At 64.7% G+C, this 57,088-nt stretch carries 51 protein-coding genes and 1 tRNA gene (2 of these 52 cut by a window edge); 26 read left to right on the forward strand and 26 right to left on the reverse strand.

Features of this window, described 5'->3' with window-relative positions:
• The 7 genes in view from JAO74_RS02920 to JAO74_RS02950 are tightly spaced (at most 44 nt apart) and all read right to left on the reverse strand, a layout consistent with a single transcriptional unit that may run on beyond the window.
• A protein-coding gene (locus JAO74_RS02920; protein WP_199034800.1) for a gluconate 2-dehydrogenase subunit 3 family protein crosses the window boundary here: on the reverse strand, nt 1-294 show its 5' portion. Its footprint begins 276 nt before the window's first position; only the first 294 of its 570 coding nucleotides appear in the window; its start codon is at nt 292-294; its stop codon lies beyond the left edge, outside the window.
• Nucleotides 291-1,124, reverse strand: a complete 834-nt coding sequence (locus JAO74_RS02925; protein ID WP_199034802.1) for a 3-keto-disaccharide hydrolase — start codon at nt 1,122-1,124, stop codon at nt 291-293. Before JAO74_RS02925 ends, JAO74_RS02920 begins: the two co-directional genes overlap by 4 nt.
• Complete coding sequence (locus JAO74_RS02930) at nt 1,121-2,044, reverse strand: hydroxypyruvate isomerase family protein (protein ID WP_233150569.1); 924 nt, start codon at nt 2,042-2,044, stop codon at nt 1,121-1,123. The genes JAO74_RS02925 and JAO74_RS02930 overlap by 4 nt, the downstream gene beginning before the upstream one ends.
• Nucleotides 2,045-2,087: 43 nt before the next feature.
• Nucleotides 2,088-2,429 (reverse strand): c-type cytochrome, encoded by a 342-nt coding sequence (locus JAO74_RS02935; RefSeq protein WP_233150636.1) that lies wholly within the window; start codon nt 2,427-2,429, stop codon nt 2,088-2,090.
• A gap of 44 nt (nt 2,430-2,473) precedes the next feature.
• Nucleotides 2,474-3,616, reverse strand: a complete 1,143-nt coding sequence (locus tag JAO74_RS02940) for a Gfo/Idh/MocA family protein (protein WP_199034808.1) — start codon at nt 3,614-3,616, stop codon at nt 2,474-2,476.
• Complete coding sequence (locus JAO74_RS02945) at nt 3,613-4,677, reverse strand: sugar phosphate isomerase/epimerase family protein (protein ID WP_199034810.1); 1,065 nt, start codon at nt 4,675-4,677, stop codon at nt 3,613-3,615. Before JAO74_RS02945 ends, JAO74_RS02940 begins: the two co-directional genes overlap by 4 nt.
• Complete coding sequence (locus JAO74_RS02950) at nt 4,674-5,921, reverse strand: MFS transporter (RefSeq protein ID WP_199034812.1); 1,248 nt, start codon at nt 5,919-5,921, stop codon at nt 4,674-4,676. The genes JAO74_RS02945 and JAO74_RS02950 overlap by 4 nt, the downstream gene beginning before the upstream one ends.
• A 126-nt stretch (nt 5,922-6,047) precedes the next feature.
• Between JAO74_RS02950 and JAO74_RS02955 the strand changes: the two genes are divergently transcribed.
• Nucleotides 6,048-7,163 (forward strand): LacI family DNA-binding transcriptional regulator, encoded by a 1,116-nt coding sequence (locus tag JAO74_RS02955; protein WP_199034814.1) that lies wholly within the window; start codon nt 6,048-6,050, stop codon nt 7,161-7,163.
• A 33-nt stretch (nt 7,164-7,196) separates the two neighbouring features.
• Here JAO74_RS02955 and JAO74_RS02960 read toward each other — a convergent pair whose 3' ends face one another.
• Entirely contained in the window at nt 7,197-7,556 is a 360-nt protein-coding gene (locus JAO74_RS02960) for a hypothetical protein (protein WP_199034816.1), read from the reverse strand.
• A gap of 79 nt (nt 7,557-7,635) precedes the next feature.
• On the opposite strand from JAO74_RS02960, the gene JAO74_RS02965 reads away from it, so the two are divergent.
• From JAO74_RS02965 to JAO74_RS02975, 3 genes are all read left to right on the forward strand, one after another.
• Nucleotides 7,636-10,182 (forward strand): amylo-alpha-1,6-glucosidase, encoded by a 2,547-nt coding sequence (locus JAO74_RS02965; RefSeq protein WP_199034817.1) that lies wholly within the window; start codon nt 7,636-7,638, stop codon nt 10,180-10,182.
• A 143-nt stretch (nt 10,183-10,325) separates the two neighbouring features.
• Nucleotides 10,326-12,893, forward strand: a complete 2,568-nt coding sequence (locus tag JAO74_RS02970; protein WP_199034818.1) for a TonB-dependent receptor domain-containing protein — start codon at nt 10,326-10,328, stop codon at nt 12,891-12,893.
• Nucleotides 12,894-12,967: 74 nt separating this feature from the next.
• Nucleotides 12,968-14,989, forward strand: coding sequence for a hypothetical protein (locus tag JAO74_RS02975; RefSeq protein WP_199034819.1), 2,022 nt, complete (start codon nt 12,968-12,970; stop codon nt 14,987-14,989).
• On the opposite strand, the gene JAO74_RS02980 is transcribed toward JAO74_RS02975, so the two are convergent.
• The 3 genes from JAO74_RS02980 to JAO74_RS02990 form a co-directional block, all read right to left on the reverse strand.
• Nucleotides 14,986-15,657, reverse strand: coding sequence for a DUF6445 family protein (locus tag JAO74_RS02980; protein WP_199034820.1), 672 nt, complete (start codon nt 15,655-15,657; stop codon nt 14,986-14,988). The two genes, JAO74_RS02975 and JAO74_RS02980, sit on opposite strands and share 4 nt — an antisense overlap.
• Nucleotides 15,654-17,153 carry a tryptophan halogenase family protein gene (locus JAO74_RS02985; RefSeq protein WP_199034821.1) on the reverse strand — a complete coding sequence of 500 codons (1,500 nt, stop codon included), beginning with the start codon at nt 17,151-17,153 and terminating at the stop codon, nt 15,654-15,656. The genes JAO74_RS02980 and JAO74_RS02985 overlap by 4 nt, the downstream gene beginning before the upstream one ends.
• Nucleotides 17,154-17,304: 151 nt before the next feature.
• Entirely contained in the window at nt 17,305-17,466 is a 162-nt protein-coding gene (locus tag JAO74_RS02990) for a hypothetical protein (RefSeq protein WP_199034823.1), read from the reverse strand.
• Between the two features lie 111 nt (nt 17,467-17,577).
• On the opposite strand from JAO74_RS02990, the gene JAO74_RS02995 reads away from it, so the two are divergent.
• The 3 genes from JAO74_RS02995 to JAO74_RS03005 all read left to right on the forward strand — a co-directional run bounded on the left by JAO74_RS02995 (nt 17,578) and on the right by JAO74_RS03005 (nt 20,801).
• A tRNA-Leu gene (locus tag JAO74_RS02995) sits at nt 17,578-17,662 on the forward strand.
• 64 nt (nt 17,663-17,726) lie between these two features.
• Nucleotides 17,727-19,409, forward strand: coding sequence for a trigger factor (gene tig / locus JAO74_RS03000; RefSeq protein WP_199034825.1), 1,683 nt, complete (start codon nt 17,727-17,729; stop codon nt 19,407-19,409).
• 465 nt (nt 19,410-19,874) lie between these two features.
• Entirely contained in the window at nt 19,875-20,801 is a 927-nt protein-coding gene (locus JAO74_RS03005; protein ID WP_199034827.1) for a glycosyltransferase family 2 protein, read from the forward strand.
• On the opposite strand, the gene JAO74_RS03010 is transcribed toward JAO74_RS03005, so the two are convergent.
• Nucleotides 20,764-22,068: a hypothetical protein gene (locus JAO74_RS03010; RefSeq protein WP_199034829.1), complete on the reverse strand. Its 1,305-nt coding sequence runs from the start codon at nt 22,066-22,068 to the stop codon at nt 20,764-20,766. The two genes, JAO74_RS03005 and JAO74_RS03010, sit on opposite strands and share 38 nt — an antisense overlap.
• 196 nt (nt 22,069-22,264) lie before the next feature.
• Between JAO74_RS03010 and JAO74_RS03015 the strand changes: the two genes are divergently transcribed.
• Together JAO74_RS03015 and JAO74_RS03020 are read left to right on the forward strand one after the other, a co-directional pair.
• Nucleotides 22,265-22,954 (forward strand): ATP-dependent Clp protease proteolytic subunit, encoded by a 690-nt coding sequence (locus JAO74_RS03015; RefSeq protein WP_056525398.1) that lies wholly within the window; start codon nt 22,265-22,267, stop codon nt 22,952-22,954.
• 126 nt (nt 22,955-23,080) lie between these two features.
• Nucleotides 23,081-24,214 carry a glycosyltransferase gene (locus tag JAO74_RS03020; protein ID WP_199034831.1) on the forward strand — a complete coding sequence of 378 codons (1,134 nt, stop codon included), beginning with the start codon at nt 23,081-23,083 and terminating at the stop codon, nt 24,212-24,214.
• Nucleotides 24,215-24,223: 9 nt separating this feature from the next.
• Here the strand turns inward: JAO74_RS03020 and JAO74_RS03025 are convergent, their stop codons facing one another.
• Complete coding sequence (locus JAO74_RS03025; RefSeq protein ID WP_199034833.1) at nt 24,224-25,681, reverse strand: hypothetical protein; 1,458 nt, start codon at nt 25,679-25,681, stop codon at nt 24,224-24,226.
• Between the two features lie 423 nt (nt 25,682-26,104).
• Between JAO74_RS03025 and clpX the strand changes: the two genes are divergently transcribed.
• Both clpX and JAO74_RS03035 read left to right on the forward strand, forming a co-directional pair.
• Nucleotides 26,105-27,370 (forward strand): ATP-dependent Clp protease ATP-binding subunit ClpX, encoded by a 1,266-nt coding sequence (gene clpX, locus JAO74_RS03030; protein ID WP_199034835.1) that lies wholly within the window; start codon nt 26,105-26,107, stop codon nt 27,368-27,370.
• A 616-nt stretch (nt 27,371-27,986) separates the two neighbouring features.
• Nucleotides 27,987-28,985, forward strand: coding sequence for a hypothetical protein (locus JAO74_RS03035; RefSeq protein WP_233150570.1), 999 nt, complete (start codon nt 27,987-27,989; stop codon nt 28,983-28,985).
• Here the strand turns inward: JAO74_RS03035 and JAO74_RS03040 are convergent.
• Nucleotides 28,979-29,950: a glycosyltransferase family 2 protein gene (locus JAO74_RS03040; protein ID WP_199034839.1), complete on the reverse strand. Its 972-nt coding sequence runs from the start codon at nt 29,948-29,950 to the stop codon at nt 28,979-28,981. The genes JAO74_RS03035 and JAO74_RS03040 overlap by 7 nt on opposite strands.
• 146 nt (nt 29,951-30,096) lie before the next feature.
• Between JAO74_RS03040 and JAO74_RS03045 the strand changes: the two genes are divergently transcribed.
• Nucleotides 30,097-30,864 (forward strand): hypothetical protein, encoded by a 768-nt coding sequence (locus JAO74_RS03045; protein WP_199034843.1) that lies wholly within the window; start codon nt 30,097-30,099, stop codon nt 30,862-30,864.
• A gap of 211 nt (nt 30,865-31,075) precedes the next feature.
• On the opposite strand, the gene JAO74_RS03050 is transcribed toward JAO74_RS03045, so the two are convergent.
• The 3 genes from JAO74_RS03050 to leuA form a co-directional block, all read right to left on the reverse strand.
• The gene (locus JAO74_RS03050) at nt 31,076-31,432 is read right to left on the reverse strand and encodes a hypothetical protein (protein WP_199034844.1); all 357 of its coding nucleotides are present in this window, start codon (nt 31,430-31,432) and stop codon (nt 31,076-31,078) included.
• 374 nt (nt 31,433-31,806) lie between these two features.
• Nucleotides 31,807-32,127: a hypothetical protein gene (locus tag JAO74_RS03055; protein ID WP_199034845.1), complete on the reverse strand. Its 321-nt coding sequence runs from the start codon at nt 32,125-32,127 to the stop codon at nt 31,807-31,809.
• 70 nt (nt 32,128-32,197) lie between these two features.
• The gene (gene leuA / locus JAO74_RS03060; protein WP_199034850.1) at nt 32,198-33,853 is read right to left on the reverse strand and encodes a 2-isopropylmalate synthase; all 1,656 of its coding nucleotides are present in this window, start codon (nt 33,851-33,853) and stop codon (nt 32,198-32,200) included.
• A gap of 272 nt (nt 33,854-34,125) precedes the next feature.
• Here leuA and JAO74_RS03065 point away from each other — a divergent pair, with 272 nt between their 5' ends.
• Nucleotides 34,126-34,521, forward strand: a complete 396-nt coding sequence (locus JAO74_RS03065) for a BLUF domain-containing protein (RefSeq protein WP_199034851.1) — start codon at nt 34,126-34,128, stop codon at nt 34,519-34,521.
• A 48-nt stretch (nt 34,522-34,569) separates the two neighbouring features.
• Nucleotides 34,570-34,962, forward strand: coding sequence for a BLUF domain-containing protein (locus JAO74_RS03070; protein ID WP_199034852.1), 393 nt, complete (start codon nt 34,570-34,572; stop codon nt 34,960-34,962).
• 22 nt (nt 34,963-34,984) lie between these two features.
• On the opposite strand, the gene JAO74_RS03075 is transcribed toward JAO74_RS03070, so the two are convergent.
• The 5 genes from JAO74_RS03075 to miaA form a co-directional block, all read right to left on the reverse strand.
• A complete protein-coding gene (locus tag JAO74_RS03075) occupies nt 34,985-35,587 on the reverse strand; it encodes a YceI family protein (protein ID WP_199034853.1) in 603 nt (200 codons plus the stop codon).
• A gap of 272 nt (nt 35,588-35,859) precedes the next feature.
• Nucleotides 35,860-36,879, reverse strand: a complete 1,020-nt coding sequence (gene ilvC, locus JAO74_RS03080; protein ID WP_199034854.1) for a ketol-acid reductoisomerase — start codon at nt 36,877-36,879, stop codon at nt 35,860-35,862.
• A 114-nt stretch (nt 36,880-36,993) separates the two neighbouring features.
• On the reverse strand, nt 36,994-37,509 hold the full coding sequence (gene ilvN, locus JAO74_RS03085; protein ID WP_199034859.1) for an acetolactate synthase small subunit: 516 nt from the start codon (nt 37,507-37,509) through the stop codon (nt 36,994-36,996).
• Nucleotides 37,510-37,628: 119 nt separating this feature from the next.
• Complete coding sequence (locus tag JAO74_RS03090; RefSeq protein ID WP_199034860.1) at nt 37,629-39,374, reverse strand: acetolactate synthase 3 large subunit; 1,746 nt, start codon at nt 39,372-39,374, stop codon at nt 37,629-37,631.
• Between the two features lie 70 nt (nt 39,375-39,444).
• On the reverse strand, nt 39,445-40,368 hold the full coding sequence (gene miaA / locus JAO74_RS03095; protein ID WP_199035205.1) for a tRNA (adenosine(37)-N6)-dimethylallyltransferase MiaA: 924 nt from the start codon (nt 40,366-40,368) through the stop codon (nt 39,445-39,447).
• On the opposite strand from miaA, the gene serB reads away from it, so the two are divergent.
• The 4 genes from serB (at nt 40,367) to JAO74_RS03115 (ending at nt 43,556) form a co-directional block, all read left to right on the forward strand.
• On the forward strand, nt 40,367-41,242 hold the full coding sequence (serB, locus tag JAO74_RS03100; RefSeq protein WP_199034861.1) for a phosphoserine phosphatase SerB: 876 nt from the start codon (nt 40,367-40,369) through the stop codon (nt 41,240-41,242). The genes miaA and serB overlap by 2 nt on opposite strands.
• Nucleotides 41,243-41,303: 61 nt before the next feature.
• A complete protein-coding gene (locus JAO74_RS03105) occupies nt 41,304-42,014 on the forward strand; it encodes a ParA family protein (RefSeq protein WP_199034862.1) in 711 nt (236 codons plus the stop codon).
• A 1-nt stretch (nt 42,015) separates the two neighbouring features.
• Nucleotides 42,016-42,540 carry a hypothetical protein gene (locus JAO74_RS03110; RefSeq protein ID WP_199034864.1) on the forward strand — a complete coding sequence of 175 codons (525 nt, stop codon included), beginning with the start codon at nt 42,016-42,018 and terminating at the stop codon, nt 42,538-42,540.
• Nucleotides 42,537-43,556, forward strand: coding sequence for a tetratricopeptide repeat protein (locus JAO74_RS03115; RefSeq protein WP_199034866.1), 1,020 nt, complete (start codon nt 42,537-42,539; stop codon nt 43,554-43,556). Before JAO74_RS03110 ends, JAO74_RS03115 begins: the two co-directional genes overlap by 4 nt.
• A 307-nt stretch (nt 43,557-43,863) precedes the next feature.
• Here the strand turns inward: JAO74_RS03115 and JAO74_RS03120 are convergent, their stop codons facing one another.
• The 4 genes from JAO74_RS03120 to JAO74_RS03135 form a co-directional block, all read right to left on the reverse strand.
• Nucleotides 43,864-45,087: a dihydroorotase gene (locus JAO74_RS03120; RefSeq protein ID WP_199034875.1), complete on the reverse strand. Its 1,224-nt coding sequence runs from the start codon at nt 45,085-45,087 to the stop codon at nt 43,864-43,866.
• Complete coding sequence (locus JAO74_RS03125; RefSeq protein ID WP_199034877.1) at nt 45,084-46,070, reverse strand: aspartate carbamoyltransferase catalytic subunit; 987 nt, start codon at nt 46,068-46,070, stop codon at nt 45,084-45,086. The genes JAO74_RS03120 and JAO74_RS03125 overlap by 4 nt, the downstream gene beginning before the upstream one ends.
• Nucleotides 46,071-46,441: 371 nt before the next feature.
• Nucleotides 46,442-46,900: a Holliday junction resolvase RuvX gene (gene ruvX / locus JAO74_RS03130; RefSeq protein WP_199034879.1), complete on the reverse strand. Its 459-nt coding sequence runs from the start codon at nt 46,898-46,900 to the stop codon at nt 46,442-46,444.
• 24 nt (nt 46,901-46,924) lie between these two features.
• On the reverse strand, nt 46,925-48,034 hold the full coding sequence (locus tag JAO74_RS03135; RefSeq protein WP_199034881.1) for a DUF3089 domain-containing protein: 1,110 nt from the start codon (nt 48,032-48,034) through the stop codon (nt 46,925-46,927).
• Nucleotides 48,035-48,146: 112 nt separating this feature from the next.
• On the opposite strand from JAO74_RS03135, the gene gatC reads away from it, so the two are divergent.
• The 8 genes from gatC to JAO74_RS03175 form a co-directional block, all read left to right on the forward strand.
• Entirely contained in the window at nt 48,147-48,434 is a 288-nt protein-coding gene (gatC, locus tag JAO74_RS03140; protein WP_199034884.1) for an Asp-tRNA(Asn)/Glu-tRNA(Gln) amidotransferase subunit GatC, read from the forward strand.
• Between the two features lie 67 nt (nt 48,435-48,501).
• Complete coding sequence (gene gatA / locus JAO74_RS03145) at nt 48,502-49,986, forward strand: Asp-tRNA(Asn)/Glu-tRNA(Gln) amidotransferase subunit GatA (protein ID WP_199034885.1); 1,485 nt, start codon at nt 48,502-48,504, stop codon at nt 49,984-49,986.
• A gap of 16 nt (nt 49,987-50,002) precedes the next feature.
• Nucleotides 50,003-51,133, forward strand: a complete 1,131-nt coding sequence (locus tag JAO74_RS03150) for a glycosyltransferase (RefSeq protein WP_199034886.1) — start codon at nt 50,003-50,005, stop codon at nt 51,131-51,133.
• Entirely contained in the window at nt 51,126-52,598 is a 1,473-nt protein-coding gene (gene gatB, locus JAO74_RS03155; protein WP_199034888.1) for an Asp-tRNA(Asn)/Glu-tRNA(Gln) amidotransferase subunit GatB, read from the forward strand. Before JAO74_RS03150 ends, gatB begins: the two co-directional genes overlap by 8 nt.
• Nucleotides 52,599-52,733: 135 nt before the next feature.
• On the forward strand, nt 52,734-53,009 hold the full coding sequence (locus JAO74_RS03160; protein ID WP_199034890.1) for a hypothetical protein: 276 nt from the start codon (nt 52,734-52,736) through the stop codon (nt 53,007-53,009).
• Nucleotides 53,006-54,604, forward strand: coding sequence for a methyl-accepting chemotaxis protein (locus JAO74_RS03165; protein ID WP_332908716.1), 1,599 nt, complete (start codon nt 53,006-53,008; stop codon nt 54,602-54,604). The genes JAO74_RS03160 and JAO74_RS03165 overlap by 4 nt, the downstream gene beginning before the upstream one ends.
• Nucleotides 54,605-54,673: 69 nt before the next feature.
• Nucleotides 54,674-56,206, forward strand: coding sequence for an aminoacyl--tRNA ligase-related protein (locus JAO74_RS03170; protein ID WP_199034892.1), 1,533 nt, complete (start codon nt 54,674-54,676; stop codon nt 56,204-56,206).
• Nucleotides 56,207-56,211: 5 nt separating this feature from the next.
• Nucleotides 56,212-57,088, forward strand: partial view of a potassium channel family protein gene (locus JAO74_RS03175; RefSeq protein ID WP_199034894.1) — the 5' portion only. It continues 206 nt past the right edge of the window; the window shows 877 of its 1,083 coding nt (coding positions 1-877); its start codon is at nt 56,212-56,214; its stop codon lies off the right edge, out of view.

A 57,088-nucleotide genomic window follows, 5' to 3' on the forward strand; every position in this document is an offset into this window, starting at 1 on the left:
GAGGATCGGCACCCGATCTTCGGGCATCGCCCAGTCGGCGAGCATCTTTTCGATGAATGCTGGCACCCCTGCCGCAATGGCGCCCGGCGTATCGGTCGTGGGCAGTACGCGTTCGCTGAGCGTGGTCATCAGCGCCCGTTGAACCGGGGTGAAGACCGCCACGCTGGGTGGGCCTTCGCTGATGATCGGCATCGTTGCCGTCTTCACGGCACCGGCCGCGCGGGCGATTGGTGCATACAAGGCGGTGCCGAACATGGCGGTGATGCCCGCCAGGGCAGTTCTGCGGTCGATCACTTGCCGTCCTTTCCAAGATCCTGCGCGATCGCCGCGTCGGTCAGCGGCCGAACCCAGATGTTGCGGAACGACACGGGGGAGTCGTGATCCTGCAACTGGATCGGCGCTGCGTCGGGATGCGCTTTGTAACTGGCGACCTGCCGCCAGATAGTGGTGCCAAGCATCGCCTGATGATTTTGGACCAGCACGCCATTCAGGAATGCCGTGACGTAAGCCGGCCGCAGCAACGCACCATCGGCCGCGAAGCGAGGCCGTTCGAATACGATGTCGTAGCTTTGCCATTCGCCCGGTCGGCGCGCCGCATTCACCAGCGGTGGTTTCCAGCCATAGACCGCGCCTACCGTGCCGTCGGCATAGGTCGGGTTCTGGTAACCATCGAGGATCTGGACCTCGTACCGCTGCATGAACCAGATGCCGCTGTTGCCGCGATCCTGAGACGTCTTGGTCGGCGGGTTGGGCGACCGGAATTCCAGATGCAGTTGGACATCACCGAAGCTCTGCTTCGATACGAGGTTGTTCTCGCCGCCGCTCTTCGCGCGTGAGGGGATCGTCATCGCGCCATTGGCGACCGGCCATGCTCCCCGCGCGCCCTGCCATGCGTCGGTCGATCGGCCGTCGAAGAGGATGACCGCATCGGCGGGGGCGCCACCCGGCGTTGCGGCCGGCGCGACTGCGACCGGTGCAGGCCGGTCGGCATCATGGACGCGCCATTGACCACCGGGCAGCATCGGCGTGTCCCGAAATCCCGGCTTTTCCTGCGCGGCGGCCGGCAGGGCGGCAGCCGCGATCAATCCCGTCATGATGGCCGCCATCTTGTGCGTGGTCGTCATCCTTGTTCCCCTCCTGCTCGATCGATCTCGTGATAGGCGGCGATCAGGCGATCCTCGCCCGCTCGCCCGGCTATCGAGTTGCCGTGCTCCATGCCGATCACACCCGAATATTGTCTGGATCGCAACCATTTGACGATGTTGGCGAAGTTTATTTCGCCGGTTGTCGGTTCCTTGCGTCCCGGATTGTCGCCGAACTGGATATAGCCGATCTCGCTCCAGCAAGTGTCGAGCGTGGGGATCAGGTTCCCGGACTGAATTTGTTCGTGATAAAGATCGGCCAATATCTTGACCGCCGGACTGTTCACGCCGCGCGCGACCGCGAAGCCCTGCGCGATGGTCTGCATGTAAACACCAGGGTGATTGGTGCGCGTGTTCAGCGGCTCCATCACCATTGCGATGTTGTGCGGCGCGACGATATCGCCGGCGCGGCGCATCACGTCGATGACGCGCGCGGTCTGGATATCGACCGGCAATCTCGGGTCCATGAAGCCGGTGACGACGGTCATCCGATTGGCGTTCAGGCGCTTGGCGACGTCGATCGATGCGCGGATATTGGCGAGGAAAGCCTCGCGCTCGGCCCCGTCATCAGCGCCCAGCAGCGGTCGCGACTGTGCCCATTTCGGCATGCTGGCGACGAAGACACCCATCGTCATACCGCGCTGCGACAGCGCTTTCGCCATCTGTTCCTGCTCGGCGACCGTGCGCAGGCTGGCCTCATTGTCCTCCCAGGCGGTGAAGCCCTGATCCGCGGCAAAGGCGATCTGTTCGATCCGCCCGCCACGGCTGGCGAAGCTGCCCTCGTGTGGTGCGAATTTCAGCGAGAAGCGCGCCGCGTTGGAGCCGGTTCGCTGGGCGGCGACCAGCCCGGATGCCAGCGACGCTGCGGCGCCCGCTGCGATGACGGTGCGACGCGAAACCATCACACGCGCATTCCTGCTGAACTGCGATGTACGGGCGGGCGCATCACTTGGCGCCTTCCGCCTTCAGATAGGCGATGATGGCCGCGCGCTTGGCCGGATCGGGAGTCGAGATCGGCATGCGCGTGCCGGGGACCTTCTTCGATGGCGCCGCAAGATACTCGTCCAGCGTCTTTTCGTCCCAGCGCAGCTTCGACGCCTTCAATGCGGGCGAGTAATTGAAACCGGGTGCGGAGGCGGCTGCGCGACCGACCACGCCGTACAAATTAGGGCCGATCCCATTCTTTCCGCCCTTCGGTACGGTATGGCAGGCGCGGCAGGCAGCGAAGGCGGGTGGCGCGGCGGCGGGCGCGGTCTGCGCAATGGTCGGCGCGGCTACGGCGACCATCGTCGCCGCAGCGGCGCTGCCGATGGCCAGGCATAGAACGAGCTTCATGCATTCTCTCCAGAATCGATCATGGTCCATTTTTTGTCGGACCCGGCATTTTCTATCACGGCCTCGATGAACCGCATCGTACGGAGGCCATCGACGACGCCCGGAAACGAGCGATCGTTGCTGCCGCGGATGGCCGCTGCAAAAGCGCGATAGAGGTTCGCAAACGCCTCGATATAGCCCTCGGGATGACCCGCCGGCGTCCGCAGAAGCGCGGTAGCACCATCGTGCAGCCCCGGTCCGCCCGCCCGCACGATCTCGGTCGGGCGATCGAGCCATCGGAGCATGAGCGTGTTCGGTTCCATCTGCGCCCATTCCAGGCCGCCGCGCTCGCCATGGATACGCAGCTTGAGGCCGTTTTCCTCGCCGGCCGCGACCTGACTGGCCTTCAACGTTCCGCGAGCGCCACCGGCAAAGCGCAGCAGGGCGCTGACATCGTCGTCGAGCCGCCGGCCCGGTACATGCGTGGCGACGTCCGCCGATACCGACTGCACGCGTAATCCGGATACATGTTCGGCAAGCTGAAAGGCATGCGTCCCGATATCACCGAGGCAGCCGCCGATACCGGCACGGGCGGGGTCCGTCCGCCATTCGGCCTGCTTGTTGCCATCGGTGTCGATCGGCAGGCTGAGCCAGCCTTGCAGATATTCGACCTGAACGAGCCTGATCTTGCCGAGATCACCGCGCGCGATCCTGACTCGGGCCTCCTCGATTAACGGATAGCCGCTATAGGTGAAGGCGAGGGCGAAGCGTTGTCCGCTTGCCCGGGCCGCCTTTGCGATCGCCTCGGCCTCGGTTACGCTCATCGCCATCGGCTTTTCGCAGAATACGTGGAAGCCGGCGTTCAGCGCCGCGATCGCCATCGGCGCATGCAGATAGTTGGGCGTCACGATCGCCACCGCATCGATGCGCTGATCGGCCGACACTGCTTGTTCCCGTGCGATCATCGTATCGAGCGACGGATAGACCCGTTGAGAGTCCAGCCCCAGCGATTCCCCGGTTCGCTCGTTGCGGCTAGCGTCGGTGCTGAAGGCGCCGGCCACCAACTGCCAGTCGCCGTCCAGCGCCGCGGCCATCCGGTGGACCGCGCCGATGAAGGCGCCTTCGCCGCCACCGACCATGCCGAGCCGCAGCCGGGTCATGACGGCTCCTTCGACAGGCCGAGCAGCGAGCGGATCGCCGCACGATCGACGCCGCTGGCCGCGAAGTCGTCGAATGGACGCTCGGTCAAACGGATCATGTGGTCGCGGATGAACGGCGCGCCCTCACGTGCGCCATCTTCGGATCGCTTCAGCGCACACTCCCATTCGAGCACCGCCCAGCCGTCATAGCCATATTGCGCCATCTTGCTGAAGATCGATGAAAAATCGACCTGCCCGTCGCCCAGCGAGCGGAAACGACCGGCGCGATCCACCCAGTTCTCGTACCCGCCATAGACACCCGAGCGCCCGGTCGGATTGAACTCCGCATCCTTGACGTGAAAGCACGAAATCCGGTCGTGATAGCGATCGATGAAATCGAGATAGTCGAGCTGCTGCAATACGAAGTGCGACGGATCGAACAACAGGCGCGCGCGGGGATGGTGATCGACCGCGGCGAGGAAGCGTTCCCATGACGCGCCGTCGTGCAGGTCTTCGCCCGCGTGAATCTCGAACGCGCAATCGACACCCTCCGCTTCGAAGACATCGAGGATCGGTATCCAGCGGCGGGCGAGTTCGGCAAACGCCTCCTCGACCAGTCCGGCCGGCCGCTGCGGCCACGGATAGACATAGGGCCAAGCCAGCGCGCCCGAGAAAGTGGCATGCGCCGACAGCCCCAGATTGGCGCTCGCCTTCGCGGCCAGTTTGACCTGCTCCACCGCCCAGGCCTGACGCTCGGCAGGTTTGCCATGCACTTCGGGTGGGGCGAAGCCATCGAACAGCGTGTCATAGGCGGGATGGACGGCGACCAACTGGCCCTGAAGATGCGTGGACAGTTCGGTGACTTCGATGCCGTGCTTGGCGAGCGTCCCTCTCAGGTCGTCGCAATAGGTCTTGCTCCCGGCGGCGAGTGCCAGGTCGATCAATTGCGTGTTGCAGGGTATCTGCACGCCGACATAACCCAGTCCCGCCGCCCATTCGGCGAGATGTTCCAAGGTGTCGAATGGTGCCGTGTCACCCATGAATTGGGCGAGGAAAATGCCCGGTCCCTTCATCGCCTTCATGCGGCGGCCTCCTTCCTGGTGTCGCGAAAGGTGAACTGGAACAGGATCGCGATTAGCGCGGCGGCGATCGCCGGATACCACCACATCTGCTGCCAGTCGGCGATGCTCGGCGTAGCCGGCAACTGCGCATACAAAAGCGCGCCGATCTGCGACCCGAGCAACATGCCGACGCCATAGGTGAACAACGTCAGCATCCCCTGTGCCTGCGCGTTCACCCCCTTCGGCGTCGCGATGGTGCCGGTGTAGATCGCGCCGGCCACGAAGAAGAAGTCGTAGCAGACACCATGCAGGGCGACGCCGAGATAGACCGCCCAGATCGATGAGCCGCCATCACCGATCGCGAACAGTGCATAGCGCAGCGCCCAGGCGGCCATGCCGACCAGCAGCAATGGCTTCACCCCGAACCGCCGGTAGAGCCACGGCATCGAGAACATGAAGACCAGTTCGGACATCTGCCCGATCGCCAGCGTTCCGCCGACATTCACGATGCCGGTCGCGCCGACATAGGGCGAGGCATAGGCGTAGTACATCGCCAGCGGGATCGAGATCAGCGTCGCGCAAGTGATGAAGATCATGAACGAACGCTGCTTCAGCAGGCTGAACGCCTCGACGCAGAAGACCTGCCGGACCACGCTTTCATCGCGCGGTGCGTCGGGTTCGACGTTGGGCAGCGTGAAGCTGTACAGTCCTAGGGCGATCGACACGACCGCCGAGATCGTGAAGATCTGCGGGCTGGCGGACAGGCCGGCCCAGCCGACGATCAGGCCGGCGGCGATCCAGCCCAGCGTGCCGAACGCGCGTACGAAGGGAAACCGGTCGGTCCGATCGCCGAGGCTCTTCAGCGCGATCGTGTTGGCGAGCCCGACTGTCGGCATATACAGGATCATGTAGCCGAGCAGCACCCAGACGAGGGTGTCGCCGCGCTCCGGCGTCACCAGCGATGGCAGCACGAACAGGATGGCGCCGCCGATCAGATGCAGGATCACCATCAGCATGCGCGGGCTGACATATCGGGCGGCGGCCATGCCCAGCAGGAACGATCCGACGATCGAGGCGATCGGCCCGACCGAAAAGGCGTTGCCGATCAGGTTGCCGATACCGACCGTCTGCATCACCAGACCCAGCGTGACGGTCCACGCGCCCCACACGAAGAACTGCATGAACATCAGCGCGCTGAGACGCCCAGTCAGCAATCCGTCCGCCGGACGTCCGACGCCCTGCAATGCACCTTCGGCAGTGGCCATGCGCCAACCTCTCCTCACGCAGTTTCTTCTGCTTCTTCGTGCATAGGCTAGGCACGGTCGGTGGCGATGTAAAGGATTACATCGCTCGCTATCGACAACCGCCGCAACTCGATACATGACAGGGCGATGACGACGATCATCGACGTCGCGGCGTTGGCCGGCGTGTCCACGGCGACGGTATCACGGGTGTTGTCGAGACCCGAACGCGTGGCGCAGCATACGCGGGAGCGGGTGTTGGCGGTCGTCCGGACGCTGGGTTATGCGCCCAATATCGCGGCGCGAAGCCTGCGTACGCTCAGGGCCGCCAAGATCTTGCTGACGGTGCCCGATATCTCCAATCCGTTTTTCGCGAGCGTGATCCGCGGCGCGGAAGAAGCGGCGCGCGATGCGGGCTATGCCGTCGTGGTCGGCGATACCCGGCACGATCCGGAGGTCGAGGATCAATACGCCGAAATGCTGTCCCGGCGAGAGGTCGATGGCCTGATCTTCCTGGGCCACCGTCTGCCGGCAAGTCTGAAACCGCTCTTGTCACGGGATGGCGCGGCGGCACCGATCGTCAACGGGTGCGAATACAGCCCGGATATCGGCGTTCCCAGCGTGCATATCGATAACGCGGCCGCCAGCAGCGACGCCGTCGAGCATCTGGTCGCCCTGGGTCACCGCGATATTGGAATCATCACCGGACCGACGATCAGTCCGATCAGTCGCGATCGTCTGGCCGGGGCGATGGCGGCGGCCGAACGGCACGGGTTGGCGGATCACCTGCATCTTTGCATTGGCGATTACTCGGCGGCGTCAGCCTTCATTCAGGCCACCGAATTGATTGCCCGGCGCGGTCCCGGCGCGGTTACCGCCATTTTCTGTTTCAGCGACGAAATGGCGCTGGGCGCGATCAGTGCGATCGCCGAGGCGGGTCTGTCTTGCCCCGACGATATCTCGGTGATCGGCTTCGACGATCTGCCGTTTGCCCGCTTCTTCCAGCCAGCGTTGACGACAATCGCTCAGCCCAAGGGGATGATCGGCCGCCGTGCGGTCGAACTGCTGGTCGACATCCTGCGCGATGTCGATAGCCCGACCCGGCACGTCACGCTGCACCATGAACTCATCATCCGCGACAGCACCGCGGCACCGGCTCAAGATTCTAGCGGATCGATGGCCGGCGACGTTCTCGATGGGCGAAAGGTGATGATGGCAGGCGAGACACATATACCTGCCGTTTCCGGAAGATATCGCAATCGATAGAAATGGGCGAAGGACAACCCGATGGCTAACGCCCTAGTCGAGCAATCCGGCTCGTGCCGCGTTCGCCGCGATCAATGGTGTAGCAAACTCGATAGACCATGTGGCGATGGTGGCATTCCGCAAACTTGCGGCCTGTCGATCCACATTGGCCACCACGTCATCGGCAAAACCGTAACGACCCGCTGCTCCCGTTCCGCAGGACGAGGAGAGGATGCCGTCCGACACGGGTGATGCGAAGAACGGTTGCGGGACATCGACCGGCGCGGCCGTGGCCGTCGTTCCGACGAACAACGTCGCGATCGATGCAAAAGCCAGAACAAGGCGCATGACGCTGTTCCCTTTCACTGTTGCCCACTCGATCAGGATAGCGATCGATCCATGTTTCTGTTCCATGATGCCGGCAGCGCTGACGCGGCGAGCACTATACGCCCCATCCCACCCATCGTATGAAGATGCGGGAGCAGGTGAACAGATGTTGCGTCACGTCGTCGTCATCGCATCATGTATCGGGGCGTTATCGACCGTGGTCGCCGGTGCGCGCGAAGCACCGCGTTATCAGCAGGATGTCACCGGCTTCGTCTCGGCAAAGGGCGAGCGGGCATTGGTCATGGGCTATCCCGACGGTCTCGAAATCTGGGCATGGCCGCTGCAACTGGCGAGCGATTATCGTCTCCGCTTCCGGGTTGCCGGCGTCGTCGATCCGATCGATGCCGGACCGTTGTTGCGAAGCGTCGAGCGCACGCCGGCCGAGGTGGTGCGGACCTATGTCGGGGCTACCTTCGTCGTCCGCGAACGGCTGTTCGTTCCGCGCCGTCAGGCAGGCACGATCCTGCGCTATGAAGTGGAGGGGCGGCCTGACGTACAAGTGGAAGCCAGTTTCCGACCGTCGCTCAATCTGATGTGGCCGGCGGCGCTTGGCGGGCGATCGGTGGGCTGGGATGCCGCCCGGTCGGGCTATGTCGAGCGTGAGCCGCTACACGGGTTCAGCGCGACGATCTCGTCGGCCGAGGCAATCGCGCATGACGATCCGGTCAATTATGCACGCCAACCGGCGGAACGGCTCGCCATGCTATTGGCACCGCGCCCCGACGAGAATGGTCGGCGCCATGCCACCATCGTCTTCGCACTCGACCCGGAAGCGAAAGTCGATGGCGCGAACATGGTGCGCCAGGGCGAAACCGCCGCACGGGTGGAGGCCAAGGCTCATGTCGCCGCGGTGCTCGACCAGTCGATCGCTGTCGAAAGCCCCGATCCGGCGGCGGACAAGGCTCTCTTGTCCGCTGTCCTCGCGCTCGATGGCGCCTGGGCTTGTAACGATCGGCTCGGTTGCGGCGCGTTGGCGGGATACGGCCTGTCGCGCCCCGATCGGCGGCCGCAATATGCCTGGTTCTTTGCTGGCGACGGATTGGTCGCGATGGAAGGGATGTTGGCCGCCGGCCAGTTCGAACGCGCGCGTGAAGAACTCGCCTTCGTCACCCGCTATCAGGACCCCAGGACGGGAATGATCTGGCACGAAATGTCCCAGAGTGCCGGTCTGATCGATTGGGTCGGCAAATATCATTACATGTACGTCCACGTCGATATCACTTTTCAGTATCTGGCGGCGGTGCGGCGCTATGTCGCGACGACGGGCGATGTGGGCTTCGTGCGCGACAACTGGCGGGCGCTGCTGGCGGCATGGGCTTATTGCATCTCGGTGATCGATCCCGCCACCGGCCTTCCGGGCATTCCGCCGGGCAAGCAGGGACAAAACGAGCAGGAGGATTTGCGCGACGATATCCGCCTGTCCACCTTGTGGATCGATGCCGCCGACGGTTTTGCCGAGCTCGCCGCCCTTCAGGGAAACAACGCGCTGGCGGCGAAGGCACGTTCAGGTGCCGCCCGTGCCCGATCCGCGATCGCAACGAACGGTTGGGACGATGCCAGCGGCTTCTGGTTGTCCGGCCATCGCCGTGATGGCACGCCCGTCCGAAGCCTGCGCCCCGATGCGATCGGCGTGTTGGGGCAGGGGGTCGTGTCGCCGGAACGCGCCGGCCGACTGCTCGACCGGATCGCGACGCCTGATTTCATGACCGACTGGGGCGTCCGCAGCCTGTCTGCGAGCGATCCCCATTACGACCCCAACCTGTATTCGGCCGGCAGCGTCTGGACGCTGGGCAGTGCGACGGTGGCCGAGGCATTCTGGCGCCAGCACCGGCCGCTGAACGCTTGGGCGATATGGCGCGGGATGGCGGCAGGCGATACGCTCGACAGCGCGGGCCATCTGCACGAGGTGATGGCGGGCGACCTTTACCACCCCGAATTCGAATCCGTGCCCGAGCAGACATGGTCGTCGGCCGGACTGTTGCTGGCGGCCATGCGCGGTATGTACGGCCTGGACGTCCACGGTGCCGAGCGCCGCCTGACCTTCGCGCCGCATCTGCCCCCCGAATGGGGCGCCATCACATTGCGGAACGTGCGTGTCGGCCGCGACCGGATAACCTTGACCATGCGTCAGGATGCCGAGGGGACGGAACTCGATATCGAGAATCCCGGATCGGCACTGGCGATCGATTTCGAACCGATGCTGCCACTCGGCGCCGGAATTCGGGGGGCGATGGTCGATGGCAAGCCCGTCGCGGCGAAGCTCGTTTCCGAGGGGCAGGATCAGCACGCCCGACTGAAGGTCGATGCCATCCCCCACGGCGTTACGCACGTGCGTATCGAACATGCGGGCGGGGTGGGCATCGCCGCTATGTCGACGCCCATCGCGATCGGCGCCCGTAGTCGCAATCCGATCGTGGCGGGGGTCGCGATGACCGACAATGTGTTGCGTCTCGACGCCTGGACATCGCCGGAAGGCAGCACCGATTTTCTGCTGACGACGGACCGGGTGCCAGGCCATGTTACGGGCGGGCAGACCCACCCTGCCGGCAAGGGGCGCTACCGTCTGTCCATGTCTGCCGCCGGTGGAATGGCAGATCGAGCGTCCGGTTACGTCCGTCGCACGGTCACTGTCGAACTGCCGCCATCGCCTTGAGGCAAACTAGTGCGGTGAATCTGCCACAGTCGGTAACAAAGGCTCGAATGAAGGGTGAGTGACGTTGTCGGTTATCTGAATGATCTGTAAACATCGTCCCAACGGTTTTCGAAGAAAAACCGGTACGTTGGAGAGGATTACTGATGACCAACCGCTGCGCCCTTCGCACGTTGCTTCTCGCCAGTTGCGCGAGCATCACGCTTCCGGCTTTCGCCCAGACCACCGAACCACCCGCGACGGCGCAGACGCCGCCGGCGCAGGACCCGGCGACCGCGACCGAGGATGGTCCGGATATCGTCATCACCGGTCAGACGACGCGGAATCGTCCCCTGATTTCCGCATCCGCCGACATCACGCTGGCCAATCGTGCGGACATCGATCGCAAGGCACCGCGCTCCACCGCCGACATGCTCGAACTCGTCCCCGGCATCTTCGTCGAGGGAACGGCGGGCGCCGTGTCGAACAACTATTCCGTGCGCGGCCTGCAGGGCGGCGGCCAGCGCTTCGTGCAGTTGCAGGAAGACGGCATGCCGATCCTGTATGGCGGCGGCGGCGCCGACTTCTTCTTCGACCAGGACCTGACCATCGATCGGCTGGAAGCGGTAAAGGGCGGCTCGTCTGGCGTGCTGACCGTCAACGGCGCTGGCGCGACGATCAATTTCATCTCGAAATTGCCGAACTTCAACCGGACCGAGGCCATCGCGCGCGTCACGGCATATAATTATGGCCTGAAGCGCGGCGACTTCTATTACTCGCAGCCGATCGCCGAGAATCTGGCCTTCAATGTGGGTGGCTATATCCAGTCGAACCCCGGTGTCCGCGACAATCCGTTCGATTATGCCGGCTGGCGGTTGAAGGGGGCGCTGGAATACCGGTTCGAGGGCGGCGGTTTCGTGCGGCTGTCGGCCAAGGGCGGCAATGTCGAAAACGCCTATTATGCCACCCAGCCTTATCGATACAATGACGGCGAGCCTGCCGGCATTCCGGGCCTCGGCACGCAATTCGGCAATATCGGCGGTGACGCGTTCAACAATATCGCGGTGCCGGTTTCGACGTTCGCACACCCCAGTGGTTTCCGCGACTTCCGCGGTCGCGACGGCATCAAGTCCAAGACCGCGCAAATCCGGCTGGATATCGAAAAGCCGGTGGGCGATTCGATCAACCTGTTCGCGCGTGGCCGTTATCTGAAATATTCCTATGACTTCAACGGCATCTTTCCCGGATCGGGCACGGGCAATGCCGGCCTTACCAGCGCCGTCAATTATCTGACGCCCAATCCGGCGACGTCGCCGATCATCGATCTGCTGCGTGCTGGCTTTGCCGCTTTCCCCACGACGCAGCGTTTCGGCATCAAGAACCTGCGCACCGGTGTGGTGCTGGGATCGAACCAGACGACCGAGTTGAATGCCCTGAACGGCAATGGCTTTCTTCAGCGGACGACGCTCAACCACGATTATATCGACGGCAAGGACTTCGGCCTGAATGCTGGCGGCACATGGGAATATGAGTCCGGCGACTTCAAGAACTCGCTGACCGCCGGCGTGATGTATTACAACGTCAAGCGGTCGCAGGATCAGTCGGCGACCGCCAGCGTCGTGAACGATGTGCGTACGAACAGCGACATCTACGACATCGTGGCGCTGGATGCATCGAACAACGTGATCGGCACGCTCAGCGACAATGGCCTCGTATCCTATGGCGATTGGGGTGCGGGCATTCGCGAGCGCAAGGATTCGACCGTCTCGCTCTATGCCAATGACGAGCTGGCGATCGGCGATCTGCGGATCGACGGTGGCATCCGCTGGGAACGCGACACGGCCACGGCATTCGATGGCCAGACGGCGGCGGTGAACCAGGATGTACAGCCGGGCGTCGTCGGCGTGGTTCGCACCGTGGGGTCGACTTTCAACGGCGTCTATGCGCCCACCAATCTGGCCCGCACCGGGGCCAATGGAAAGCTGACCCAGTCGAAGGCGTCGTACACGGTCGGCGCCAATTATCAGTTCACGCCGAACTTCGCGATCTATGCGCGCTATGCCAACGGGTTCCAGACCAACAATATCGATCCGATCACGACGATCGAATTGTACGAGGCCGGTGTCCGTTACCAGTATGGCCGATTGTTCAACGGATCGGCGACCGTCTTCCGCACCAATTTCCGCAACCAGAACTATAATTTCGCCGATCCGGTGAACCCGACGGTGCAGAGCAACATCAACGCCGATCTGCGCACGATCGGTGTCGAGATCGATGTGAACGTGCGGCCGATCGACTGGTTCTCGGTCAATCTGCAGGGCGTGTTTCAGGACCCCAAGCTGCAAAACCTGCAGATCAACGGCGCGAACCAGGAGGGGTTCGAGGGTAACCGGCCGGAACGCACGCCCGCGACGCTGTTCACGATCACCCCGGCGGTGCAATTGCCGAACGGGCTGGGCGAGGTTTATGGCCGCTACAAGCATATCGGCAAGATCTATGCCGATGCCGGCAACGGCGTTGCGCTGCCCAGTTATGGCGTCACCAGCGTCGGCGTGACGTATAACCTGAGCGATAACATCCAGTTGAATCTGAACGCCGACAACATCTTCAACGTCATCGGACTGACCGAGGGTAATCCGCGACAGGGCCAGACGCAGGCGATCACCGATGGGTATTTCTACGCCCGCGGTATCGTCGGGGCGACCTATGGCGGATCGGTGACGTTCCGGTTCTGATCGGCGACGATGTGGCATACGGGGGCGGCGAGCGCGCAGGCGTTCGGCCGCCCCGTTCATGATGGAGTGACGGCATGGCGAAATTCGCGATCTGGTCGGGCGTCGCCACGCTGGCGCTAGCCACCGGCGGCATGGCGCAGGCGCCGTCCCGGCCCGAACTCGCTTATCAATTGACCGAGGGGCAGAATCTCAATGCCTTCGTCCGTGATGGTTCGGTGGCCGCTCACCTGTTGCTGCGCAACGGCACCGACCCGCGAATCCTGGTCGCGTTTCCGGCTGGCAACAGCGGTGTCGGATTGTGGTTCGACCGGATCGGTCGAGCCGCGACATGGCGGCTGGAGACGCCGCCCCGACCGCTCGATCGCGGGGCACTTCACGGCGTCGTCGCGGTCGCCACGATCGATGCGAAGCGCCTGGTGCCGAAGCAGGCGGTGTTGTCGAACGTCCGTTTTCTGCGCGATTATCAGGCGATCGGCCGTTTCCCGACCGAAGTCGCGACGATGCCGGTAACTGCCGGCAACACCATGACGTGGCGACGGCAGCGGCTCGATGGTGGGGCGGGTTACGAACTTGCCATCCGCGTCATTGAGGGACGCATCGCGCAGCGAGCGATCCTTGCAGGCATCAGTGGGCGTATCCGGATCGAGATCACCGCCCTGACCGGTGACCAGCCGCTGACGCCGATCCCTGTTGCGCAACTGCTCAACCGAAACGCCGCCGCCGACCCGGCGGCGCGCAACGCGCTCGCCTTCCTCAGTTACCGCGAGAAGTTTCTGGCGGGCTCATGGCGCTTCGACACCTATTTCGGACGCGATACGCTGATGTCGGTGCGGCTGCTGATGCCGGCGCTGCAACCCGTCGCGATCGAGTCCGGACTGAACGCGGTGATCGCGCGGCTGTCACCCACCGGAGAGGTCGCGCATGAAGAGGGCATCGGCGAGTTCGCCGTCGTCCAGAACCGCAAGGCGGGCCGTGCCGGCGATGCTGCCGAACTCGATTACGGCATGATCGACGACGACTACATGCTGGGACCGGTCGCCGCCGACTATCTGCTCGGCTCCGGCAAGGCGCGTGCCCGTATCTATCTGGCGCAACCGCTGGCCAGCGAAAGCCGACCGGGCCAGCGCGAGGCGGTCGGTGCATCGCTGGTCCGCAATCTGCGCTTCGTGCTGGGCCAAGCACGTCCCTTTGTCGATATGCCATCGGCGCGGACCCTGATCGCGCTGAAGCCCGGGCGCATGACCGGCGAGTGGCGCGACAGCGAGGAGGGGCTGGGCCGGGGCGTCTATGCCTATGACGTCAACGCCGCGCTGGTTCCTGCCGCGATCGAGGCCGCCGATCGGCTGTTGAAGGCGGGCCTGCTCGATGCGTATCTATCCGCAGAGGATCGCACGACATTCGGTCGGGCGGGAGCGATGGCACAGGTGTGGCGCGACCGGGCGGGGCCATTGTTTCGCGTCGAGATTCCAGCGGCGGAGGCGGGTGAACAGGTTCGCCGCTATGCCGCGACGGTTGGCGTACCGGCGGATCGCGCCATCGCTGCTTTGGGTCGGGAGCCGCTGGCGTTCCATGCGTTATCGCTCGGCGCCGATGGCCGGCCGGTGCCGATCGTCAATTCGGACGAGGGGTTCGACCTGTTGTTCGGCCGACCGTCACCCACCGATCTCGACCTCTACTTCACCTCGATCATGCGACCGTTTCCCGCCGGGCTGATGACCGATATCGGTCTGCTCGTCGCCAACCCTGCATTTGCCGATCGCACGACGCAGGGACGGTTCACGCCTGCGGCCTATCATGGCGCGGTCGTGTGGTCGTGGCAGCAGGCGATGATGGCGGCGGGGCTGGAACGGCAATTGACCCGCACCGATCTGCCGACCGCAACGCGGCGGCGGCTGGTGGCGGCGCAGTCGGCATTATGGCGCGCGATCGCCGCATCGCGCGCGGTGCAAAGCTCCGAATTATGGTCATGGGCGTTCCGCGACGGGCGTTATCAGGTCGTGGCATTCGGCGCGGGCAAGGCGGATGTCGACGAATCCAACGCCGCGCAATTGTGGAGCACCGTCTATCTGGCCGTGCGTCCGCCCAAGGGCGATTAGGCGGCGAAAAAGCCTGTGACGGTCAACCGCCCGGTCCCCGGATCGGCCGGCAGGACGGCGTCGGGCGAGATGGCGCCCGAATGCAGCACCCGGCTGCGATACAGCAATGCACGGTTGTAGGCACCATCGACATGGCCGGTACGCTCGAACATGGGCGTGTCCGCCGCGATATAGGCGTTCGGTAACGAGGTGCTCTCGATCTCACGATGGAGCGCCGCGAAATAGGCTGGGCCGCGGGTCGCATCGACCGTCTCGAACCCTGTTGCGCGGTGCCGGTAGAAGGCGGTCCCATCGGTGCCGCCCGGCACCAGATAGTGGATCAACGCCAGCCTGCCGGGCTCCAGTGCATCGACATGCGGCAACCGCTGTTCGATCGATAGCGAGGCTGGCGCGACGGTGACGATCGAGAACCGCGCCTCCAGCACCGATATTTCGGCAATTGCCCCGAACACTTCGCGCAGGACCATTGCGATCAACGGCCCTTGCCGGCGGAGATAATCATCGGGCAGGGGCGCCATGATGCCCGGATAGTGACGTCCTGCCGGCGCATATTCCTGCATGGCTGCAAAGGCGCGCAGGGCATCGGGATCGGCGGCGAAATTATCGATGATCGCGACGGGTTCGCGCTCGTTGCCCATCTCGCGGACCAGAACGCGGGGTCCGGTCAATGCGGTTCGCCGATCAGCGTGGCGATCGCCTCGTCATGGCGCGGTAGCGTGGGTACCGCGCGAGCGATGACCGCCTCGATCCGGTCGAGCTGCTGCCGGTTCACCGCGCCGTCCAGCGTATCGGCAAGCGGGGCGGGGCCTGCCGCATGGATGCCCTGTCCGTTCAGCACCGCCAGCCAGCTCGCCTCACGAAACAGTTCGTCGGTGCCGAGCATCAGCCGTCCGGCGCGGGTATATTGCTCCATCTTTTCAACTAGCGTGTCGGGCAAGGTCATCGCACGCATATGCCGCCACAGCGGTGCATCGTGACCCTCGGTGGCGTGATAGTGGAGGATCAGGAAGTCGCGGATACCGTCCATATCGCGGCCGAACAACGTGTTGAACTGCCGCGCCAGTCCGGGGTCGCAATCGGCGTCGGGGAACAGCGTGATGAGCTTGGCGATCCCGCTCTGGATCAGATGGATGCTGGTCGATTCCAGCGGTTCCAGGAACCCTGACGACAATCCGATGGCAACCACGTTGCCGCACCACGCCTCGCGCCGAAACCCCGCCTTGAACCGCAACAGGTGTGGGTCGGCAAGCGCCTCGCCATCGAGATGGGCGAGCAGCGTTGCCGCCGCCTCGTCATCCGACACGTAATCGCTGGCATAGACATATCCGTTGCCCGTGCGGTGTTGCAGCGGGATGCGCCATTGCCAACCCGCCGGGCGCAGCGTCGATCGGGTGTAAGGCGTCGTCTCGGCAACCCGAGCACAAGGCACGGCGACGGCGCGATCGCAGGGCAGCCAATGTGACCAGTCCTCGAAACTCGCGCCCATCGTCTCGTCGATCAACAGCGCGCGAAAGCCCGAGCAGTCGATAAACAAGTCGCCCATCAGCCGCTCGCCGCGTTCGGTGGTCAGCGCAGTGACGAACCCCGTATCAGGATCGCGCTCGATCTGCCCCAGCACGCCCTCAAACCGGGTCACGCCCCAGCCTTCGGCAATCCCGCGCAGATGTCGCGCATAAAGACCGGCATCGAAGTGATAGGCATAGCCGAGTGTCGACAGGATCGATCGCTGTTCGCTGGTGGACCTGGCGAAGCGTCCGGCGGCGGCCAGCTGGGTCGCCAGCGAATAGGCAGACAACGGCCGGTCCGATCCATCCGCCTGCGCGCGCAGCCAATGTTGATGAAACGGCACACGATCCAGATCGACGCCATAGCGACCGAACGGATGGAAATAACGGTGCCCCGGCCGCGCCCAGTCGACGAACTCGATCCCCAGCTTGAAACTGGCCCTGGTGGCACGGACGAATTCGGCTTCGTCGAGTCCGATCAGCTCGTTGAACCAGTGGATCGTGGGGATCGTCGCTTCGCCGACGCCGACCGTACCGATCGCATCGGATTCCAGCACATTGATGGACAGCGTGCGGCCGAACGTCGCACTGAGCGCTGCCGCCGTCATCCAGCCGGCGGTGCCCCCGCCAAGAACGACCACACGTTCGATACGTCGCATCCGGTCGTTTCTCTCCTGCGGAGGTAAGCTGACGATGAATTACAGTGTCGATCCGGTGATGTAAAAGGCCGACCGTCCGTCGTTCGACGAACGGTCGGCTGTACGGCTAGTTTGATCCTGGAAATATATCTCGACGTGTATTCGCCAAGCTCTAGATTTCCGCGGGCTGCGACGTCCCGGGATCACCGGCGGGAATGCCGGGTGACGGCTGGTCGAAATCAGGCGCCGGGGGCGAGATTTCCGGTGGCGGCGCATCGGGCTGCACCGGCTGGGTCGACGGAACGGGCGTTTCAGGTGGGGGCTGCGTGGCCATGATTTGCTCTCCTTGGCCCCTTTCAACGATCCTTCGCTCCGGGGGTTGCCTCGGCGCTTGCTCAAGCGCACTGGGCTGGTATAGACGCCCGCCCAACGGCGGGTCTCGGATGCGGGCGTGGCGGAACTGGTAGACGCAGCAGGTTTAGGTCCTGCCATCGCAAGATGTGGGGGTTCGAGTCCCTTCGCCCGCACCAGTCCCGCCGCTAGCGCAGGCGGGTTGACCACCGACAAAAGATTTCTCCAGATCGAAGGCCAGCAATGCAGACTGTCGAGACGCTGAACGAGGGGCTGAAGCGCGCCTACACGCTCACCATCACCGCCAAGGATATCGACGCCAAGGTCGATGCCGAAGTGAAACGCGTCGCCCCACAGGTGCGGATGCCCGGTTTCCGTCCCGGCAAGGTGCCCGTGAACCTGGTCCGCAAGATGCACGGCGAATCGCTGGCGCAGGATGCGCTGAACTCGGCGATCCAGCAGGGTATCCAGGACCTGATGGCCGAAAAGCAGCTGCGTCCCGCGATGCAGCCATCGGTCGAGCTGGGCGAGGGTTACGAGCGCGGCAAGGATGCCGAGGTCAAGATCGCGCTCGAAGTGCTGCCGCAGGTGCCGGCGCCCGCGATCGACGCGCTGACGTTGGAACGCCTGACGGTGCCCGTCGCCGACGAAGCGATCGACGAGCAGTTGAAGAAGTTTTCCGAGGGTCAGAAGCGCTGGGACGATGCCGGCGATAAGGCGGCCGAGCAGGGTGATCTCGTCACCGTCGATTTCGTCGGCAAGACGGCCGACGGCGTGGCGTTCGAGGGCGGCACCGGCACCGACATGGGCGTCGAGATCGGATCGGGTCGCTTGATCCCCGGTTTCGAGGACCAGATCGTCGGCGTGAAAGCCGGTGAGGAGAAGCAGATCTCGGTCACCTTCCCGGAAGATTATCAGGCGAAGGAACTGGCTGGTCAGCCGGCGACGTTCGATCTCGTCATCAAGTCGGTGAAGACCGCGGGCGAGTCGAAGATCGATGACGACATGGCGAAGAATCTGGGCCTTGAAAGTCTGGATCAGCTAAGGGGCCTCATCAAGGGGCAGATCGAGCAGGATCATAACGGCCTGACTCGCACGCACATGAAGCGCAAGCTGCTCGACCAGTTGGCCGATGGCCACGACTTCGAAGTGCCGCCGTCGATGGTCGAAGCCGAGTTCGCCCAGATCTGGTCGCAGCTGGAGCATGAGGCGACGCACGAGGCCGATCCGGAGAAGGCGAAGGCCGAGATGGAGGCCGAGCGCGAGGATTACCAGAAGATCGCCGAGCGCCGCGTGCGTCTGGGCCTGTTGCTGTCCGAGATCGGTCAGGCCAACGGCATCGAGGTCAATGCGCAGGAAATGAACCGCCTGATCGCGCAGGCTGCCCAGCAGTATAATGCCGAAGATCGCCAGCGCTTCATGCAGTATGTCCAGCAGGAGCCGATGGCGGCTGCCCAGCTGCGCGCACCGCTGTATGAAGACAAGGTCGTCGATTTCCTGTTCGGCAAGGCCGAGATCACCGATCGCGAGACGACGCGCGAGGAACTGGAAGCGGCGATCGAGAGCGAAGATGGCTTCGCGACCGGCACGCATATCCATAACCATGATGACGATCATCACGGGCATGACCACGACCATCATGGCCACGATCACGCCGCGGAGGCAGCCGCTACGGAAGTAGCTGAACCGAAGTCGAAGGCGAAGAAGGCGACCGCCAAAACCGAGGAGGCCGTTGCCGACTCAGGCACGGATGCTGCGCCCACCAAGAAGCCACGCGCCAAAAAAGCAGCTCCTGTCGACGCGGAAACGCAGGTGACGGAAGCATCGCCGGTGGCCGCTGAAAATGCCGAGGGTGCGCAAGCCGCCGATGCGCCGGTGAAGAAGCCACGTGCCAAGAAGGCGAAGGCCGAAACCGCCGGCGAGTAAGTCATTCGATAGCCACTGCCGGTTAATCCACGTGATCCGGCAGTGGTATCGTCGAAGGCGACGTTGCCAGACTAGTCCGATATGGCCGAGCTTTCCGTCGATCCATACTATTGTTGGGTAAATCCCGCCCCGGATCGCACTGTTTGTGATTCGGTCGATAGATCGGTCGAGTAGTCAACCCGATACCGGGGAGGCGGGTAGCGCGGCACAGGCATTTGCTGCCGGCCGGGGATTAGCCGATCCACGTTTTCCTGGGCCTGGTCTGATGTGCCCTTTATTGCGGTGGCCGAAGTCGCGACGGCGTATTTCCCGCCCTGTGTGACGGGCGGAAGGTTGGACGATCTTTTCGGGCGATGATGGCGGGGTGGAAGCATCGGCTTCTGCCCCGCTTTTTCTCGCCCGGTTAAAAGCACGCTGCTATGCGCAAAAAGTAGCGCGCGGACGCGCTGTCACAGGGGGGTGTCGATGACCGGAACTCAACCGCGGATTGCGGTGCTGCTGCCATGCTACAACGAAGAAGCAGCAATCGGTCAGACCGTGACCGATTTCCGCGCCGCGCTGCCGGATGCTCTGATCTACGTCTATGATAATAACAGCCGCGACCGCACTATCGAGATGGCGGCTGCGGCGGGGGCGATCGTTCGTCGCGAACGTATTCAGGGCAAGGGCAATGTCGTGCGGCGGATGTTCGCCGATATCGACGCGGACGTATATGTAATGGCCGATGGCGATGCGACGTATGATGCCGCATCGGCGGGCAAGCTGGTCGCCGAGTTGATTACCGAGAAACTGGACATGGTCGTCGGCAGTCGGATCAGCGATGCCGAACTCGCCTATCGGCGTGGTCACCGGTTCGGCAATGCGCTGCTGACAGGAATGCTCGGGCGTCTGTTCGGGCGTAGTTTCACCGATATTCTTACCGGTTATCGCGTGTTTTCCCGTCGCTTCGTCAAGAGCTTTCCATCTCTTTCGGCTGGATTCGAGATCGAGACCGAGATCAGCGTACACGCGCTGGAATTGAAGATGCCCTGTGCAGAGATCGAGACGCGTTATTATGCAAGACCGGAAGGGTCCACGTCGAAGCTCGATACCTATGGCGACGGCTGGCGCATCTTGAAGACGATCGTGACATTGTACCGGTTCGAACGGCCGTTGTGGTTTTTCGGTGCGGGCGCGCTGGTGCTCGCCCTCTTCGGTATCGTGTTGTCGGTGCCGCTTGCCGTCACATATGTCGATACCGGACTGGTCCCACGGATGCCGACCGCGATCCTCGTCACCGGCTTGATCATCCTCGCCGCGCTCAGTTTTTTTGCCGGGCTGATCCTGGACACGGTCGTGCGCGGTCGACGCGAGGTCAGGCGACTGGCATATCTGTCCCACCCCGCGCCCTAACGAATAGATCGACCAGCGACGATATCAGGAAAGCGGCGCAATAGGCGAGCAGGGCGTAGAACATATAGGTGTAGCGCGGTACCGGCTGAAAGGGCGCCAGCAATACGACCGGTACTGTCGCCATCAGCGCGGGATAGATCCAATGACGGCGTCGCTGCAACACCGCGAGCAGGACGCCTGCCAGGCCGAGTACTCCAACCAGCATCGCACATAGCGCTTTAATACTGGTTCCGGTACCACGGGCCGAGACGGTGAATTGCCATGGGCGCGGGGCGTAGACCTCGGTGACATGGCGAATGGCAATCGTCACGGCATCGATCGGCGCCGATCGGATCCACGTAATCGCCTGTGTACCCAGCGCGCGTGCATAGGCAACCTCGCCACCAGCGGCGTGCATGCGTCGTAATACGGCGGGGTTGCCGAACGGATGGATCGCCTTCAATCGCGTTTCCATGGTCTTGACCGGGTCCGCCGGACGTATCGCACCGGGATACATGGCCAGCGCCAATTCCAGTCCACCGTTGCTACGCAGCAAAACCGGCGTACCGAGCGCAGCCTTGTTTCGTAGCGTCCAGGGCACGACAAACAGGGCGAGGCACAGCGCCGCGATGATGCCGGCGGGAATGATGCGCCGCCATGGTATCGTTTGAAAAAGAAGAATGGCACTGCAGCAATAACAGCCGATGCCAATCACCGGATTCACAAAGAATATCACCGCATTCAGCGCCGCAAACAGGGCGATCCTTTGCCAGTCGCCGCGTGACGCATCAGCTTGGCGAATGACGCGATCGAGAAACACCGCCGTCAGAAACGCGGTCAACCCGCCTTCCCAAATTCGAAAATCGATGACTTCCTGCCCGATATATGTCGGAGCAAGACACAAAAATGCCAACGTGCCCAGTCGCGCCCATTGCGGCACGCCCAATCGGCCGAACGCCCTGTAAAACAGCAGATATGACCCAAGCGCCAAGCCGATCGACCCGCAGGCCAGAATTATCTCGGACAGCAAGGAGCGAATGCCAAATACGCGATATACGCCGCTGGCCAGCAGCGGGGTGATCGGCAGGAGATGGGCGGTCGCGCCCTGTCCCGCAGCATAGGCATCGGCGAAGCCGCGCCCCTGTGCCAGTGAAATCGCGACGGATGCCGCCTCTGAATGAGCGACGCCAGGACGCACGATCGCCCAGGCTATCCGCTCTGCACCACCCACGCTGAGGAAAGCGAGCAAGAGATTTCGTTCGCGGAACCACGCTGTTGGTTTTGCCACGATTTTCCCCCCAGCCCGACAATCCTGCCTATTGGGTGGCACCGGATGCGGGTGGCAATCATAGATTGATCCGAGATCGCACCACATATGCAGGTATCGTGAATATGGTACGCCATCGATCTGTGCGAGCGATCAGGACTTGAAGTCGCTCGCCTGACCGTCGATCTACATGTCATCGGCATAAGGGATATCAATAATGCACAATCCGTTCGAGACCGGCGATTTCGCGAGCCCGCTGACGCAGGCTGGCGTCGGTCTCCAGCAGACCCGGAGCGGTCTGGTTCCGATCGTCATCGAGCAGTCGAACCGTGGCGAGCGGTCGTTCGACATCTTCAGCCGCCTTCTGCGCGAGCGCATCGTGTTCGTGACGGGCGGGGTCGAGGATGGCATGGCCAGCCTGATCACCGCACAGTTGCTGTTCCTGGAATCGGAGAATCCCAAGAAGGATATCTTCATGTACATCAACTCGCCGGGCGGTGTCGTCACGGCGGGAATGGCGATCCATGACACGATGCAATACATCCGGCCGCGGGTCGGCACGGTCTGCATCGGTCAGGCGGCGTCGATGGGGAGTTTCCTGTTGGCCTCGGGCGAAAAGGGCATGCGCGTTGCGCTGACCAATGCACGGATCATGATCCATCAGCCATCGGGCGGTGCGCAGGGCATGGCATCGGACATCGAGATTCAGGCGAAGGAAATCCTGCGTATCCGGGCGCGGATGAACGAGCTTTATTCGAAATATACCGGTCAGCCGATCGAGGAGATCGAGCGCCGGATGGATCGCGATACGTTCCTGCAAGCGGATGAGGCGAGGGATTTCGGGTTGATCGACGAAGTGTTCGACAAGCGCCCGATGCCCACCGACGAACTGGCCGCTGCTGCCTGAGCCGACTGCTTCCGTTTCCCAAGTCCCATACCGGGGCAATCGCCGCTAAAAGGCGGCGGTTGCCAATGGCGACACCCCGATTAGGGTGGCGTCATCGTCGCCGCGGGTGGGGCGAGGGGGACTACCATGGTTCAATTGAACTTGCTGCCACAGGCTGGCACCACGAAGCATGCGCTGCCTGCGCAACTCGCCATTGTGGTGCCGGCGTTCAACGAAATCGACAATGTTCCGTTGCTGATCGCGGCAGTGACGGCGGCACTCCCGAATGTGGCGTGGGAAATCATGTTCGTTGACGACAATTCTCCGGACGGGACGGCGGCGCGGGTGCGGGAACTGGCGATGGAGAACCCACGGGTTCGGGTCGTCCAGCGTTACGGCCGGCGGGGTCTGGCATCGGCCTGTATCGAGGGCGTAATGGCGACCGCGGCACCCTATGTGGCGATCATGGATGCCGACCTGCAGCATGACGAGCGGCTGCTGGGCCAGATGTTCGACCGGTTGCGCGGTGGCGACATCGATCTGGTCGTAGGCAGCCGCTACGTCGAAGGTGGCAGCTTTGGCGACTGGACACGCGGACGGACCGCAGCGAGCAAGCTGGCGACGCGGATGGCCGCGACGTTGACGCGCACGCCGATCAGCGATCCGATGAGCGGTTTTTTCATGATGACCCGTGCCGCGTTCGAGCGGTCTTTGCCCCGCTTGTCATCGGTCGGGTTCAAGATCCTGCTGGACATCGCTGCCAGCGCGCCGGCGCCGTTGCGCGTTGCCGAGGTGCCTTATACTTTTCGCACGCGTCAGCACGGCGAGAGCAAGCTCGATTCGCTGGTGCTGTGGGAATATTTCCAGCTGATCCTCGACAAGGCTTTCGGTCGGGTGATCCCGGTTCGATTTATGAGTTTTGCGATGGTCGGCGGGCTGGGTCTGCTGGTCCATTTCTTCGTGCTGTCGATCCTGTTCATCGGTGTCGGCACATCGTTCAGCGCGGCGCAGACGGTGGCGACGATCGTGGCGATCTCGAACAACTTCTTCCTTAACAATCTGCTGACCTATCGCGACCAGCGACTTCGTGGTCCGGCACTGCTGCGGGGGTGGGTCAGCTTCTATCTGGTCTGCGCGACGGGGGCGGTCGCCAATATCGGCATCGCCGACTGGCTGTTCGATCATCAGACGTTCTGGGTCTTTTCCGCGATCGCCGGCGTGCTTGTCAGCGTGGTGTGGAATTACGCGATGTCGTCGATCTTCACCTGGCGTAAGCGGTAGGAGCCGCCACTATTCCTGTGGCTTGATCGATACGTCCGGATCGACACGCAACAGGCGTGACTGGCCGGTCGTCGCGATCTGACGGGCGGCGATCGGCAGGGGCAGGGGAAGATCGCCGATATCGATCAGCCAGAGATAATCGATGTGCCGCCACGGCAGCCTGCGGACGATGTCGGCGGCACTGTCCTTTTGCCCCAGTCGTTCGCAGGGTTCGGCCGAGATCATCGATGGCGCGGCCGTCAGGGCATCGTCGGCGTTTGGAACGAGCGCCATCAGCTGCTGCCCCGAACTCATGAAATGCCCGTTGACCAGGGCGTTGCGTCGTACGGTCGCGAATGCGCCGAGGTGGGAATAACGGGGCGGTTCCCAGTCTCGCCTGCAGTCGGTCAGCCAGATCGCCACCACGCGGCTACCGGATCGGACCCGATCGAGCAGTGCCAGTTCCCGATCCGCCTTTTGCGATACGTCGACGAAGGTCACGGTGCTGACGATCAGCCGCAACAGCACGAAGGCGAATGCCGCTCCCCAGACCCATCGGGGCAGGGGCTTCGACTCGCGGACGGCAAGCAGGCTGAGTGCCAGAGCCGGCGCGATCAGACGGACGGCGGCGAACTCGGATCCGACGATCTGGCTGGGCATCAGGAACACGCAAATCCACAGCAGGATCGCTGGCACCAGTGCGCGCAAGTCGCTGGCGAACCGGTGCCGGACCAGCAGTGGCAACAGCGCCGCGCCGTACAACAGCCCGGCCGACGCGATGTCGAACGCGTTATGGCGTTCACGCAGGATCATGAGCAACCAGCGGGCGTCGAGGGCGAAGTCGAACCAACGGCCGGCGGTGCCGGTCTGGTCATTCCGCCAGAACAGAAGGAGTATCAGCGGCCATGAGAGAGGCAATGCCTTAAGAGCGACCGTTTTCAGCACCTCCAGCGCTGGGTGGCCTCGGCGGATGGCTTGCCCCGCCGCGACGCCCGCGATCATCAGCCCCATCACGCCGTAGCCGATCATGTGCGCCGTGATGATGACGGGCGCGGCGACGGCCAGGAGAACGGCGCTCCAGCGCGTCCGGCCGCGCTGCTCCAGCGTCAGCCAACCCGCACAGACGACGAACGACAATGAAACCGCGAGGCAGGAATTCACGAAGCCGAAGATCAGCGGATAGGCATAGTTCAGCGGCAGGCTGAGCAGTGTCGTCGCGGTGATGCGACCATGCAGACGATAACCGAGCCATAACATGCCGGCGGCGCCGATCGGCGGGATGGTTGCCGCGACGAGGCGTGCCGCGGTTTCGACGTTCATCCACTGGCTGAGGAAAGCGACGCTTAGATCCACGCCCAGATTGGGAAGGTAACGCCACGAGTAGGTAAAAAATCGACTCAATTCCGGAGTGAACGGCAGATTGCGCTCAACGTGATAACGGGCAACATGCGCGGGAAGATCGATCAGCAGCGGGAACGGCGCGGCCAATAACGGCACCGCCATCGCCAGGACGATCACGGTCGCCGCCAGCCACCTAAGCCGGTCAGCCGGATAGAATCTTGTAACCTGCACCCGTTCCCCCTTTGGTGCGCGCCGGCGTCACCTGTCCGCCGAACGATCGTGGTCGGTGCCGATGGGACGTGTCAACAACCGTTACGGACCATTTTGTCCCGCTTCAGGCCTCGCCAAATCGGCGATCGCGGATGTCATACGTCGACCGATCCGTCCTTGATCGATGTCTCTCGAAGCATCCACCTGGCTGGTTTGGGATTGGTTTGGTCGGACGGGTGGTCGGTTACGGCTTGTAGAGCGGATGCCGGAAGGCCATATCCGTGTCCGCGTGCCATTTTCCGATGGCGCACGCTGCATAGCGAGCGACCGTGTGGTGCGGTTGCCAAGAGGGTTATCTGAATGACGAAGCTGAGCGGTGGCGACTCGAAGAGCACCCTCTATTGTTCGTTCTGCGGCAAGTCGCAGCACGAAGTGCGCAAGCTGATCGCCGGTCCGACGGTCTTCATCTGCGACGAGTGCGTCGAGCTTTGCAACGACATCATCCGTGAGGAGACGAAGTCGGCGCTGGTGTCCAAGAAGGATGGCGGCGTGCCGACCCCGCAGGAAATCTGCAATGTCCTCGACGATTACGTCATCGGGCAGAAGCAGGCGAAGCGCGTCTTGTCCGTGGCGGTGCACAATCATTACAAGCGATTGAACCATGGCGCCAAGGGCGCCGATGTCGAACTGGCCAAGTCGAACATCCTGCTCGTGGGACCAACCGGCTGCGGCAAGACGCTGCTGGCGCAGACGCTGGCGCGGATTCTCGACGTGCCGTTCACCATGGCGGACGCCACGACGCTGACCGAGGCCGGTTATGTTGGCGAGGATGTCGAGAACATCATCCTGAAGCTGCTTCAGGCATCGGATTACAATGTCGAACGAGCGCAGCGCGGCATCGTCTATATCGACGAGATCGACAAGATCAGCCGCAAGGCGGAAAATCCGTCGATCACGCGCGACGTGTCGGGCGAGGGCGTGCAGCAGGCGCTGCTGAAGCTGATGGAGGGCACCACCGCCTCTGTCCCGCCGCAGGGTGGACGCAAGCATCCGCAGCAGGAGTTTTTGCAGGTCGACACGACTAACATCCTGTTCATCTGCGGCGGCGCGTTTTCGGGCCTAGAAAAGATCATCGGCGACCGTCTGCAGGGCAAGTCGATCGGTTTCGGCGCGTATGTCGCCAGCCCCGAGGAGCGGCGCACCGGCGAGGTGTTGCGGTCGACCGAGCCGGAAGATTTGCTGAAGTTCGGCCTGATTCCGGAATTCGTCGGTCGTCTGCCGGTGATCGCGACGCTGGAAGATCTTGATATCGCGGCGCTGGTCAAGATTCTGTCCGAGCCGAAGAACGCGCTGGTCAAGCAATACCAGAAACTGTTCGATATGGAGCAGGTGGAACTGGGCTTTACCGACGATGCGCTGGTGACGATCGCCAAGAAGGGCATCGAACGCAAGACGGGTGCCCGTGGTCTACGGTCGATTCTGGAGGCGATCCTGCTGGATACCATGTTCGATTTGCCGGGCATGGATGGCGTCGACGAAGTGATGATCGACAAGGACGTGGTGGAGGGCCGCAAGGAACCTATCCGCGTCTATGCCGAAAAGAAGAAGACCGGCGACGCCGCGTAGCGGTGAAGGTTGAGCGAGCGTCACCGGCCACATCGGCTGGTGGCGCTTTCATGTTTACCGGCGGCCATCCATCGATCCGGTTTGAGACGGTGTAAAACCGGTGATGGTGCTTCATCGGCAGCGTGCTGCGCATCATATGCGTCCATATCGATGAAGAGTCCGAAAGCCGCTTGTTAACTACATCAGCTTGTTTTGCCGTGCTTGTCGTCGGTCGGTCCGCACTGGGCGGTCATGCGTGACCATATCGTCTTGCGCAAAGTAGTCGTTGCTTAAGTAAAATGTAAAGACGCCCGAGGCGCTGTCGAATATCCCTTAACACTTGAATGCCCAAACATCCGGATTGCAAAGCATTCCGGATGCATCGCTCGTTGCTGTCTGGCCGGGCGCTGTGCTGTATCGATGCTTCCTGCGATGGCGAAACCACCGTGAGGAGGCCGCTCTTTATCTCGCAGATCGACGCTGCGCTGAACCGCATCGTCTGAACCTCAGGCATCGACAGTTGATGATGGCATTTCCCGCTCCGCAGGCGGAACGCTTGGTCGTTCCTTCGGTGATCGTCTGCACGTACGAGGATCGCGAGTCGGCGTTGCCGGGATTGGCACTTTTGGCCCGGTCTATGGCGAACCGCGCCCCACATCTGCGGCTTCTGTGTTTCTCGCCGCTGGCCGGGGCCAAGGTACTATCCGATGAACTGCCAAACATGGAACTGCGCCCGATCGACGATCTGGGCGTCAGCGGCTGGAGTGTGAAGCCGACGGTACTGCTTCGCGCCTTGGCGGAGGCCGACAGCGCCTTCTGGCTGGATACGGATGTGGTCGTTTCGGGTGATCTTGGCGGATTGCTCGACGCGCTGCCCGCCGGGGCGGTCGTCGTCGGCGAAGAATATCGTTATCGTCAGCCCGGTGGATGTTCGGGTCGCGCGCGGGCATGGGGACTGACGGTCTCACGTGAACTGGACTGGATGACCAACTCCGGTTCGGTCCGGGTTACCAGAGCCCATCGACCACTTCTGGAACGATGGCAGGCGCTCCTCGCCGACCCTCGTTTTATCGCGGCTCAAAAGACGCCGATCGCGACGCGTCCGACCCATTTGCTGGGCGATCAGGACGTGCTCGCGGCACTGCTCGCCTCCACTGAATTTGCCGATCTGCCCATTCACTATATCCGCAACGGACCAGAGATGGTGCAACATTGCGGGGCCAATGGCTATCACGCCATCGACCGGCTGCGGATGATTTTCAGGCGACCGGCGTTCATCCACATGCTGGGCCGGTACAAGCCATGGTCTTTCGTCGTTCCGCCCGATGCCCGACGGTCAAAGGCGGATTATCTGCACTTCCTATGTTTCGAACTATCGCCGTTTCATGCGGCGGCGCAGCCCTATGCGGCGGCGCTCGGCCATCCGGTCTGGCTTCAGCGGCGAAGCCGGGTGGCACGGGTGTTGAACGCCGCCGCATTCGGCAATGTAGCTCTGCGCGGGTTGCCGCTCGCACTGGTGGCATGGGCGGCGGAATGGAAGCGGGGAAGCCCGCCGCCATTGCCCGGTGACAACGTGGGGGCTGCTTTGCTTCCACGACGGGAGAGGTGTAGCCCGCCGCGGGCGACCTATCAGTAGAGACAGTCCATGGCCGCGCTGCGCAGGCCCTGCGAATAGTGCGCATATCGACCGCGCAGCAATTCGGCGGCGACGACGCAGCAGCGGACGACCCGATTGCGCGCGCGCAATGCACCTCGGTTTCGCCAGTGGCCGATCTTCCCGCGGATGTGTGTCGGGAAATCCGGGTCGAGCGTCGCGCGACCGGCCAACCGGTCGAGCAGGGCTTCGTAGCGTACGGCCGTCTGCACGAAATGGTCCGCTGATCCCGACCGCGCCTTTGCATGCTGACGGCGAGTCGCGGGCGTTGATGAAGCTCCATAAACCTGCGCGACATGCTGGCGATACTGGTTCAGCGGTTGGCGGATTAGCACGACCTTCGATTGCGCGGCGACGATCGTCGCGATCCACGCATCGTGTGTCCAGCCATCGGGCAGCGGAAATATCGACGGTGCGAAACGAGCTGCATAGGCCATGGTCGCGCCCGCCGCCATCTGCGCGGGATCCCGCAACAGCGTGCGCGCGCCGATGTCGCTTTCCAGCGCATCCTGCAACGCATCCGCAAATCCCTGTTTATGCCAGTAGCGGAGTCCGATTGGCGCCAAGTCGCCGTCGACCAGATCAGCGTCGCAGAATACGAGGCCAACCCGGTCGTCTCGTACGAACGCCTCCACCATCGCGGCAACCTTACCAGGTTGCCAGACGTCATCTTGATCGGAGAAAAACACGAGATCGCCTGTGGTCAACGACGCCGCCTTTTCGAAATTTCGCGCGAATCCGAGGTTGACGGGGTTGCGATGGAAATGAACCGGAAAATTGACGGTCGCGCGAAAGACGTTGACCACCGTTTCTGTGCCGTCGGTCGAACCATCATCGCAGATCACCACTTCGTCGGGCGATCGTTCCTGCGCGGCAAAACTGTCCAGCTGCTGGCGAAGGTACCGTTCGCCATTGTAGGTACACATTGCAATCGATACGCGCCGCATCATCATCTCCTTGGAGGCCGAAAACGCTAACAGCCGTGTCGGAGCGGGGCAACCATTCCCTTCCCTTCATTCCGGATGTTGTTGCCGTTTATCGCCTTGCAGCCTAGTTGTTGCTTATCCGCAGGCCGGTGTCAGGAGTTCGTGCCATGTCCGTCAGACCGGTTACGCTGTTGATGACGGCGACCGTCGCCCCCGCCAGGGGAATGCGCACCTCGCTCGGAAATCCGCAGGCCCGGCGTGACGAGTATATCGCGGCGCTCTGCTTCTATCGCGACTGGATCGGCCGGGGGATCGACCGGATCGTTTTCGTCGATAATTCCAACAGCGACCTGTCTTCGTTCAATGCGGTGTCGGACGGATATCCGATCACTCTTCTTTCCTATCAGGGGATCAGTTATCCTGCCGCCCATGGCTATGGTTATGGAGAGATGGCGCTCATCCAGCATGCCATGGATCATGTGCCCGAGTTGGGTGAGGGCGTGGTGGTGAAGGTCACGGGGCGGTATCGCGTGACCAATCTGACCAGCGTGATTCAATCGGCAGCTGGCGTCGATTTCGCGGGCGATATCTGGAACTGGCGTCGGCCTTGGCTCGACATGCGCATCATGATGTGGACTAAGCGCGGGTATAACATGCTACTCCGAGATAGTTATTTGCTGCTGCGCGACGATGAGAACCGTTTGCCGCCCGAGATGATTTTGTCCCGCCATATAATGGCATCGACAGACGTTGCGGTGCGTACGTATTTAATGGTCGATCCAATCGTGCTTGGGGTTCGCGGTATGGATGGAAAAGATTGGGGACGAGGCAGCCTTGCGTTCAAACGCCGCGTTCGTGCACTGACCCGCCCGTTCTCTCTCGTATTCAGTCTTTATCCCGGTGCCCGTCGTGATAAGGAATATCGTTCGATTTGAAGTTCGGCAGCCCTGCTGCTGGTAAGTCGCCAGTCATGCGCGCTATATCTACATCCACAGTTGGTGGACTATCACCCAGCAAAGTAGCCGCTGAATGTTCAATTGCCACAGTTGGGCATGCCCGATGGATTTCAGGCGCCGGGACACGCCGTCGTTAACTGTAAACACCGCCATTATGTATTCGATCGGCGTAGGTCGTGTGCTGTGTAGCCTACTTTCTTTGCCAACTTTGCCACGTCTGCATCTCCTCGACCGCTATCGATCGTCTCAAGACTCGGGCGTCGGGATCGATGGACGACATGGGCGCCTCCGATATCGTCAGCATTCCGCGACCGTCCGTCATCGGCAGCGTTCCGCGGATACCATCGACGGTGATATCGATCGGCAAGGGAAAGGGGCCATTGCCGGGAACCCGCCACGCCAGCGTGAGTGGGTCGCCGGTTCGTGTCTCCACCAGATCGGGCAGCGCCGCCTGACGTAGATAGACGTCGAAGAACCAGCGATAATCCTTGCCCGTCACTTTCACGACCAGCGCCTCATATTCGCTCGTCGATCCGAAGCGGGGCATGAAGTTGCCGGGGCGGGGGTCGGGGCGGCCATAGACGGCGAGGCGCGTGACATCCCAGAACGCCTTGTCGCCGATCAGCCAGCACCGTGATCAGATCAGCCCGCCAGCTTAAATCCCCCTTCGACTCAGATAGGCCGGAGAACGCTCAAATATAATCCAACTCTAAAGTCGCACTCACGGCCGCGCGTCGGTGCGTACACGTGAGCGAGAGCGTAGCCCGCGTCTGGATCGACGGTAAGAAAGGGCGATCGTCGGACGGATATAATCGCGTCCGGGCGTGTAGGACATAATGCTGCGATGTAATTCGCCGACGGTCGATTTGCGTTCTCGACAGGACGAGTCGGTCCGGTTTTGGAAACGGGAGAAGAGCGCCTCTACTCCTCGACCTTCTCGCGTTCCTTGTCAGCCCAGGTTTTGCCCTCGTCGCCACCCCATAGCAGCCATGCGATGTAACCGGCCGAGGGATCGTCCTCATTGCCCCAGTCGTGGCTTTTGGTGTCCTTGTCGACGTCGTGGCGAGCGAAGTAGCTGTGCATCGATTTGACGTCCTCGTCGGACATCGGCTTGCCCTCGACGATCTGTTTCGCGCGCTTGACGCCGACCTCCGTACCGCCGCAATCGAAGCGGTCGCGCAGGTCGAGACCCTTTTGCGCATTGATCGCCATCTTCTTCGTGGGCTTGTGCTCGCTGGCCATCGGTCCGTCTCCCAAAGGATATCGGGAGACGAACCGGCGGGGCGGGAAGGCGTTCCCTAAAGTGCTGACATCACGCCCGATTGGCGGCGCTCAACACCGCGCGGACGCTGGCGGTGGCGATGTCGCTGTCGAGACCGACGCCGAACACCGTGCGGCCATCGGCGGTGCGGCATTCGACATAGGCGGCGGCCTGCGCATCGGCGCCGTGGCCGATCGCGTGTTCGCTGTAATCCACCACGTCGAGCGTCGGCCCCGTTTCGCCCAGCGCATCGATCACGCCGGAGATCAGGCCGTTGCCGCGTCCCGAGATTGACCGGTCGACGCCATCGACCGACACATGGCCGACGAACAGGCGCTGGCCGGCGGTGCCGGTCTCCTCGTAATCGCGCAGCACGAAGCGGTCGCCGGCGCGGGGGAGGTAGGTCGCCTCGAACCGGCCCCAGATATCGGCGGCGCCGAGTTCGCGGCTGGTTTCGTCGGCCAGCGCCTGAACATGGCGGCTGAAATCGGCCTGCAGCCGCTTGGGCAGCTTCAGGCCCTTGTCCTGTTCGATCACCCACGCGACGCCGCCCTTGCCCGACTGCGAATTGACGCGGATTACCGCTTCGTAGCTGCGGCCGAGATCGGCGGGATCGATCGGCAGATAGGGTACTTCCCACAGGCCATCGTTACGCTGGCCCTGCGCCACGAAGCCCTTCTTGATCGCGTCCTGATGCGATCCGGAGAACGCGGTGAAGACGAGATCGCCGGCATAGGGCGTGCGCGGATGGACGGGCAGGTTGGTGCAATAGGTGACAGTATTCACCACCTCGTCGATGTCCGACAGGTCGAGCCGCGGATCAACCCCTTGCGTGTACAGGTTCAGCGCCAGCGTCACGAGATCGCAATTGCCGGTGCGCTCACCATTGCCGAGCAGGCAACCCTCGACCCGGTCGGCGCCCGCCATCATGCCCAGTTCCGCCGCCGCGACGCCGGTGCCGCGATCGTTGTGGGTGTGGAGCGAGATGACGACGCTGTCGCGGTCGGGGATATTGCGGCCGAACCATTCGATCTGGTCGGCATAGATGTTGGGCGTCGCGCATTCGACGGTGGCGGGCAGGTTCAGGATCAGCGGATGATCCGGCGTCGGGCACAGCACGTCCATTACCGCCGCGCACACCTCGACCGAGAAATCGAGTTCGGCGGTGGAGAAGGTTTCCGGGCTGTATTCGAAGAACCAGTCGGTATCGGGCTGTTTCGCGGCCTCGTCGCGCAGCACCTTGGCGCCGGCGATGGCGATCGCTTTCACCTCTTCGCGGGTCATGCCGAACACGATCTGGCGCCAGGCGGGGCTGACCGCGTTGTAGAGGTGGACGATTGCCGTCTTCGCGCCCTTCAGGCTGGCGAAGCTGGTTTCGATCAGGTCGCGGCGCGACTGGGTGAGGACCTGGATGGTCACGTCATCGGGGATGCGGCCATCGCGGACGAGGCCAGAGATGAAGTCGAATTCGGTCGCGCCGGCGGAGGGGAAGCCGACCTCGATCTCCTTCAACCCCACCTTGCAGAGCAGGTCGAACAGCCGCGTCTTCTTTTCCGCGTCCATCGGATCGATCAGCGCCTGATTGCCGTCGCGCAGATCGGTGGACAGCCAGCGGGGGGCGTGCGTGATCGTGCGTGACGGCCATTGCCGGTCGGGCAGGGCGATGGGCGGGAACGGTCGGTATTTGGTCGATGGATCGCGGAGCATGGTAACTTCCCGGCTTCGCCGCCACGGGTACGAACCCGCGCGGCCATTATGGCGCGTATGGGTGGTCGTCGGCCCTTAGGGAAGTGCGCATGCGTGCACGACCGCCCTAAGGGCGGGTAAGTCGCAGGATCAGGAGAGCCGCACGCATCATCGTGCGCCTCCAATGCCGCCGGTATGGCGATTTGTCCATCGGTGGCGGTGGCCCTCGCGCACTTTTCCTTAACGGCGATGGGTTAGGTCGGGTTCGGCACCAGTTTGCCGAAAGGAGCCGAATGCGCCAGATCGTCTATATCAGCAGCCTGTGCCAGAACGTCGTCGCCGATATTCCGGCGATCCTGGCGACCGCACGGCGCCGCAATGCCGGGCAACTGGTGACGGGCATGTTGTTCTTCGACGGCCGCCGGTTTCTCCACGCGATCGAGGGGGCGGCGGGGCCGGTGCAGCAGATTTTCACCCGTATCCAGGGCGATCCCCGGCATCAGTCGATCCTGATCCTGTCCGATCGCGGGATCAAGCGGCGCGAGTTCGGGGTGGAGGCGATGGCGTATCGCCCGCCGGCGGAATCGGACCTGCCGACGATCGCGCGGATGGCGATCCTGTCGGCGCATGCCTCACCAGCGGCGCGCGATACCTTCGATGCCTTCATGCGGATGCGCCGGGCGGCGTAGGCGGCGTCGAAACAAATCGAGCAGAAACGAAAAGTGAACCAGTAGAAGATGCGCCAGATCGTTTACATCAGCACCCTGCACCGCGACGCCGTGGTGGATATCGACGACCTGATGGCCGTATCGCAACGGAACAACACGCGGCAGCACGTGACCGGCCTGTTGTTCTTCGACGGCAAGCGGTTCCTTCAGGCACTGGAAGGCGAGGAAGCGGCTGTCGAGACGACGTTGGCGCGCATCCGCGATGACGCCCGACATCGCGCCATCGTGATCCTGTCCGACCGGACCGTTGCCGCGCGGGAATTCGGACCATGGGCGATGGCGTATCGCGCATCCGGTGGCGACGAGGGCGAGATCGCCCGGATCGAAGCATTGGTGGCCAACGCGACACCGGCGGTGCGCGCCACGTTCGAAGGCTTTGCCAGGATGCGCCGCGCGGCCTGATACCGCGCGGCGATCCGTCGTCTTACTGGGCGGCGAAGGCGGCGTTGATCGTCAGGTCGACCTTGTCCGATACGACGGGCACGGCCATGCCTAGGCCGAAGTCGTTGCGGCTGATCGATCCGGTCGCACGGAAGCCGAAGTTCAGCTTCTTGCTCATCGGGTTCGCGCCGGCGCCGACGAAATTCGCCTGCAACGTAACGGGCTTGGTCACGCCCTTGATCGTCAGGTTGCCGGTGATGACGGCGCGGTCGCCGGTGGCGCGCACGCCGGTCGATACGAAGCGGGCGGTGGGATTGGCGGCGGCGTCGAAGAAATCCTTCGACTTCAGATGCTCGGTGAAGCGCGGCGAGGTGGTCGACAGCTGATCGACCGCGAAGGTCACGTCGACCTTGGTGTCGTTGGGCTTGGCCGGATCGATCGTGATCGAACCGCCCGAGGCGCCGAACTGACCCTGCAGCATCGAGAAGCCCATATGGTTGACCTGCCACGTCACCTGCGTGTGATTGGCGTCGACCGGGTAGGTGCCGGCGGTGACCAGCGCCTTGTTGGGGGTGCCGGGGGTGCCGGTCTGGGCGAGAAGCGGGGCCGCGATCAGCATGGCGGCGGCGGCGAGGACGAGACGCATCGGAAAACTCCCTGTTGGATGCCGGCCAAGGTGCCGGGCGGAACAGGCTGCGTCAAACGCCGAGGCGGCAACGGTGCGTTTCGTTGGAGAAGTTCGCCGATCCTTACTCTCGCGTCCGTCATCCCGGCGAAAGCCGGGACCTATGGATGCAGCGCAATCATCGGCAGCACGCTACAACTGCCTTCATCGTGACCATGGGTCCCGGCTTTCGCCGGGATGACGGGTGGGGAGAGGGGATGCAGGCGGCACAAACCACCCGCATCCCGTCGCCCTTAGTTCTTCGCCTTGTCGACCAGCTTGTTGGCGCCGATCCAGGGCATCATCGCGCGCAGTTCGGCACCGGTCTTTTCGATCGGATGCGCGGCGGCGAGGCTGCGGGCGGCCTTCAGTTCGGGCTGGCCGGCGCGGTTGTCGAGGACGAAGTTCTTGACGAAGCGGCCGCCCTGAATGTCGGCGAGGACGCGCTTCATTTCCTTCTTCGTCTCGTCGGTGATGATCCGCGGGCCGGTGGTGATGTCGCCGTATTCGGCGGTGTTTGAGATCGAGTAGCGCATGTTGGCGATGCCGCCCTCATACATCAGGTCGACGATCAGCTTCACCTCGTGCAGGCACTCAAAATACGCCATCTCGGGGGCATAGCCCGCCTCGGTCAGCGTCTCGAACCCGGCCTGGATCAGGTGGGTCAGGCCGCCGCAGAGCACGACCTGCTCGCCGAACAGATCCGTCTCGCACTCTTCGCGGAAATTCGTCTCGATGATGCCCGAACGGCCGCCGCCGACGCCGCTGGCATAGGCGAGCGCCACGTCATGCGCGTTGCCCGACGCATCCTGATGAATCGCGATCAGGCAGGGCACGCCGCCGCCCTTAATATACTCGCCGCGCACGGTGTGGCCGGGGCCCTTGGGCGCGATCATGATGACGTCGATGTCCTTGGGTGGCTCGATCAGGCCGAAATGCACGTTCAGGCCATGTGCGAACGCGAGCGCGGCGCCGGGCTTCATGTTGCCCTTCAGGTCCGCGTCCCAGATGCCGGCCTGATGCTCGTCGGGGGCCAGGATCATGAGGATGTCGGCCCAGCCGGCCGCTTCCTTGTTGGTCATGACGGTGAAGCCCGCACCCTCTGCCTTGGCGCGGGTCGCCGAGCCTTCGCGAAGCGCGATCGCCACGTCCTTGACGCCCGAATCGCGCAGGTTCTGGGCATGGGCATGGCCCTGCGAGCCGTAGCCGACGATGGCGATATTCTTGTCGGTGATGAGGTTCAGATCGGCGTCGCGATCGTAATAGACACGCATTGGTATTCCCCTTTGTAGTGAGGGCGTCACCCCAGCGAACGCTGGGGCCTCCCGATTGTTGAGCGTGCCCATGCGGCACGAAACCCCAGCGTTCGCTGGGGTGACGAAATCATGTTACGCCGCGTCGCGGCCGCGGGCGATGGCGACGATGCCGGTGCGGGCGACCTCGACCAGGCCGACCTCGCCCATCAACTCGACGAACTTGTCGATCTTCTGGAACGAGCCGGTCACCTCGAACACGAAGCTGGAGGTGGTCGCATCGACCACCCGGCCGCGATAGACCTCGGCCAGGCGCATCGCCTCGATCCGCTTCTCGCCGACGCCCGCCACCTTCACCAACGCCAGTTCGCGTTCGACATGCTCGCCCTCGACCGTCAGGTCGACGACCTTGTGGACGGGCACCAGCCGGTCGAGCTGGGCCATGATCTGTTCCATCACCGGTGGCGACGCGCTGGTGACGATGGTGATCCGACTGACCGCCTTGTCGTGGGTGATCTCCGATACGGTCAGGCTTTCGATATTATAGCCGCGCGCGGTGAACAGGCCGGCGATGCGGGCCAGGATGCCGGGTTCGTTGTCGACGATCACCGCCAGCGTATGGCGTTCGGCAGGTTCGGGTCTGATGTGCATTTCGATCTCTCTCCCCTCCCGCTGGCGGGAGGGGTCGGGGGAGGGCAGGTTGAAGGGGGCGGCGTTGGCGGACAGGCCCTCCCCTGACCCCTCCCGCAAGCGGGAGGGGAACAGAAAGGTCAGACCAGCGCCTTGGCTTCGTCGTCCATTTCGCCGGACACTTCGTTGGCCTGCAGGATCATGTCGGTATGCGCCGCGCCCGACGGGATCATCGGGAAGCAGTTGGTCAGTTTCGACACTCGGCAATCGACCATCACCGGCCCGTCATAGGCCAGCATGTCGGCGATGCCGGCATCGAGCTGGTCGCGCGTCTCGATGCGAATACCCTTCCAGCCATAGGCTTCGGCCAGCTTCACGAAATCGGGCAGCGATTCGCTGTAGCTTTCGGCGTAGCGCGACGAATAGGTCAGTTCCTGCCACTGGCGGACCATGCCCATATATTCGTTGTTCAGGATGAACACCTTCACCGGCAACCGGTACTGGCCGGCGGTGGCGAGTTCCTGGATGTTCATCTGGATCGACGCCTCGCCGGCGATGTCGATGACCAGCGCATTGGGATTGCCCAACTGCGCGCCGATCGCGGCGGGCAGGCCGTACCCCATCGTGCCGAGTCCGCCAGACGTCAGCCACTTGTTGGGCAGTTCGAAGCCGAAATGCTGCGCGGCCCACATCTGGTGCTGGCCGACCTCGGTCGTGATGATCGGGTCGCGGGCATGCGTCGCCTCCCACAGCGCGCGGACGGCGCGTTGCGGCATGATGTCGGGGCCGACCTCCGGAAAATCGAGGCAGCGGACGGCGCGCCAGCCTTCGATCCGGCGCATCCAGTCGCCCAGATCGGGCCGGGGATGCTGGCGCGATTTCCACACGCGGACCATATCCTCCAGCGCGTGGCCGGCATCGGCGATCACGGCGAGGTCGACGCGGACGTTCTTGTTCACGCTCGACCGGTCGATATCGATATGGACCTTGCGGCTGTTCGGGCTGAACGCGTCGAGCCGGCCGGTGACGCGGTCGTCGAAGCGGCTGCCGACGGCGATGACCAGATCGGCCTCGTTCATCGCCATGTTCGCCTCGTACGTCCCGTGCATGCCCAGCATGCCGAGCCACAGCGGACCGCTCGCCGGATAGGCGCCGAGGCCCATCAGTGTCGAGGTGACGGGCGCGCCGGTCAGCCGGACGAGTTCGCGCAGCAGTTGCGACGCGGCGGGGCCGGCGTTGATGATGCCGCCGCCGGTGTAGAGCACCGGGCGCTCGGCGGCGGCGAGCATGTCGACCACCGTCTCGATCGCCTTCGGATCGGCCTTCACCTGCGGGCGATAGGTCTTGTGCTGGATCGGACCGGGGCGAACATATTTCGCGGTCGCGACCTGCACGTCCTTGGGGATGTCCACGACGACGGGGCCGGGGCGACCCGACGTGGCGATGTGGAACGCCTCGTGGATCACCGCGCCCAGCTTGGCGGGGTCCTTCACCAGATAATTATGCTTGGTGCAGTGGCGGGTGATGCCGACCGTGTCTGCTTCCTGAAACGCATCGGTGCCGATCAGTGCAGTCGGCACCTGACCGGTGATGACGACCATCGGGATCGAATCGAGCAGCGCATCGGTGATGCCGGTGACGGCATTGGTCGCACCGGGGCCTGAGGTGACGAGCACGACGCCGGGCCGACCGGTGGAGCGGGCATAGCCCTCCGCCGCGTGCGTCGCCGCCTGTTCGTGGCGGACGAGGATGTGCTTGATCCGGCCCGAGCGGAACAGCGCGTCGTAGATCGGCAGCACGGCGCCGCCGGGATAGCCGAATACGATCTCGACACCGAGATCGCACAGCGCCTCGACGAGGATGTCGGCTCCGCTTTGCTCGGTCATGGTGTCGCTCCGGTGATGTGAAAGAAGTTGAGGGGGCGCTAGAGCGGTATCCGGTTAACGTCAACCCCTGTCAGGACAATAAAGCATCTATTGATGACGGTATTGAGTCATTTTGTTGCGTGATAATCCATTCAGGTGATGGTTGATTGCGAAACCAAGTGAATTGCCGTTTGGCATAGCGCCGTGTGTCCGATCGCAGCCGTTCCAGCGTCTCCTCATGACTGGCGTGTCCGGCGAGATGATCGGCGATGGCCGCGACCCCGATCGCGCGGCGGACGGGGGCGTCGGGCGATATGTCGTCACGGGTCAGCAGGGCGGCGACTTCGGCGGGGGCGCCGCCGTCCAGCATGATGGCGGCGCGGGCATCGATCGCGGTGAAGAGTTGTTCGCGCGGCGGTAGCAGGCGGATGGCGGCGAGGCGAATGCGGTGGCCGATGCCGCCGCTCAACTGCCGCTGCCAATGGCCGAGCGGATGGCCGGTGGCGCGCACCACCTCCAGCGCGCGGGCGACGCGGGTGGTGTCGGCGGGGGCGAGGCGGGCGGCGGCGGCGGGGTCTTCGGTCGACAATTGGCGATGCGCCTCGGCGACCGGCAGGGCGCGGACGGTGGCGCGGATTTCGGGATCGATGTCGGGGACGGGGGCGATGCCATCCAGCAGGGTGCGCAGGTAGAGGCCGGTGCCGCCGACCAGTACCGGCAGGCGTCCGGCCGCATGGGCTGCGTCGATCGCCGCGGTGGCCTCGGCGGCCCAGCGGGCGGCGGAATAACTGGTGTCGGCGCCGTCGACATGGCCGAACAGGCGGTGCGGGACGCGGGCTTCGTCCTTCGCGGATGGGCGGGCACTCAGGATGCGCAGGTCGCGATAGACCTGGCTGGCATCGGCGTTGATAACGATGCCGCCATGCGCCTCCGCAACGGCGATCGCGGCGGCGGACTTGCCGCTGGCGGTCGGCCCTGCGATGAGCGCCACGCTTGGATGGTCTGGAGATACGATGTTCACGGCGACGCTGATAGCAGGCAATGGCCTGCCCGTGGGAGAGGTGTCCGCCGCAGTCGATCGGCTGACGATGGCGGGCTGCGCGCCCGGTGCCGCCGTGTGGATTGATGCGGGCGAGGCGGTCGACCTGCCGTTCGGGCAGGAGCCGGCGGCGGCGCGGACGGCGCTGGAGGGGCATGGCTTCGACGTGGTCGTGCAGCCGGTCGCGGCGCGGGCCAAGGCGTTGCTGGTCGCTGATATGGATTCGACGATGATTACCGTCGAGTGCATCGACGAACTGGCCGATTATGCCGGCATCAAGGCCGAGGTCGCCGAGGTGACCGAGCGGGCGATGCGCGGCGAACTGGATTTCGAGGGGGCGCTGGATGCCCGTGTCGCTCTGCTCGCCGGACTGGACGAAAGCGCGATCGACCGGTGTCTGGCGGAACGGGTCACGATCACGCCGGGGGCCAGGGAGCTGGTGCGGACGATGCGGGCGCGCGGCGCGCTGGCGGTGCTGGTGTCGGGCGGCTTCACGCGGTTTGCCGAACCGGTGGCGGCGGAGATCGGGTTCGATCGGGCGATCGCCAACCGCCTGTTGATCGAGAACGGCCGGCTGACCGGCAAGGTCGCCAGGCCGATCGTCGGCGCCGCGACCAAGGAAGAGACGTTGCGCAGCACCACCGCCGAGCGTGGTCTGGCGTCGGCCGAGACGTTGGCGGTGGGTGATGGCGCCAACGATCTGCCGATGATCCGGGCGGCCGGGCTGGGCGTGGCGTACCGGGCCAAGCCGATCGTCGCGGCGGCGGCGGCGGCGCGGATCGAGCATGGCGATCTGACCGCGCTGCTGTGGGCGCAGGGGATCGCGCGGCGGGACTGGGTGACGGCTTAACCTGATCTTAGCGAGGGGCATGCGACTCCCGGTCCGAACGGCTTGGGGAGTGAATACAGCTATGCGCGTTCTCGCACTGGCATCGCAGAAGGGCGGATCGGGCAAGACCACGCTGTCCGGTCATCTGGCGGTGCAGGCCCAGCGATCGGGCCATGGTCCGGTCGTGTTGATCGACATCGATCCGCAGGGGTCGCTGGCCGACTGGTGGAACGAGCGTGAGGGCGAATATCCGGCGTTCGCGCAGACCACGGTCGCGCGGCTGGCCGGCGATCTGGAATTGCTGCGGCAACAGGGGTTCAAGCTGGCGGTGATCGATACGCCGCCGGCGATCACGATGGCGATCCAGAGCGTAATCCAGGTCGCCGAACTGGTCGTGGTGCCGACCCGGCCATCCCCGCATGATCTGCGTGCGGTGGGGGCGACGGTCGACCTGTGCGACCGGGCGGGCAAGCCGCTGATCTTCGTGGTCAACGCCGCCACGGCCAAGGCACGGATCACTAGCGAGGCGGCGGTGGCGCTGTCGCAGCATGGCACCGTCGCGCCGGTGATGGTGCAGCAGCGCGTCGATTTCGCCGCATCGATGATCGATGGCCGCACGGTGATGGAGTGCGATCCCAAGAGCAAATCCGCCGCCGAGATCACGGCGCTGTGGACCTATATCGCCGACCGGCTGGAGAAGAATTTCCGCCGTACCGTGTTCGCCGCGCCCTTTGCCGTGGCACCGGCGGCGCGGACCGGCGCCAGTGGCTTCGGCCGTCGCGTGGTGGGTTGAGATGGGGATGCTGGGAACCGCCAAGCCGCTCGCCTCGCTGAGTTCGGGATTGCTGGCGCGCAAGGGTCAGGCGCGGCCGGCGATGCGGCCACAGGGTTTTTCGGAAATGCCGCCGGTCGCGCCGCCGCTGGACGATCTGGGCTGGAACGACATGGGGACCGCGCCGGTGGCGCCGGTCCGGTCGATCGCGCCCGCCCCGACCGCGTCGCCGGCCGTCCTGCCGCCGGTGCTGGTGACTCGGGAGGCGTTGCGGGCGAAGGTGGAGGTGACGCCGGTGTCACTGGCGACCGCGCAGGAGATCAGTCGCGAAAGCGCGACGATGACCGAGAAGGGCAAGGCGGCGTTCACGCTGCGGCTGGACGGCGAGCGGCATCTGCGGCTGCGGCTGGCGAGCGCCGTGGCCAATCGGTCGGCGCAGGGTCTGGTCGCCGATGCGCTGGACATGTTTCTGGAAACCATGCCGATGGTCGAGGCGCTTGCCGTGCAGCTGCCCCTGCCAAAACCGGCGCCGGGGAAAACATCATGAGGGCGCATAAATTCACCGCGGCGGCACTGTCGGCGCTGATGCTGGGCGGGACGATGGTGGGCTGCACCACGACCGGCGCGGGCGGCGTTGCCTCGGCGGGATCGCGGACGATGCCGCATACCGAGGCTGCGGCCTGGGCGAAGCGGGCGACCAAGGCGATGGCGGCGCATGATCCGGCGGCGGTCGATTTCGCCGAGGCGGCGGTCGCGTCGGCGCCGGCGGAGGCTGATTACCGGCTGTTGCTGGGCCAGACGTACCTGCGGGCGGGTCGATTCGTATCGGCGCGCGATGCCTTCCGCGATGTGTTGCTGTTGCAACCGGCCAATGGGCGGGCGGCGCTGAATCTGGCGCTGTCGGAGATCGCGACGGGCGACTGGGCGACGGCGCGGCAGATATTGACGACGTATGACCGCGACATCTCGCCGACCGATCGTGGGCTGGCGCTGGCGCTGGCGGGCGATCCGGCGGGGGCGGTGGCGCTGTTGACGCAGGCCGCGCGGCAACCGGGGGCAGATGCGAAGATGCGGCAGAATCTGGCGCTCAGTCTGGGGCTGGCGGGACAATGGCCGATGGCGCGGGTGATCGCGGCGGCGGACCTGTCGCCGGCCGATCTGGACGACCGGATGCAGCAATGGATCGCCTTCGCGCAGCCGACGTCGGCGTCGGATCAGGTCGCGTCGCTGCTGGGCGTGCGGGCGGTGGCCGATGCGGGGCAGCCGGTGGCGCTGGCATTGGTGAAGCCGGCGGCGACGGCGGTCGCGCTGGCTGCGCCGCCGATCGTCGAGCCGGTCGTTGTGACGGTGGCGGCGGTCAGGTTCGGGCCGCGGCATGAAGTGGTGCAGGATGTGCCGGCTGTCGAGCCGGTGCGGCGGGTGGCCAAGGTGATCCGCCGGGCGGTGCCGGTCGCGGCGGCGCCGGTCGTGACGCCACCGGAGACGCCGGTGGCAGTGCGCTTCGCGCCACGGCAGGAGGTAGTGCAACCCTTGCCCGTCGCTGTGGCCGTTCGGGGCGGATGAGCCCGGAAAGTCGCTAAAGTCACACTCACGGCCGCGCGCGGGCGCGTATGCGCGCGAGGGGCGTGGGCAGTGTAATCGACGGTTTGAAAGATCGGTATTTGAGGGATTACCCTGACTCGGCCCTGTAGGACAGGCCTTATTCCCGTTCGTCCTGAGTAGGGGTTGAGCGCAGTCGAAGACCCGTATCGAAGGACAGGTTGGTGTGCGGAACGGTGCTTCGATACGAACCCTCGATATGCCCCTGCGGGGCTACTCGGTTTCTACTCTGCACGAACGGATAAGGCCTTAAAGACGAACGAATAAGGTCCTACAGTTCGCGACCGCCCTTCCAGACGCGCAAGGCGCGGCCCTGAACGGGCAGGCCGTCGAAGGGGGTGTTGCCGGCCGACGCGAAGGATTCGCCATCGATCTGCCACGGCACGCGGTCGTCGAACAGCAGGAGGTCGGCGGGGCTGCCCCTGGTCAGGGTGCCCGAGTCGAGGCCCAGTACGCGCGCCGGATTGGCGGCGAGCAGCGCGAACAGGCGGTCGAGCGTGACGTGGCCGTCGCGGACCAGCATCAGCGACAGGGGCAGCAGCGTCTCGGCGCCGGCCATGCCGGCGGCGGCGTCGGCGAAGGGGAGGCGCTTTTCCTCCGGCCCGTGCGGATCGTGGCCCGATGCGATGACGTCGATCGTGCCATCGGCGATGCCGGCCAGACAGGCGCGGCGATCCGATTCGTCGCGCAGCGGCGGCGACAGATGGGCGAAGGTGCGGAAATCGCTCATCGCGTTGTCGGACAGGTGCAGATGCGCGGGCGTGATCCCGCAGGTGACGGCGACGCCGCGCCGTTTGGCCGCGCGGATCAGGTCGAGCGCAGTGGCGGTGGTGACCTGCCGGATATGGACGCGGGCGCCGGTTTCCTCGGCGAGCAACAGGTCGCGGGCGACGGCCAGCGCCTCGGCGATGGCGGGGGCGGCGGCGAGGCCGAGCCGGGTAGCGGTTTCGCCCGCCGTGGCGACGGTGCCGGCGACGAGGCCGCCATCCTCGGCATGGGTGATGACCACCAGACCGAGGTCATGGGCATAGGACAGGACGCGCGCCATGACCTGCGCATCGGCGATCCAGCGGCGGCCGATCGCGACGGCCCGTGCGCCGGCGGCCTGACAGAACGCCATCTCCGCCAGTTCCTTACCCGCCAGCGCGCGGGTGGCGGCGGCGAGGGGGTGTATCCACAGATCGGGCTTGCCGACGAGCGCGGCGCGCTGGACGATGCCGGGATCGTCCAGCACCGGCGACTGATCGGGCATCAGCGCGACACGGACGATGCCGCCGCGCCGGCACGCCTCGCGATCGACGCGGAACACGCCGCAATCGACGATGCCGGGGGCGAGCAGCTTGCCGCCGCAATCGACCGTGGTGGCATCGGCGGGCAGATCGCTGATCGTTTCGGCAGAGCCGACCGCGACGATGGCACCGTCGCGGACCAGCAGCGTGCCGGGCACGACGCCGTCCGGCAGGACGAGCCGGGCGTTGGTGAAGGCGATGGTCATGCCCAGCCCTCCACGCCGCGATCGCGCCGGGTCAGCACATCCAGACAGGCCATGCGGACCGCGACGCCCATCGCGACCTGTTCGGTGATCGCCGATTGCGGGCCGTCGGCGACGAGCGAATCGATCTCGATGCCACGGTTCATCGGACCGGGGTGCATGACCAGCGCATCGGGTTTCGCGCGCTTCAGGCGTTCGGGCGTCAGGCCATAACGGAGGCGGAATTCGCGCGGCGAGGGAACATAGCCGCCGTCCATCCGCTCGTTCTGGAGGCGGAGCATCATGACCACGTCGGCACCCTCCAGCGCGGCATCGAAATCGGTGAAGGGGGTCACGAACATCCGGTCGATCGCGGGCGGCATCAGCGTGGTCGGTGCGCAAACGCGGACTTCCGCCGCCAGCGCGGTCAGCGACAGGATATTGGAGCGCGCGACGCGGCTGTGTAGCAGGTCGCCGCAGATCACCACGCGCTGGCCGGCGATGCTGCCCCGGCGACGGCGGATGGTGAGCGCGTCGAGCAGCGCCTGGGTCGGGTGTTCGTGGCGACCGTCGCCGGCGTTGAGGACGGGACAATCGACCTTGTCGGCGATCAGTTTCACCGCGCCCGAACTCATGTGACGGATGACGAGGATGTCGGCGCGCATCGCGTTCAGCGTCTGGGCGGTATCGATCAGCGTCTCGCCCTTCTTCACGCTCGATTGCGCGGCGTGCATGTTGACGACATCGGCGCCCAGCCGCTTGCCGGCGATCTCGAACGACAGCAGCGTGCGGGTGGAGTTTTCGAAGAAGGCGTTGATCTGGGTCAGGCCGGCGAGGCGGGCGTCGCCCTTGGCATGGGTGCGGTTCGCCTCGACCCAGCGTTCCGCCTCGTCGAGCAGGAAGGCGATCTCGTGAGGCTGCAGCCCCTCGATCCCGGTCAGGTGGCGGTGCGGGAAGACGGCGCCGCCGGCGATCATGGCGGCGGGGCGGTGATCGGATGCGGGCATGGTGCGCCGGTTAACCGGGGGCGGGGGGCCGCGCAAGGCTTGGCCCTTCGTCAGCGGCGATCAGCGAGCTGGTCGAGGATCGGTCCGCTGGTCCGGGTGGTAGCGGCGGTGTTGCTACTCTCGCCATAGGGGCCGTCGGTGGAAAGGCGTGTAGGCGTTCGACATCCGGTTCTCCGGCGAAGACGGGGTCCGGTTGGTGGACATTTCCGTTATCTACCGGGATATCCCAACTGGGCCCCGGCCTTTGCCGGGGAACGGGTAGTCGTAACGGCCCGGTTTTGGCGTCAGGCGTGTCCTACGCCGTCAGCCTTGCCGGAAAACCCCGCCGGATGGTTGCGAGAGATGGTGTACTGCGCGGTTGCCGTGATCGGTCAGATCGCGACGAGCGCGTCGATCGCGGCTTGCAGGATATGGGCGGCGGCGAGGTTGTCGATGCGTTCGGCGCGCTTGGCGCGGCTCATGTCCTGTTCGATCATGAAGCGTTCTACCGCGACGGTGGACCAGCGTTCGTCCCACAGCAGTACCGGTGCCAGATCCTGAACATTGCGGGCGAAGGAGCGGGTGGATTGCGACCGCGCCCCCTCGCTGCCGTCGAGGTTGATCGGCAGGCCCAAGACGATGCCGCGGACGTTCTGGGCGGCGATCAGGTCGATCAACTGCGCCTTATCCTTCGCGAACTTGGTGCGGCGGATCAGGAGGGCGGGGCTGGCGAAGCTCCAGCCGGCGTCGCACAGCGCAGTGCCGATCGTCTTGGTGCCGAGATCGAGGCCGATCAGGCGGCCGCCTTCGGGCAGGGCGTCGCGAAAGACGGCGCGGTCGGCGGTTATCATGGCCTGACTATCACAGCTTGAATTTCATGGCTTGAACGCGGCGAGGCGGCGGTTGGCATCGGCGCGGACGTTCGCCCAGAACAGGCTGTAGTCGTACACGTGATAATTGTTGCCGGGCAACACATAGGGGCCGACCGCCGGCCCCTCGCCGATCAACAGGAAGCCGCGCTCGTCGCAGCGGGCGGGCACCTTGCCGGCGGTGATGGCGGCGGTGGCGAGGTCGGCGGCGGGGTAGAGCGTGCCGAGATTCGCGGTGGCGGGCGCAGTGGCGCCGGGCGTGCCGGTCAGCGGATTGGTGCAGATCATCGGCGTGCCGCGCCGGGGCTGGCCATCGAAGCCGGTCGTCTTGTCATAGGTGTCGACGATCAGCGACGGATCGGCGGGTTCGGCAAAGGTCTGCCACGACAGGATGCAGTGTGCCTGATCGGCGGTCGCGCAGTCGGGCAGGCCGAGGCGGGGGAGGTCGGTGGTGCGTGAGATCGGCCAGCCGACGACATAGGCGGCGACGACGCGGCGTTGGAGCTTCGGGTCGGTCGCGATCCGGTCGCGCAGCAGATGCGTCAGGTGGAGCGCGCCTTGGCTGTGGCCGGCGAGGATGATCGGGCGGCGGGGGCCGATCTGGTGAAGGAAGCTGTCGAAGGCCGCCTCCACGTCGCCGTACGCGAGGTTCAGTGCGCGTTCGGCATCGGCGGCGCTGGTCAGGAACGCGCCGAACGTGGCCTGGCGATAGCGCGGTGCCCAGATCTCGCCGGCCTCGTTGAAGGCGCTGGCCTGACCGCGCAGGAACAGCGCGGCGCGATCGTTGGTCTCGGCATCGTCGATCGGCGCGTTCCAGTGATCGCGGCTGACATAGGAGGTGGGGTGGATGAAGAAGACCGCGGCGCCGCCGGGCGTGGCGCGGGTGCTGTAGCCCTCGGGCGTCCAGAGGGCGGGATTGCCGGGCAGGTCGGGGCGGGCGAGCCACATCGCCTTGTCGTCATAGGCATTGCGCGCGACATCGGGCTGGGCGCGGAACTCCTCGCCCGGCACCAGCGTCATGCGGATCAGGTCGTTGCCGAAGAAGCGATAGGCGAAGGCGCCGGCGAGGACGAGGACGATCAGTCCGGCGATGATGTAGAGAAACTTGCGCGCCACTCGCTCACTCCGTGGGTGGTGGCGACCGCCCGTGCCCCAGAGTGGCCGTTCATGCAATCGCGGGCGGATAAACCATTGCATGCGGACAAGCGCGGATGCTAGCCGCGCTCTCATGTCCGTCGACACCAACACCGTCAAGAAGATCGCCAGCCTCGCCCGGCTCGCGATCACCGAGGAGGATGCGAGCAGGCTCGCGCCCGAACTCGGCAACATCCTCCACTGGATCGAACAGCTCGAACAGGTCGATACCACTGGTATCGAACCGATGACCGCCGTGATCCCCAACCACCTGCGGCTGCGCGACGATGTCGTGACCGACGGCGGTATTCGCGACGCGCTGATGCAGAATGCGCCGCAGGGTGAGCATGGATTCTTCACGGTGCCGAAGGTGATCGAATGATGGCCGCAGGATATCATTCGATCATCCCGGCGCAGGCCGGGATCTCCCACGACATGGGGAATGCTTCGTGAGCGACGTAACCGATCTCGGCATCGCCGGCCTGCGCGACGGGTTCCGCGCCGGGGAGTTCTCCGCGCGCGATGTGGCGGAGGCGTTCAATGCGCGGGTCGATGCGGCCGATGCGCTGAACGCGTTTCTGGTGAAGACGCCCGACCATGCGCTGGCCGCCGCCGATGTCGCCGATGCCGCGCGGGCGGCGGGGGAAGCGCCGAAGCCGCTGGCCGGCGTGCCGATCGGCATGAAGGACCTGTTCTGCACGAAGGGCGTCGCCACCACGGCGGCGAGCCACATCCTGGAAGGCTTCGTGCCGCCGTACGAATCCGCCGTCTCGCAGAATCTGTGGGATGCGGGTGCGGGGATGCTCGGCAAGCTGAACATGGACCAGTTCGCGATGGGATCGTCGAACGAGACGTCCGCGTTCGGCAATGTGATTTCGCCATGGCGGCGCAAGGATGGCGGTAACGCGCCGCTGGCGCCGGGCGGCTCGTCGGGCGGGTCGTCGTCGGCGGTCGCGGCGCGGCTGTGTCCGGGGGCGACGGGGACGGATACCGGCGGTTCGATCCGCCAGCCGGCGGCGTTCACCGGGATCAGCGGGATCAAGCCGACCTATGGCCGCTGCTCGCGCTGGGGCACGATCGCGTTCGCCTCGTCGCTCGATCAGGCGGGGCCGATGGCGCGCGACGTGCGCGACTGCGCGATCATGCTGGAGGCGATGGCGGGGTTCGACGTGCGCGATGCGACGTCGCTGCAGCTCGACGTGCCGCAGTGGGAAGCGGGGCTGTCCGCCGACCTGAAGGGCAAGCGGATCGGCATTCCCAAGGAATACCGCGTCGACGGCATGCCGGCCGAGATCGAGACGTTGTGGCAGCAGGGCATCGACTGGCTGCGCGATGCGGGGGCGGAGATCGTCGAGGTCTCGTTGCCGCACACCAAGTATGCGCTGCCGGCTTATTACATCATCGCGCCGGCGGAGGCGTCGTCCAACCTCGCGCGCTATGACGGCGTGCGGTACGGTCTGCGCGACCTGCCCGAAGGGGCGGGGTTGCAGGATATGTATGCCGCGACGCGCGCCGATGGCTTCGGCGACGAGGTGAAGCGGCGGATCATGATCGGCACCTATGTGCTGTCGGCCGGCTTCTACGACGCCTATTACACGCAGGCGCAGAAGGTGCGGACGCTGATTGCGCGCGATTTCGAGCGGGCGTGGGAGGCATGCGACCTGTTGCTGGCACCGACCGCGCCGTCGGCGGCGTTCGCGCTGGGCGAGAAGTCGGCCGATCCGATCGCGATGTACCTGAACGACGTCTTCACGGTGCCGTCGTCGCTGGCGGGCCTGCCGGCGATGAGCGTGCCGGGCGGGCTGGATGCGGCGGGTCTGCCGCTTGGGTTGCAGATCATCGGCAAGCCGCTGGACGAGCAGGGCGTGCTGAACGCCGGTCTGGCGATCGAGCAGCGCGCCGGCTTCGTCGCCCGGCCAGAGGCCTGGTGGTAAGCCGGGGCACGCCACGATGAACGATGGTCCGTCCGTTCCGGGTTCGGCGCGGCGACCCAAGGTGCATGTGCATCTGTCCTACGGGCAGAGCGTGGCCCGGTTCGCGGAGTTGTTCGCGGCGGGCCAGCAGCCGGAGCGGACGCCCTACGGGTTCCATCACGCCGAGGAATGCGGCTTCGACGTCAGCTTTTCCGAGGATGACCGGCGCGACGGTCGTCGCAAGATCGCGCGGTGGACGTTGCGGCGCTTCTCGCTCGACCTGTCGCATGCGTATTTCAACCGGCGCCGGATGGCGGCGGCGGACATCATCTGGACGATGAGCGAATGGGACGCGATGTCGGCCCGGTTGCTGATGGAACTGGGGGTCGTGCCGAAGCGGCCGATCATCGGCACTGCCATCTGGGTATTCGACTGGTGGGACGGTCTGTCGGCGCATCGGCGCCTGGTCTATGAGCCGTTGCTGAAGCGGCTGGACCTGTTGCTGACGCATACGCAGGCGTGCCTGAACAAGGCGCGCGCGACCTTGCCGGCGGTGCGAACGCAGCTGATGCATTTCGGGATCGCGGCGGACACGTTCCAGCCGGTGTCGGACGATGTGGCGGGGCGGCGGGTGACCCGCATCGTCGCGGCGGGCAACGACATGACCCGCGACTGGCAGGTGCTGCTCGACGCGTTCGGCAACGATCCCGATTACGAGCTGGTCATCATCAACCGCGAGTTGAGCGACGACCTGTTGGCGAAGTACACCAACCTGACGATCCCGCGCGAACCGCCGATGCCGGAGTTCCGGCGGCTTTATGCGGGCGCGACCTATGTCGCGGTGCCGATGCGCGACAACATCTATTCGGGCATCACCGTCGCGCTGGAAGCGATGGCGATGGGCGTGCCGGTGATCGCGACGCGGACGGGCGGCGTGCCGACCTATATGGGCGAGGATGAGGCGCTGTTCGTGCCGCCGGCCGACCCCGCGGCGTGGCGCGCGGCCGCGACATCGCAGACGCCGGACGAGCGGCAGGCGATGGCGCGACGAGCGAATGCCCGTTTCCTGCGCGAGGATTATTCGACGCTCGGCATGATGCGGCGATATACTGAATTTTCCGCGCCGCTGATCGGGCGCCGGGCGAAAGATGGACGAATCGATGACTGAGCACGCGTACAGGATTCAGGGCGCCACCGGCGAGTGGGAGGTCGTGATCGGCCTGGAGGTCCATGCCCAGGTCACCTCCGATGCCAAGCTGTTCTCCGGCGCGGCGACGACGTTCGGCGCGGAGCCGAACACGCAGGTGTCGCTGGTCGATGCGGCGATGCCGGGAATGCTGCCGGTGCCGAACCGCGAGTGCATCCGGCAGGCGGTGCGCACCGGCATGGCGATCGATGCGCAGATCAACAAATGGTCGCGGTTCGATCGCAAGAATTATTTCTATGCCGATCTGCCGCAGGGATATCAGATCAGCCAGCTCTATCACCCGCTGGTGGGCGAGGGCGCGATCGAGATCAGTCTGGACGACAAGAACCCCGATGCCGCCGGCAAGACGATCGGCGTCGAACGTATCCATGTCGAACAGGATGCCGGCAAGCTGATGCACGATCAGCATCCGACGCGCTCCTATGTCGACCTGAACCGGTCGGGCGTCGCGCTGATGGAGATCGTCAGCCGGCCGGACATGCGGTCGCCGGCCGAGGCGGGCGCGTATCTGAGCAAGCTGCGGTCGATCCTGCGCTATGTCGGCAGTTGCGACGGCAATATGGATCAGGGATCGATGCGCGCCGACGTGAACGTCAGCGTGCGCAAGCCCGGCGACGAATATGGCACCCGGACCGAGACCAAGAACGTCAATTCGGTGCGTTTCGTGATGGCGGTGGTCGAGCAGGAGGCCAAGCGTCAGGTCGAGGTGATCGAGGCGGGCGGCAAGATCGTGCAGGAAACGCGGCTCTACGATCCCGATCGCAACGAGACGCGGTCGATGCGATCGAAGGAAGACGCGCATGATTACCGCTATTTCCCCGATCCCGACCTGTTGCCGCTGGAACTGGACGACGCGTTTCTGGACGAATGCCGGGCGAGCCTGCCCGAACTGCCCGACAGCAAGCGCGCGCGGTACGAGGCGGCGGGGATCACCCGGTACAACGCGGCGGTGCTGACCGCCGACGTCGATACCGCACGCTGGTTCGACGCGCTGCTGGACGCGGGCGCCAGCGCGGTGCCGGCGGCGAACTGGGTAACGTCGGAATTGTTCGGGGCGCTCAACCGGCTGGGCAAGGATATCGCCGCGTCGCCGGTGTCGCCGGCGCAGGCGGCCGAGCTGCTGGCGCTGGTCGCCGATGGCACGCTGTCGGGCAGTCTGGCCAAGCAGGTATTCGAAGTGATGTTGGAAACCGGCGACGCCCCCGCCAAGATCGTCGAGGATCGCGGGTTGAAACAGACCAGCGACACCGGCGCGATCGAGGCGGTGATCGCGGATGTGATGGCGAAGAACCCCAACCAGCTGGCGCAGTACCGCGGCGGCAAGGAAGCGCTGTTCGGCTTCTTCGTCGGCCAGACGATGAAGGCGATGGGCGGCAAGGCCAATCCGGGCGTGGTCAACGAATTGCTGAAGAAGGCGCTGGGATAACCGGCGTCTCCACGTCGATGTGATGATGGCCGGGGCGCGTGGGTTACGCCTTTTTAACCAGCCAAACTTACATCGGCGCCGATGACTTTCACTGTTGTTCCCGCTGGTAAAATGCTGATTGCGGTGCAGGGGGCGATGGCGATCATCGCCCTGGTCGTGGTGACGATGTGGCCGCCGGTCTCGGGGAATATGCTGCTCGTTCCCATGACCGGCGGCGATGCCAATCAGGTCGCGCGGGTAGCGCTGGCCGGTGGCGCCGCGTTGGTCGGCGCCGGGCCGTTCCGGGGGTCGATGGTCGTCACCGGCAATCGGAGCCGGATCGAGCGAGAGATCATGTCGTGGAACATCGTCGTCCTGGCGGCACCGCCGGCCGGTTGCGGCACGGGCCGTGCGCCGGGGGCGCTGGCGTGAGCCGGGCGGGCACCATGGCGATCGGCGTCGAGCGGGACATTGCTGCGCCTTCCACGCTCAACGCGCTCGACCGACTGCGTCGGCGTGGTGTCCAGGCATGGGCGCTGATCGGCTGGATATCGTTCGCGCTGCTGCTGATCGGCAACGCCGCGCTGGGGGAAAGCGTCACCGCGCCGCTCGTCATCGTCGGCGCGCTCATCAACATCGGCCCTACGTTCATGGCCGTCAGGGGACGGTACGATGCCGAGGCGCGGACCCTGATGGGGTCGCTGGCCGCGGTGATCCCGGCCATGCTGGTGTTCCTGCTGAACGGGCATCCGTGGCAGATGGACGCGCACATGTATTTCTTCGTCGGCATGGCGGCGCTGGTCGTGCTGGCCGATTGGCGGCCGATCCTGCTGGCGACGGTGTTGACCGCGATCCACCATCTGTCGCTGGAATGGCTGGCGCCGGAATGGGTGTTCACCGGCAGCGGCAATCTGGGCCGGGTGCTGTTCCACGTCGTGGCGGTGGGACTGCAATTCGGTGCGCTGACGGTGCTGTCGGTGCAGCTAGAGCGGTTGTTTCTGTCGCAGGAGGAGGCGTTGCGCAACGCGCGCGACCTGACCGACGTCGCCGAGGAACAGGAGCGGCGCACGAAGGATGCCTTGCGGCAGGCTCATGCCGCCGAGGCCGAGGCGGCGACGGAGCGGAGCCGGCGTCAGGAGCAGGCGGCACGGGCGGCGGCGGAACGACGCGGCGAACTCGTCTCCCTCGCCAATGAATTCGATCGATCGGTGACGTCGGTGGTGAAAACCATCGCTCAGGCGACGAGGCAGTTGGAAAACACCGCCGTCAAGCTGGAGGACGTCAGCAGCGCCGCCACGCAGGAAGCGGTCGAAGTGGCGTCCGGCGCGACCAGGGCCGCGTCGGAAATCGCGCAGGTGGCGGCATCGATCCGTATCCTGTCGGGGTCGATCCGGACGATCGCGGTGACCGCCGGCCGCCAGTCCGAATTGACCGTCTGGGCCAGCACGGAGGCCGAGCGGAGCGTGCAGACGGTCGCGATGCTGGAGGAACATGCGGTCGAGATCGAGGGCTTCCTCGACGATATCCGCGACATCGCCAGCAAGACGAACCTGCTGGCGCTGAACGCGACGATCGAGGCTGCGCGGGCGGGCGATGCCGGTCGCGGCTTCGCGGTGGTCGCGGGCGAGGTCAAATCGCTGTCGGCGGATACCAAGCGGGCGAGCGACCGCATCCGCACGCTGATCGTCGGTATCCGCGACGGCGTGGCGGATACCGGGCAGAAGCTGCGCAGCGTGAACGACGCGATCGGCAAGGTGTCGGCCGCTGCATCCGGCATCGCGGTCACGGTCGGCGAGCAGCGATCATCGGCGGAGGAGATCGATACCGGGGCGGACAGGGCGGTGGGGACGGCCGACGACATCGAAAGCCGCATCGCCGGCGTCGCCACGACGATCGGCGCGGCATCGTCGCTATCGGCATCCGTCCGCAGCAGCGCCGGCGATCTGGCGATCAGTGCGCAGGACCTTCGCGCATCGACCGACCTGTTCGTCTCGTTCCTGCAGGCGGAGGAGACGTTCGCGGCGTAGATCGGCCGGCGAGGGCCGACACCGCTTTGCGCTGGCAAGGCGCGGCGTGGATGGGCTATCCGGCCGGGCATGAAGCATGCGCTCCCCGTCACCCGCGAAGCGGATTTCTCCGCCTGGTATCAATCCGTCATCGCCGAGGCCGATCTGGCCGAGGAATCCGGCGTGCGTGGCTGCATGGTCATCCGGCCATGGGGATACGGCATCTGGGAGCGTATCCAGCGGCTGCTCGACGACCGGATCAAGGCGACCGGGCATGAGAATTGCTATTTCCCGCTGTTCATCCCGCTGTCGTACTTCGAAAAGGAGGCGGAGCATGTCGAGGGGTTCGCCAAGGAGATGGCGGTCGTCACGCATCACCGGCTGATCGCCGACGGCAAGGGCGGTTTGACCCCCGATCCGGCCGCGAAGCTGGAGGAGCCGCTGGTCGTGCGGCCGACGAGCGAGATGGTGATCGGCAGCGCCTTTGCCCGCTGGATCCAGTCGTGGCGCGACCTGCCGGTGCTCATCAACCAATGGGCGAACGTCGTCCGCTGGGAAATGCGGACGCGGATGTTCCTGCGCACGTCCGAATTCCTGTGGCAGGAGGGCCATACCGCGCACGCCAGCGCCGACGAGGCGCGCGAGGAGACGCTGAGGATGCTGGAGGTGTACCGCGAGTTTTCCGAAACCTGTCTGGCGGTGCATGTCGTGACGGGCGAGAAGCCCGAGAACGAGCGCTTTCCGGGGGCCGTCGCGACCTATTCGATCGAGGCGATGATGCAGGACGGCAAGGCGTTGCAGGCCGGCACCAGCCATTTTCTCGGCACCAACTTCGCCTCCGCGCAGAACATCCGGTTCCAGAACACGAGCGGCGAATTCGAGCTGGCGAACACGACGAGTTGGGGCGTGTCGACGCGGATGATCGGCGCGGTCATCATGGTGCATGGCGACGACGACGGCCTGCGTGTGCCGCCGGCGATCGCGCCGTGGCAGGTGGTGATCGTGCCGATGCTGCGCGACCAGCCCGAGGATGAAGCGATCGTGGCGTATTGCCGTGATCTCCAAAAGGAGCTGGCGGGGCTGTCGACGCTGGCCGAGCCGGTGCGGGCGTTGCTCGACCTGAAACCGGCCAAGGCGGCCACCAAGCGCTGGGGCTGGGTGAAGAAGGGCGCGCCGGTGGTGATCGAGGTCGGTGGCCGTGACGTCGCCGGCGGCAACGTGTCGGTCATCCGGCGTGATCGCCTGTACCGCGAAGACGGCAAGCTGAATTCGGCGGTGATGCCGCGCGGCGAGTTGGTCGATACGCTGTCCGCCACGCTGGCCGACATGCAGGGCGGATTGCTGGCCCAGTCGACCGAGGCGCTGCGGGCGCAGGTCGCGCCGGTGGACGAATGGTCGGCGGTCGAAACGCATTTCGCCGAGGGTCGCAGGAACCCCGGCTGGCTGGACGTTCGGTGGTCAAAGCCGACGGGGGCGACGCTGGACAAGGTGGTCGAGCGGTTGAAGGCGTTGAAGCTGACGATCCGCAACGCGCCGCTAGGGCAGACCGGCTGCGACGAAGGCCCCTGCATCTTCACCGGCGAGCCGGCGGTGGAGCGCGTCCTGATCGGGCGGGCTTACTGATCGACATGTCCGTGTCGCCGAAACGGCCCATCGCCCGGCGCGCGCTGACGCCGGGCCGACTGGCGGCGCGGGCGGCGATCGTGGCGGCGCGACCGCGATTCTATCGGGCGGGGCGGCTGGGGCCGTTCGTCACGCTGGCGATCCGGGCGGTGGCGGTGCTGGTGCTGGTCGGGATCGCGCTGGGCGGGCACTGGCTGGAGCGGGACGGGCTGCGCGACAATACCGATGGCGCGATCTCGTTTCTGGACGTCGTGTATTTCACGGTCATCACCGTCACCACGGTCGGGTATGGCGATATCGTGCCGGTATCGGACGCGGCGCGAATGTTCGACACGTTCGTGGTTACGCCGATCCGCATCTTCGTGTTCCTCATCTTTCTGGGGAGCGCGTACAGTTTCATGCTGCGGCAGGGTTGGGAACGGTGGCGGATGGACCTGATACGACGCGAACTGAAGGGCCATGTGATCGTCTGCGGCTATGGCCGGTCGGGCACGGCGGCGGTGGCGGAACTGCTGGAGCGGGGGCATGACCCGCGCAGCATCGTCGTGGTCGACGAACGCGGCGAACGCCTGCGGCTGGCGGAGGAACTGGGCGTCGCGACGGTCGAGGGCGATGCGACGCACAACCGCGTGCTGTCGATCGCCAAGGTGGAGGCGGCGTCGCAGGTGATCGTATCGCCGGGACGCGACGATACCGCCGTGCTGATAATCCTCACCATCCGCCGGTTGTCGCCCCATGCGGTGATCGCGGTGGCGATCGCGGCGATCGAGAACGAACTGCTCGCCCGCGATGCCGGCGCGACGATCATCGTCAACCCGGTCAGTTTCGGCGGGCAATTGCTGGCGCAATGTACCGCCGGGCCGCACATCGCCGATTATGTCG

Origin of the sequence: Sphingomonas mollis, from assembly GCF_016427505.1 — a bacterium.
Classification (GTDB): Bacteria; Pseudomonadota; Alphaproteobacteria; order Sphingomonadales; family Sphingomonadaceae; genus Sphingomonas; species Sphingomonas mollis.

What these genes read in the sequence shown, in the direction of transcription:
- JAO74_RS02925 (WP_199034802.1), bottom strand. Translation starts at nt 1,124, where the DNA reads ATGACGACCACGCACAAGATGGCGGCCATCATGACGGGATTGATCGCG.
- JAO74_RS02930 (WP_233150569.1), bottom strand. Translation starts at nt 2,044, where the DNA reads ATGGTTTCGCGTCGCACCGTCATCGCAGCGGGCGCCGCAGCGTCGCTG.
- JAO74_RS02935 (WP_233150636.1), bottom strand. Translation starts at nt 2,429, where the DNA reads ATGGTCGCCGTAGCCGCGCCGACCATTGCGCAGACCGCGCCCGCCGCC.
- JAO74_RS02940 (WP_199034808.1), bottom strand. Translation starts at nt 3,616, where the DNA reads ATGACCCGGCTGCGGCTCGGCATGGTCGGTGGCGGCGAAGGCGCCTTC.
- JAO74_RS02945 (WP_199034810.1), bottom strand. Translation starts at nt 4,677, where the DNA reads ATGAAGGCGATGAAGGGACCGGGCATTTTCCTCGCCCAATTCATGGGT.
- JAO74_RS02950 (WP_199034812.1), bottom strand. Translation starts at nt 5,921, where the DNA reads ATGGCCACTGCCGAAGGTGCATTGCAGGGCGTCGGACGTCCGGCGGAC.
- JAO74_RS02955 (WP_199034814.1), top strand. Translation starts at nt 6,048, where the DNA reads ATGACGACGATCATCGACGTCGCGGCGTTGGCCGGCGTGTCCACGGCG.
- JAO74_RS02960 (WP_199034816.1), bottom strand. Translation starts at nt 7,556, where the DNA reads ATGGAACAGAAACATGGATCGATCGCTATCCTGATCGAGTGGGCAACA.
- JAO74_RS02965 (WP_199034817.1), top strand. Translation starts at nt 7,636, where the DNA reads ATGTTGCGTCACGTCGTCGTCATCGCATCATGTATCGGGGCGTTATCG.
- JAO74_RS02970 (WP_199034818.1), top strand. Translation starts at nt 10,326, where the DNA reads ATGACCAACCGCTGCGCCCTTCGCACGTTGCTTCTCGCCAGTTGCGCG.
- JAO74_RS02975 (WP_199034819.1), top strand. Translation starts at nt 12,968, where the DNA reads ATGGCGAAATTCGCGATCTGGTCGGGCGTCGCCACGCTGGCGCTAGCC.
- JAO74_RS02985 (WP_199034821.1), bottom strand. Translation starts at nt 17,153, where the DNA reads ATGCGACGTATCGAACGTGTGGTCGTTCTTGGCGGGGGCACCGCCGGC.
- JAO74_RS02990 (WP_199034823.1), bottom strand. Translation starts at nt 17,466, where the DNA reads ATGGCCACGCAGCCCCCACCTGAAACGCCCGTTCCGTCGACCCAGCCG.
- tig (WP_199034825.1), top strand. Translation starts at nt 17,727, where the DNA reads ATGCAGACTGTCGAGACGCTGAACGAGGGGCTGAAGCGCGCCTACACG.
- JAO74_RS03005 (WP_199034827.1), top strand. Translation starts at nt 19,875, where the DNA reads ATGACCGGAACTCAACCGCGGATTGCGGTGCTGCTGCCATGCTACAAC.
- JAO74_RS03015 (WP_056525398.1), top strand. Translation starts at nt 22,265, where the DNA reads ATGCACAATCCGTTCGAGACCGGCGATTTCGCGAGCCCGCTGACGCAG.
- JAO74_RS03020 (WP_199034831.1), top strand. Translation starts at nt 23,081, where the DNA reads ATGGTTCAATTGAACTTGCTGCCACAGGCTGGCACCACGAAGCATGCG.
- clpX (WP_199034835.1), top strand. Translation starts at nt 26,105, where the DNA reads ATGACGAAGCTGAGCGGTGGCGACTCGAAGAGCACCCTCTATTGTTCG.
- JAO74_RS03035 (WP_233150570.1), top strand. Translation starts at nt 27,987, where the DNA reads ATGGCGAACCGCGCCCCACATCTGCGGCTTCTGTGTTTCTCGCCGCTG.
- JAO74_RS03040 (WP_199034839.1), bottom strand. Translation starts at nt 29,950, where the DNA reads ATGCGGCGCGTATCGATTGCAATGTGTACCTACAATGGCGAACGGTAC.
- JAO74_RS03045 (WP_199034843.1), top strand. Translation starts at nt 30,097, where the DNA reads ATGTCCGTCAGACCGGTTACGCTGTTGATGACGGCGACCGTCGCCCCC.
- JAO74_RS03050 (WP_199034844.1), bottom strand. Translation starts at nt 31,432, where the DNA reads ATGCCCCGCTTCGGATCGACGAGCGAATATGAGGCGCTGGTCGTGAAA.
- JAO74_RS03055 (WP_199034845.1), bottom strand. Translation starts at nt 32,127, where the DNA reads ATGGCCAGCGAGCACAAGCCCACGAAGAAGATGGCGATCAATGCGCAA.
- leuA (WP_199034850.1), bottom strand. Translation starts at nt 33,853, where the DNA reads ATGCTCCGCGATCCATCGACCAAATACCGACCGTTCCCGCCCATCGCC.
- JAO74_RS03065 (WP_199034851.1), top strand. Translation starts at nt 34,126, where the DNA reads ATGCGCCAGATCGTCTATATCAGCAGCCTGTGCCAGAACGTCGTCGCC.
- JAO74_RS03070 (WP_199034852.1), top strand. Translation starts at nt 34,570, where the DNA reads ATGCGCCAGATCGTTTACATCAGCACCCTGCACCGCGACGCCGTGGTG.
- JAO74_RS03075 (WP_199034853.1), bottom strand. Translation starts at nt 35,587, where the DNA reads ATGCGTCTCGTCCTCGCCGCCGCCGCCATGCTGATCGCGGCCCCGCTT.
- ilvC (WP_199034854.1), bottom strand. Translation starts at nt 36,879, where the DNA reads ATGCGTGTCTATTACGATCGCGACGCCGATCTGAACCTCATCACCGAC.
- ilvN (WP_199034859.1), bottom strand. Translation starts at nt 37,509, where the DNA reads ATGCACATCAGACCCGAACCTGCCGAACGCCATACGCTGGCGGTGATC.
- JAO74_RS03090 (WP_199034860.1), bottom strand. Translation starts at nt 39,374, where the DNA reads ATGACCGAGCAAAGCGGAGCCGACATCCTCGTCGAGGCGCTGTGCGAT.
- serB (WP_199034861.1), top strand. Translation starts at nt 40,367, where the DNA reads ATGTTCACGGCGACGCTGATAGCAGGCAATGGCCTGCCCGTGGGAGAG.
- JAO74_RS03105 (WP_199034862.1), top strand. Translation starts at nt 41,304, where the DNA reads ATGCGCGTTCTCGCACTGGCATCGCAGAAGGGCGGATCGGGCAAGACC.
- JAO74_RS03110 (WP_199034864.1), top strand. Translation starts at nt 42,016, where the DNA reads ATGGGGATGCTGGGAACCGCCAAGCCGCTCGCCTCGCTGAGTTCGGGA.
- JAO74_RS03115 (WP_199034866.1), top strand. Translation starts at nt 42,537, where the DNA reads ATGAGGGCGCATAAATTCACCGCGGCGGCACTGTCGGCGCTGATGCTG.
- JAO74_RS03120 (WP_199034875.1), bottom strand. Translation starts at nt 45,087, where the DNA reads ATGACCATCGCCTTCACCAACGCCCGGCTCGTCCTGCCGGACGGCGTC.
- JAO74_RS03125 (WP_199034877.1), bottom strand. Translation starts at nt 46,070, where the DNA reads ATGCCCGCATCCGATCACCGCCCCGCCGCCATGATCGCCGGCGGCGCC.
- ruvX (WP_199034879.1), bottom strand. Translation starts at nt 46,900, where the DNA reads ATGATAACCGCCGACCGCGCCGTCTTTCGCGACGCCCTGCCCGAAGGC.
- gatC (WP_199034884.1), top strand. Translation starts at nt 48,147, where the DNA reads ATGTCCGTCGACACCAACACCGTCAAGAAGATCGCCAGCCTCGCCCGG.
- JAO74_RS03150 (WP_199034886.1), top strand. Translation starts at nt 50,003, where the DNA reads ATGAACGATGGTCCGTCCGTTCCGGGTTCGGCGCGGCGACCCAAGGTG.
- gatB (WP_199034888.1), top strand. Translation starts at nt 51,126, where the DNA reads ATGACTGAGCACGCGTACAGGATTCAGGGCGCCACCGGCGAGTGGGAG.
- JAO74_RS03160 (WP_199034890.1), top strand. Translation starts at nt 52,734, where the DNA reads ATGGCGATCATCGCCCTGGTCGTGGTGACGATGTGGCCGCCGGTCTCG.
- JAO74_RS03170 (WP_199034892.1), top strand. Translation starts at nt 54,674, where the DNA reads ATGAAGCATGCGCTCCCCGTCACCCGCGAAGCGGATTTCTCCGCCTGG.